This is a genomic window from Paraprevotella clara YIT 11840, from assembly GCF_000233955.1.
In the GTDB taxonomy this organism is placed as follows: domain Bacteria; phylum Bacteroidota; class Bacteroidia; order Bacteroidales; family Bacteroidaceae; genus Paraprevotella; species Paraprevotella clara.
In genome coordinates this window covers 57,672-115,342 of the sequence record NZ_JH376593.1, presented here as the reverse complement: position 1 = coordinate 115,342, position 57,671 = coordinate 57,672, and the positions used below count along the sequence as shown (strand labels likewise).

45 protein-coding genes and 1 tRNA gene (2 of these 46 cut by a window edge) are annotated in these 57,671 nt (G+C 50.5%); 23 read left to right on the top strand and 23 right to left on the bottom strand.

The window, feature by feature from the left end; translation table 11 throughout:
- The 9 genes from HMPREF9441_RS05470 to HMPREF9441_RS18595 form a co-directional block, all read left to right on the top strand.
- On the top strand, positions 1 to 4 hold the 3' end of the coding sequence (locus tag HMPREF9441_RS05470; RefSeq protein WP_039864960.1) for an NADH-quinone oxidoreductase subunit N. Its footprint begins 1,439 nt before the window's first position; the window shows 4 of its 1,443 coding nt (coding positions 1,440-1,443); the start codon falls outside the window, past its left edge; it ends in the stop codon at positions 2 to 4.
- A gap of 385 nt (positions 5 to 389) precedes the next feature.
- Positions 390 to 617 carry a hypothetical protein gene (locus HMPREF9441_RS18600; protein WP_172634920.1) on the top strand — a complete coding sequence of 76 codons (228 nt, stop codon included), beginning with the start codon at positions 390 to 392 and terminating at the stop codon, positions 615 to 617.
- A complete protein-coding gene (locus HMPREF9441_RS05460) occupies positions 593 to 4,066 on the top strand; it encodes a hypothetical protein (RefSeq protein WP_244949632.1) in 3,474 nt (1,157 codons plus the stop codon). Before HMPREF9441_RS18600 ends, HMPREF9441_RS05460 begins: the two co-directional genes overlap by 25 nt.
- 184 nt (positions 4,067 to 4,250) lie before the next feature.
- On the top strand, positions 4,251 to 5,483 hold the full coding sequence (locus tag HMPREF9441_RS05455) for a Cof-type HAD-IIB family hydrolase (protein ID WP_008618922.1): 1,233 nt from the start codon (positions 4,251 to 4,253) through the stop codon (positions 5,481 to 5,483).
- Positions 5,480 to 6,604, top strand: a complete 1,125-nt coding sequence (locus tag HMPREF9441_RS05450) for an isochorismate synthase (RefSeq protein ID WP_008618912.1) — start codon at positions 5,480 to 5,482, stop codon at positions 6,602 to 6,604. Before HMPREF9441_RS05455 ends, HMPREF9441_RS05450 begins: the two co-directional genes overlap by 4 nt.
- The gene (menD, locus tag HMPREF9441_RS05445) at positions 6,591 to 8,270 is read left to right on the top strand and encodes a 2-succinyl-5-enolpyruvyl-6-hydroxy-3-cyclohexene-1-carboxylic-acid synthase (protein WP_008618911.1); all 1,680 of its coding nucleotides are present in this window, start codon (positions 6,591 to 6,593) and stop codon (positions 8,268 to 8,270) included. The genes HMPREF9441_RS05450 and menD overlap by 14 nt, the downstream gene beginning before the upstream one ends.
- Positions 8,249 to 9,079, top strand: a complete 831-nt coding sequence (gene menB / locus HMPREF9441_RS05440; protein WP_008618910.1) for a 1,4-dihydroxy-2-naphthoyl-CoA synthase — start codon at positions 8,249 to 8,251, stop codon at positions 9,077 to 9,079. Before menD ends, menB begins: the two co-directional genes overlap by 22 nt.
- An 895-nt stretch (positions 9,080 to 9,974) precedes the next feature.
- Complete coding sequence (locus HMPREF9441_RS05430) at positions 9,975 to 12,797, top strand: T9SS type A sorting domain-containing protein (RefSeq protein ID WP_008618905.1); 2,823 nt, start codon at positions 9,975 to 9,977, stop codon at positions 12,795 to 12,797.
- Positions 12,798 to 12,805: 8 nt separating this feature from the next.
- Complete coding sequence (locus tag HMPREF9441_RS18595; protein ID WP_008618904.1) at positions 12,806 to 12,961, top strand: hypothetical protein; 156 nt, start codon at positions 12,806 to 12,808, stop codon at positions 12,959 to 12,961.
- Between the two features lie 314 nt (positions 12,962 to 13,275).
- Here HMPREF9441_RS18595 and HMPREF9441_RS05425 read toward each other — a convergent pair whose 3' ends face one another.
- Together HMPREF9441_RS05425 and HMPREF9441_RS05420 are read right to left on the bottom strand one after the other, a co-directional pair.
- Entirely contained in the window at positions 13,276 to 14,988 is a 1,713-nt protein-coding gene (locus HMPREF9441_RS05425) for a PspC domain-containing protein (RefSeq protein WP_008618902.1), read from the bottom strand.
- Between the two features lie 28 nt (positions 14,989 to 15,016).
- Positions 15,017 to 15,376: a PadR family transcriptional regulator gene (locus tag HMPREF9441_RS05420; protein ID WP_008618901.1), complete on the bottom strand. Its 360-nt coding sequence runs from the start codon at positions 15,374 to 15,376 to the stop codon at positions 15,017 to 15,019.
- A 618-nt stretch (positions 15,377 to 15,994) separates the two neighbouring features.
- Here HMPREF9441_RS05420 and HMPREF9441_RS19030 point away from each other — a divergent pair.
- The 6 genes from HMPREF9441_RS19030 (at position 15,995) to HMPREF9441_RS05385 (ending at position 21,184) form a co-directional block, all read left to right on the top strand.
- Positions 15,995 to 16,240, top strand: a complete 246-nt coding sequence (locus HMPREF9441_RS19030) for a hypothetical protein (RefSeq protein WP_008618897.1) — start codon at positions 15,995 to 15,997, stop codon at positions 16,238 to 16,240.
- A gap of 124 nt (positions 16,241 to 16,364) precedes the next feature.
- On the top strand, positions 16,365 to 17,393 hold the full coding sequence (locus HMPREF9441_RS05405; protein ID WP_009391981.1) for a hypothetical protein: 1,029 nt from the start codon (positions 16,365 to 16,367) through the stop codon (positions 17,391 to 17,393).
- A gap of 27 nt (positions 17,394 to 17,420) precedes the next feature.
- Complete coding sequence (locus tag HMPREF9441_RS05400; protein WP_021981394.1) at positions 17,421 to 17,885, top strand: hypothetical protein; 465 nt, start codon at positions 17,421 to 17,423, stop codon at positions 17,883 to 17,885.
- 287 nt (positions 17,886 to 18,172) lie between these two features.
- Entirely contained in the window at positions 18,173 to 19,066 is an 894-nt protein-coding gene (locus HMPREF9441_RS05395) for an Rpn family recombination-promoting nuclease/putative transposase (RefSeq protein ID WP_008618891.1), read from the top strand.
- Positions 19,063 to 20,100, top strand: a complete 1,038-nt coding sequence (locus HMPREF9441_RS05390) for an o-succinylbenzoate synthase (protein ID WP_008618889.1) — start codon at positions 19,063 to 19,065, stop codon at positions 20,098 to 20,100. The genes HMPREF9441_RS05395 and HMPREF9441_RS05390 overlap by 4 nt, the downstream gene beginning before the upstream one ends.
- Positions 20,081 to 21,184 carry an AMP-binding protein gene (locus tag HMPREF9441_RS05385; RefSeq protein WP_008618887.1) on the top strand — a complete coding sequence of 368 codons (1,104 nt, stop codon included), beginning with the start codon at positions 20,081 to 20,083 and terminating at the stop codon, positions 21,182 to 21,184. The genes HMPREF9441_RS05390 and HMPREF9441_RS05385 overlap by 20 nt, the downstream gene beginning before the upstream one ends.
- Positions 21,185 to 21,473: 289 nt before the next feature.
- On the opposite strand, the gene HMPREF9441_RS05380 is transcribed toward HMPREF9441_RS05385, so the two are convergent.
- The 6 genes from HMPREF9441_RS05380 to HMPREF9441_RS05355 all read right to left on the bottom strand — a co-directional run bounded on the left by HMPREF9441_RS05380 (position 21,474) and on the right by HMPREF9441_RS05355 (position 29,132).
- Positions 21,474 to 22,655: an OmpA family protein gene (locus HMPREF9441_RS05380; RefSeq protein ID WP_008618885.1), complete on the bottom strand. Its 1,182-nt coding sequence runs from the start codon at positions 22,653 to 22,655 to the stop codon at positions 21,474 to 21,476.
- A 162-nt stretch (positions 22,656 to 22,817) separates the two neighbouring features.
- Positions 22,818 to 23,951 carry an OmpA family protein gene (locus HMPREF9441_RS05375; RefSeq protein ID WP_008618883.1) on the bottom strand — a complete coding sequence of 378 codons (1,134 nt, stop codon included), beginning with the start codon at positions 23,949 to 23,951 and terminating at the stop codon, positions 22,818 to 22,820.
- Positions 23,952 to 24,119: 168 nt separating this feature from the next.
- Positions 24,120 to 25,019, bottom strand: a complete 900-nt coding sequence (locus tag HMPREF9441_RS05370; protein WP_008618874.1) for a diaminopimelate dehydrogenase — start codon at positions 25,017 to 25,019, stop codon at positions 24,120 to 24,122.
- A 33-nt stretch (positions 25,020 to 25,052) separates the two neighbouring features.
- Positions 25,053 to 26,450: a C1 family peptidase gene (locus HMPREF9441_RS05365; RefSeq protein WP_008618872.1), complete on the bottom strand. Its 1,398-nt coding sequence runs from the start codon at positions 26,448 to 26,450 to the stop codon at positions 25,053 to 25,055.
- A 12-nt stretch (positions 26,451 to 26,462) separates the two neighbouring features.
- Complete coding sequence (locus HMPREF9441_RS05360) at positions 26,463 to 27,974, bottom strand: acetyl-CoA hydrolase/transferase C-terminal domain-containing protein (RefSeq protein ID WP_008618870.1); 1,512 nt, start codon at positions 27,972 to 27,974, stop codon at positions 26,463 to 26,465.
- Positions 27,975 to 28,043: 69 nt separating this feature from the next.
- Complete coding sequence (locus tag HMPREF9441_RS05355) at positions 28,044 to 29,132, bottom strand: helix-turn-helix domain-containing protein (RefSeq protein ID WP_244949630.1); 1,089 nt, start codon at positions 29,130 to 29,132, stop codon at positions 28,044 to 28,046.
- 1,110 nt (positions 29,133 to 30,242) lie between these two features.
- Between HMPREF9441_RS05355 and miaB the strand changes: the two genes are divergently transcribed.
- The 7 genes from miaB (at position 30,243) to folK (ending at position 35,987) form a co-directional block, all read left to right on the top strand.
- Positions 30,243 to 31,568, top strand: coding sequence for a tRNA (N6-isopentenyl adenosine(37)-C2)-methylthiotransferase MiaB (miaB, locus tag HMPREF9441_RS05340; protein ID WP_008618859.1), 1,326 nt, complete (start codon positions 30,243 to 30,245; stop codon positions 31,566 to 31,568).
- Between the two features lie 89 nt (positions 31,569 to 31,657).
- Positions 31,658 to 32,524 (top strand): cell division protein FtsX, encoded by an 867-nt coding sequence (locus HMPREF9441_RS05335; RefSeq protein WP_008618857.1) that lies wholly within the window; start codon positions 31,658 to 31,660, stop codon positions 32,522 to 32,524.
- 28 nt (positions 32,525 to 32,552) lie between these two features.
- The gene (locus HMPREF9441_RS05330; RefSeq protein ID WP_008618855.1) at positions 32,553 to 32,858 is read left to right on the top strand and encodes a DUF3098 domain-containing protein; all 306 of its coding nucleotides are present in this window, start codon (positions 32,553 to 32,555) and stop codon (positions 32,856 to 32,858) included.
- Positions 32,859 to 32,860: 2 nt separating this feature from the next.
- Positions 32,861 to 33,673: an undecaprenyl-diphosphate phosphatase gene (locus HMPREF9441_RS05325; protein WP_008618853.1), complete on the top strand. Its 813-nt coding sequence runs from the start codon at positions 32,861 to 32,863 to the stop codon at positions 33,671 to 33,673.
- Between the two features lie 18 nt (positions 33,674 to 33,691).
- Positions 33,692 to 34,399 (top strand): tRNA pseudouridine(55) synthase TruB, encoded by a 708-nt coding sequence (gene truB, locus HMPREF9441_RS05320; RefSeq protein ID WP_008618851.1) that lies wholly within the window; start codon positions 33,692 to 33,694, stop codon positions 34,397 to 34,399.
- A gap of 23 nt (positions 34,400 to 34,422) precedes the next feature.
- A complete protein-coding gene (gene queA, locus HMPREF9441_RS05315; protein WP_008618849.1) occupies positions 34,423 to 35,484 on the top strand; it encodes a tRNA preQ1(34) S-adenosylmethionine ribosyltransferase-isomerase QueA in 1,062 nt (353 codons plus the stop codon).
- On the top strand, positions 35,484 to 35,987 hold the full coding sequence (gene folK, locus HMPREF9441_RS05310; protein WP_008618848.1) for a 2-amino-4-hydroxy-6-hydroxymethyldihydropteridine diphosphokinase: 504 nt from the start codon (positions 35,484 to 35,486) through the stop codon (positions 35,985 to 35,987). The genes queA and folK overlap by 1 nt, the downstream gene beginning before the upstream one ends.
- 135 nt (positions 35,988 to 36,122) lie before the next feature.
- Here the strand turns inward: folK and HMPREF9441_RS05305 are convergent, their stop codons facing one another.
- The 15 genes from HMPREF9441_RS05305 to metK all read right to left on the bottom strand — a co-directional run bounded on the left by HMPREF9441_RS05305 (position 36,123) and on the right by metK (position 53,433).
- Positions 36,123 to 39,473, bottom strand: coding sequence for an FG-GAP-like repeat-containing protein (locus HMPREF9441_RS05305; RefSeq protein WP_008618847.1), 3,351 nt, complete (start codon positions 39,471 to 39,473; stop codon positions 36,123 to 36,125).
- Positions 39,474 to 39,693: 220 nt separating this feature from the next.
- A complete protein-coding gene (locus HMPREF9441_RS05300; protein ID WP_039864973.1) occupies positions 39,694 to 40,488 on the bottom strand; it encodes a gluconate 5-dehydrogenase in 795 nt (264 codons plus the stop codon).
- Positions 40,489 to 40,623: 135 nt separating this feature from the next.
- Positions 40,624 to 41,799 carry a TolC family protein gene (locus tag HMPREF9441_RS05295; RefSeq protein ID WP_008618845.1) on the bottom strand — a complete coding sequence of 392 codons (1,176 nt, stop codon included), beginning with the start codon at positions 41,797 to 41,799 and terminating at the stop codon, positions 40,624 to 40,626.
- A gap of 15 nt (positions 41,800 to 41,814) precedes the next feature.
- Positions 41,815 to 44,907, bottom strand: coding sequence for an efflux RND transporter permease subunit (locus tag HMPREF9441_RS05290; RefSeq protein WP_008618844.1), 3,093 nt, complete (start codon positions 44,905 to 44,907; stop codon positions 41,815 to 41,817).
- Between the two features lie 19 nt (positions 44,908 to 44,926).
- Positions 44,927 to 46,081, bottom strand: coding sequence for an efflux RND transporter periplasmic adaptor subunit (locus HMPREF9441_RS05285; protein WP_008618841.1), 1,155 nt, complete (start codon positions 46,079 to 46,081; stop codon positions 44,927 to 44,929).
- A 51-nt stretch (positions 46,082 to 46,132) separates the two neighbouring features.
- Positions 46,133 to 46,510, bottom strand: coding sequence for a DUF6769 family protein (locus tag HMPREF9441_RS05280; RefSeq protein WP_230315468.1), 378 nt, complete (start codon positions 46,508 to 46,510; stop codon positions 46,133 to 46,135).
- 366 nt (positions 46,511 to 46,876) lie between these two features.
- Positions 46,877 to 46,950: transfer RNA gene (locus tag HMPREF9441_RS05275), tRNA-Gln, on the bottom strand.
- Between the two features lie 77 nt (positions 46,951 to 47,027).
- Positions 47,028 to 48,320 (bottom strand): tyrosine--tRNA ligase, encoded by a 1,293-nt coding sequence (gene tyrS, locus HMPREF9441_RS05270; RefSeq protein WP_008618839.1) that lies wholly within the window; start codon positions 48,318 to 48,320, stop codon positions 47,028 to 47,030.
- A 77-nt stretch (positions 48,321 to 48,397) separates the two neighbouring features.
- Entirely contained in the window at positions 48,398 to 49,057 is a 660-nt protein-coding gene (locus tag HMPREF9441_RS05265; protein ID WP_244949629.1) for a TatD family hydrolase, read from the bottom strand.
- Between the two features lie 4 nt (positions 49,058 to 49,061).
- Positions 49,062 to 49,304, bottom strand: a complete 243-nt coding sequence (yidD, locus tag HMPREF9441_RS17665; RefSeq protein ID WP_008618833.1) for a membrane protein insertion efficiency factor YidD — start codon at positions 49,302 to 49,304, stop codon at positions 49,062 to 49,064.
- Positions 49,288 to 49,728, bottom strand: coding sequence for a ribonuclease P protein component (gene rnpA, locus HMPREF9441_RS05260; protein WP_008618831.1), 441 nt, complete (start codon positions 49,726 to 49,728; stop codon positions 49,288 to 49,290). Before rnpA ends, yidD begins: the two co-directional genes overlap by 17 nt.
- 67 nt (positions 49,729 to 49,795) lie before the next feature.
- Positions 49,796 to 50,539 carry a uroporphyrinogen-III synthase gene (locus HMPREF9441_RS05255; protein WP_008618830.1) on the bottom strand — a complete coding sequence of 248 codons (744 nt, stop codon included), beginning with the start codon at positions 50,537 to 50,539 and terminating at the stop codon, positions 49,796 to 49,798.
- Between the two features lie 14 nt (positions 50,540 to 50,553).
- Entirely contained in the window at positions 50,554 to 51,558 is a 1,005-nt protein-coding gene (locus tag HMPREF9441_RS05250; protein ID WP_008618824.1) for a DUF4271 domain-containing protein, read from the bottom strand.
- 2 nt (positions 51,559 to 51,560) lie between these two features.
- A complete protein-coding gene (locus HMPREF9441_RS05245) occupies positions 51,561 to 52,148 on the bottom strand; it encodes an LOG family protein (protein ID WP_008618823.1) in 588 nt (195 codons plus the stop codon).
- Between the two features lies 1 nt (position 52,149).
- The gene (metK, locus tag HMPREF9441_RS05240) at positions 52,150 to 53,433 is read right to left on the bottom strand and encodes a methionine adenosyltransferase (protein ID WP_008618822.1); all 1,284 of its coding nucleotides are present in this window, start codon (positions 53,431 to 53,433) and stop codon (positions 52,150 to 52,152) included.
- 358 nt (positions 53,434 to 53,791) lie between these two features.
- Between metK and HMPREF9441_RS05235 the strand changes: the two genes are divergently transcribed.
- Positions 53,792 to 57,671, top strand: partial view of an alpha-L-arabinofuranosidase C-terminal domain-containing protein gene (locus HMPREF9441_RS05235; protein ID WP_244949628.1) — the 5' portion only. The gene runs 1,343 nt beyond the window's last position; the window shows 3,880 of its 5,223 coding nt (coding positions 1-3,880); it begins with the start codon at positions 53,792 to 53,794; the stop codon falls past the right edge of the window.

Below are 57,671 nucleotides of genomic sequence, written 5' to 3'. Positions count from 1 at the left end.
GTAGGAATCCTTTTTGTCTAAAAAGGATTAACAATCCGACTTCGGGCTATTTTGTTCTAATTTGCATAAAATCAGTAGGTTGAAATGATAAAATCACTTGGCGCAGAACGAAAAATCGTTCTGCGCCAAGTGATTTTTCAATCTGCTGCAAACGATTTTTCATTTGGCGCAGATTGATTTTATGGAGTGCTTTTCCTTGACAAATATGAGAAAAATACCTTTTTGCTGATATAATCCTAATTTAAGTTTAAATAGTCCAATGAAAGGAAAAGGATTACTCGTTACATTTGCAATGTCTTGAGGTTCTACCAGTGGATAAGCATCGACTTTCCCGACCGAAAGGCTGGAGAGCATGAGAATATCAATTAATTAACTTAAATTTCATTGAGATGAAAAACAGATTACTTGCCATCATGGCACTGTGTGGTGCGACATCATCCACCTTACCTTTATGGGCCGCATGGGACGGCCCGGAGTTGCAATTTGTAGAGCCGAATTTGGCCACTGATGGAACGGGTGGCTGTACTACGTTTATCATGTGGCCACGCAGAAGTTCATGTCCAACCAACGACCTGATGGTACTCGCCTTGTGGTGGATAATACAGGCCAAGAGGTGACGTTGAACTACGGGGATGATTATGAGTTGAGCCGGCGTCCGGAAACCGATGAAGAGTATTCCACCGCTAAGGGATGGCGCCTAAGCATGATGAATGCGCCGACCAACGGGGGATACCATGAGTTGTTCATCAATACAGGAGGCACAGAAATCTATGTTGATCATAACAAAACAGGCCATATCTTGTGGAAAATCGTGCCGCAAGGAAACAGTACATATAAGATTAAAGTGATTGATGAAGACAAGCTTTACGGTGTAGAGGCAAACAGTGCGTTGTATGCCAATTCGTATATAGCCGTATCAGAAGGGAAGACCACGGTAGACCCCTTGGTTGATAAAAGTACGGCCGGATATGAAAATGCCGGTGACGAATGGAAGTTCGTGACTCCGGCGGTTTATGAAGCTTTCCATGCCAAGAAGCAGTTACAGGAACAATTGAACAAGGCGGATGAAATTGGATTTACGGATTATGGGGAATATGCCGGTATCTATAATAATCCTGCCGCTACGGTGGAAGAAGTAGAGGCTGCCGCTGCCAGTTTGAAGCAGGCCATCGTGGATTGGCAAAGTTCGAGTGCCACACCGGAAACCCCGGTGGACTTTACCAATGTGATTACGAATAGTGCGTTTGACGATGGCACGACAAATGGATGGACCACCGTAGGTTCACCCGGTGTCCAGTCCGTTAGCTATGAGACCCCCGCGAATGAATACAAAATGCAGAATTTTGCAGAGAAATGGACTTGGGCCGATGCTTCCAACCAAAACAATTTGGCAAACAGCCCGATGGAAGTATCTCAGGTTTTGGAGAATATGCCGGTCGGGAAATACCGTCTGACAGCCAATACTATTGGTTACCAACAGGGGGACAGGGCGAAAACTCCGTATGGGGTCTACATTTATGCAGAAAACAGCGGTATCGAATCGCGCGCAGAAGCCCATAGCTTGGAGTTCGGCGGTTTAAGGGATGGGGTCGTTTCTGAGACTGACCCCTATCCGCGCAATACGGTGTTGGAATTCTTCGCCATGGACGGGACTATCAAAATAGGGTTCAAGACCGTCAATACGAACTGCAACTGGGTGGCTGTTGATAATTTCAAGTTGGAATATTTGGGGAAAGGAGAAGGCGGCGTGGCCGGAATCCTGGAGAATGTCCTTACACAGGCCGAAGAATTGAAGAACGGTTACGACCTTCAACAGAAGAAATATTCCGCAGCCGGTGAAGCCAAGTACAAAGAATTGCTCGAGACGGTAAAGCAGGCGGCATCAAACCCGGACATCGATGAAGAGGCAGTGGGGGTTATGGTCAAGTCGTTGCAGGCCGGCATGGATACGTTGAAAGCCGATGTGGAAGCCTATGACGCATTGACAGCTAAAACGGTCGAACTTTCTGAGGCATGGGATGAATCAGCCTATGCAGATCAGGCTTTCCCGGAGTATGAGGCATATTTGAGCGGTCTGGAAGATGCTTATGAAAATAGGACATTTAATCCTTTGGAACTGGACAGCATTCAGCCCCGTGCCGACAGGCTGTGGATATCTTGTGTGAAGAATGCGTTGATAAATGGCGAGACCAATAATGTGACCGGGATAATGGTGAACCCCGGTTGGGATGCCAATGCGGACGGATGGACCAAGACAGGTGATGGCAGTTACAACCAAAACAATTCACTGTCGGAAGTATGGAGCGGAAAGGATTGGGAAGTTTATCAGGAAATTACCAATTTGCCTCAGGGGTCTTACCGGATTACAATGCAAGGCTATTATTCCCCTAGTTCTACCAATAATAACTCGTGGCATGAAGGATGGGGCCAGGAAGGCGACAAGACGAACGACATATTGGCTTACCTTTTCGGTAACGATGCTTCCGAACCGCTTCTCCATGTGACAGCTTGCCCGCAAGAAGAGAATGTGGCCGAAAACTGTGAGCAAATATCATTCCCCACTGACGCTTCTTTGGATGGGAAATGGTTTTGCTATGGAACGGCTGCCGCACGTGCTGTCTTTGACCAGTCGCCGGACAACTATCTCAATGCGGTGACTTGTTATGTAGGCGAAGACGGAAAGCTCCGCTTAGGCCTCAGGATGTCGGGCGTGACTTGGGATGCTGCCTGGGTGGTATATGACAATTTCCAAGTGGAATACCTGGGGGCCGACAACATGGATGGAGCATATACGGCTTTGGATGCTCTCTTGCGGGATGCCAATGCCATGCTTTCGTCTGATACTCTGACTACGCAGGAGGCCAAGGATGCCTTGACCAAAGCCATAGAAGCTGCCAATGCCGTTGCGGACCTGACTCCCGAGCTTTATGAAGAGCATACGGTAGCTCTGAATGCAGCTATCAAGTTAGACCAAGAGGCGATATCGGCCGCTGCCGCATTGAATATAAAGGTTACGAACCATAAGGACAAGATGAGTGGTGTGGGTGAAGGCAGCTATGAAGAGTATGTCGGTACCGAAGGCTATGATGAATTGGAACGTTTGGTTGGAGAAATCCTTGATAATAAGATTGGCGGAGAGGGTATATTCGCCACTTTGGACGAAATCAACGATTATTCCGTCCGTCTGGACAAAGCTTATTCCAAGATGCTAAGCGGTCATATCGACTTCACCACGGCTAACAAGGACAAACCTGTGGATGCCACGGGATTGATCATCAATCCGAGTTTCCAGACCAAGAGCGAGAACAACGATGGAGAAATTGTGGATACTAAGTCTTCCGATGGTTGGACTGTAGAGTCTTTGAACGGAATGACGGGGGTGAAAGATGCCATGCTCTTTGAAATCTATAACGACAGCAGCGAGGTTTACCAACCTTTGTACAACGCTCCTGCGGGTTATTACCGTGTCATTATGAACGGTTTCTATCGTGCGGGTGGATTTATCGATGCAGGCGTAGCACGTCGCGACAGCGCGGATGCCCAAAATGCGGAATTGTTCGTTAAATGCGGTGACGGTAATTGGAGCGAGAAGTTACCTTCCATTTTTGAGCACGTCAGTGAATTGAAGTATGACATCAGTGATGTGGCTTTGCCCGATTCCCTGTTCCCGAAATCCGACATGCTGTACCATTTCATTGTGGACCAACCGGCAGGAGCTGCATTGGCTTTCGAAGACGGAGAGTATGAGTGCGACACGTATTTCTACGTGGGCGAAGGTGAAGAGCCGGTATTGGGTGTCCGCAAGACGGGTATGCTGACGAACGACTGGTCATGCTTCGATAACTTCCGCCTCTACTACTACGGGGATGGCGATGCCAACAGGCCGGATGGTTTCGTGGATGGCATTGACGGTGTGTCAGCCGACGGTGCGGTTACGGTGGTAAGTTCCGTATGGTACACCATCAACGGTGTACGTGTGGATGGACCGAAGCAGCGCGGTATCTACATCCGTCAGGACTTGATGAGTGATGGTACGAAAAAGGCGGTTAAGGTATTAGTTAAATAATGTTTTGCTAAAGACTATTTATTAGGAGTGGCTGTCCTGCGCCGGAAAATGAGGCGCGGGGCAGCTTTTTTTATTGGTGTCGTTCCCTAAAAAACGTGAAGCTTTGCGATAAACTACTTCTTCCGTCTTCTTTTCTGAAAGGCTTTCACTATATTTGTGTACATGAATAAAAAAACGTGGGAGTATGAAATATAAAATGTTAGTGCTCGACGTGGACGGGACACTGTTGAACGACGAGAAGGAGATTAGCAAGCGGACGCTGAACACGTTGCTCAAAGTGCAGCAGATGGGCGTACGCATCATGTTGGCATCGGGACGTCCCACTTACGGTTTGTTGCCATTGGCCAAGAAACTGGAATTGGGTACATATAACGGGTATATCCTCTCTTATAACGGTGGCCAGGTGATTAACGCTTCCAACGGAGAGGTGGTATTTGAACGCCGTATCAATCCGGAACATATCACTTATTTGGAGAAGAAAGCCGAGAAAAACGGTTTTTCTATCCTTACTTATAACGGGGATACGGTCGTGACGAATAACCCGGATGATCCGCATGTGCAAGCCGAAGCGGCCTTGAACGGCATGAAGTTGGAGCATCAGGAGTTTTTCTCTGCGGCAATAGATTACCCGCCTTGCAAATGTATGTTGGTGAGCGATGACGAGGAAGCTTTGGTGGGGTTGGAGAACCATTGGAAGCGTCGTTTGAACGGTGTATTGGATGTGTTCCGTTCCGAACCGTATTTTCTGGAAGTGGTGGGCAGCCGGGTGGACAAAGCCAATACGTTGGGCGTCATCATGGAAATGGAGGGCATCAAGACGGACGAGATTGTGGTGTTCGGTGACGGCGTGGCCGATGTGACCATGTTGCAATTGGCTGATTTGGGTATTGCCATGGGGAATGCCCCGGATTCGGTGAAACGTTGTGCCGACTATGTGACCCTTTCCAACAATGAAGACGGTGTGGCTGTGGCTGTGGAAAACGCTTTTCTGGCCGAAGTGCGTGAAAGCGAGATTCCGCTCGATGCCTTGAATGCGCAGGCGCAGACTACGTTGATGGGGAACTTGGGCATACAATATACGTATGCTTCCCATGAGCGGATAGAAGCCACCATGCCGGTGGACCACCGCACGCGCCAGCCTTTCGGCATCTTGCATGGCGGGGCTACGCTGGCTTTGGCAGAGACGGTAGCCGGATTAGGCTCAATGGTGATATGCAATCCCGATGAATTCGTAGTGGGAATGCAAGTGAGTGGCAACCATATCTCTTCGGCTCACGAGGGAGATACGGTGAGGGCTGTGGCCACGATTGTGCATAAAGGGCGCTCTTCACATGTGTGGAATGTGGATGTGTTTACCTCTACAGAGAAGTTGGTCTCATCCATCCGGGTGATGAATAGCGTGATGAAACGGAAATGAGCCGCATGCGGAACGACGAGGCGGTAATAGATGAATGGATTAAGGGGGGAGAAGCCTTCGTGTTCTACCGTGAACCGGGGGAAAGGGTTTGCCACGGCATACGGGCGGCACGGTCTTCCCTGCAATCTTTTGAAGTCTTCCCGTCCAACGACGGGAAGACTGGTTTTGTATTTGCCCCTTTTCGGTTCGGAGAGGGGCATCCTTTATGGTTGCTTCCCTTGGAGGAAGAAATAGAGGTCGGTATATCCCGGGCTGTATGTTCCGATGAGGTAGAGGCACCTGCGCCGATGCCTTTTTGCGGACGGTTGGAGGAGCAGCCGTCGAAGGAGTATCGTGAGGCTTTTCGTGCTTTTTCCGGTGCGCTTCGTGCCGGAGATTTTCAGAAGTTGGTGCTTTCGCGTGGTTGTACGGATGCTTTTCCCCATGGCTTTTCATGGGCACGGGCTTTCACGGCGGCCTGTCGCCGTTATGTACATTCTTATGTGTATTTGTTCCATACGCCGCAGACCGGTTTCTGGTTGGGGGCTACGCCCGAAATCCTTTTGGCCGGAGGCAAAGGGGAATATCGTACGGTGGCTTTGGCCGGTACGCAATTCCTGCAGGAGGGGAAGTTGACAGCTCCGTGGTCGGAAAAGAACATCCGCGAACAAGCTTTCGTGACGGAATATATCGGCGGTTGCTTGCGCGAACGAGGTGTTCGGTTCACTTTGGAAGGGCCTTATACGGCTACGGCCGGAGAACTGGCTCATTTGAAAACCGATATTCGTTTACGTCTCTCTTCGGTCGAAGCCTTGGGGGACATCTTGCAGGCTTTACACCCTACGCCTGCCGTATGCGGGTTGCCCAAGGAAGATGCTTTCCGCTTCATCCTGTCGCATGAAGGATATGACCGCAGCTATTATGCCGGTTTCCTCGGACGGTGGGAGCCGGAAGGGAAGACGGCTTTGTATGTGAATTTGCGATGCATGCAATGTGGCGAAGGGGCGGAAAAAATCCGCCTGTATGCCGGGGGCGGGATCTTGCCGGCTTCCGTGTGCGAAGAAGAATGGATGGAGACGGAACGTAAGTTGCAGACCATGAAATATGTAATCTCGAAAGGAGGGACTGATGTATTCGGATAAGAAAAACGTGTTGCAGCTTGTGGCCTTGCTGCGTGCGCATGGGGTACGCCGGGCGGTGTTGTGTCCCGGTAGCCGCAATGTGCCGTTGGTACAGGCTTTTGCCACGTGCGGCGGTTTTGAATGCTTTTCGGTGACGGACGAGCGCAGTGCCGGTTTCTTCGCCATCGGATTGGCGTTGCACGTGCAGGCTCCCGTAGTGGTCTGTTGCACCTCCGGTTCGGCTTTGCTCAACCTCTATCCGGCGGTATGCGAGGCGTTCTACCGGCGGGTGCCTTTGGTAGTCGTTTCCGCCGACCGTCCGGCAGCTTGGATAGGGCAGATGGACGGGCAGACTTTGCCGCAGCCGGGTGTTTTCGGTGGTTTGGTGCGGAAGGCGGTCAACCTGCCCGAGGTACGTACCGAGGAAGATGAGTGGTATGCCAACCGGCTTGTCAATGAAGCCTTGCTCGAAGTGGACCACCACGGTTACGGGCCGGTGCATATCAATGTGCCCCTTTCCGAACCGTTGTTTCATTTTACGGCGGAAGCTTTGCCTTCCGTCCGGCGTATGGTACGGCGGGACATGTCCGATGAGGGACGGACTTTGGCTTTCTTCCTGAAAGAAGAGCTTCCCAAGTACCGGCGGGTACTGGTCGTGTCGGGGCAGATGTCTTCGGACGAGGCGGTGGGTGTAGCGGCCTGTCTGTCCGGCGGCCGTGTGGCTTGGTTGACAGAAGTGCTGGGGAATTGTCCGTCGGCTTCGGATGCGGTACGGGGCTTCGATGCATTGTTGTATGCAGCCCGTGAGGAAGACTTGCAGGCGTTGCGCCCGGACTTGGTGATTACCGTAGGCGGTCATGTCGTGTCGAAACGTTTGAAACAGTTCCTGAGGCGTATGCCTTCGTTGGTGCATTGGCATGTTTCGCCGGACGGCCTTCCGGCGGATTTGTTTTGTGCGTTGACCACGGTTGTGGAGGCTTCTCCTGCTGATTTCTTCCGTTTGTTTTTCCGGTCGGAGGCTTTGCCGTGCGGGGCGTATGCGCAGTTGTGGCATGAAAGTTGTGCCCGGTTGGCCTCTCCGGAAACCGGATATTCCGAGATATATGCCGTGCGGCGCGTGTTGGAGGCATTGCCACCCCATGCAGTGCTCCATTTGGCCAACAGTTCGGCCGTGCGTCTGGCGGAATTGTGCCGCCTGCCCGAAGGTGTGGAAGTGCAGTGCAACCGGGGAGTGAACGGCATTGAGGGTTCCGTGTCGGCTGCGGTGGGTTATGCGGCAGTGTCCGACCGCCTGAATTTCCTGCTTGTAGGCGATTTGAGTTTCTTTTATGATATGAATGCGTTATGGAACGGCCATGTACGTTCCAACCTCCGCATCGTGGTGTTGAACAACGGCGGTGGGGCCATTTTTCATGCCTTGCCCGGGTTGGACATGGCGGGAGATACGCGGCGTTTCGTGACGGCTTCTCATGGTGCATCGGCGGCAGGTTGGGCCGAATCGCAGGGATTCACCTATTTACGTGCCACGGATACCGTGTCCCTTCTGGCTGCCCTTGATGATTTGCTGGACGAAGCAGCCACGGCTCCTGTCTTGTTGGAAGTGTTTACCGATGCGGAGACCGATGCCGAAGAGCAACGGAATTATTATCATGCGATAAAGGAGGAATGGAAGAACTTTTTAAGATAAAGGATATGAACAGAGAATGGACGACTTTGAAAGAATACGAGGATATTCTTTTTGAATTTTATAACGGTATTGCCCGTATCACCATCAACCGCCCGCAGGTGCGCAACGCTTTTACGCCGCGTACGGTGTCGGAGATGAGCGACGCGTTCTATATTTGTCGCGAGCGGCGCGATGTCCGTGTGGTCGTGTTGACCGGAGCGGGCGACAAGGCCTTTTGTTCCGGGGGTGACATGCACGTGAAAGGGCACGGGGGATATGTCGGGGACGACGGTGTGCCCCGTTTGAATGTGTTGGAGGTGCAAAAACAAATCCGTTCGTTGCCCAAGCCCGTGATTGCGGCGGTCAATGGCTTTGCCATCGGCGGAGGCCACGTGCTCCATGTGGTGTGCGACCTGACGATAGCTTCGGACAATGCCGTTTTCGGACAGACCGGTCCGCGCGTAGGGAGTTTTGACGCCGGTTTCGGTTCCTCTTATCTGGCTCGTGTCGTAGGGCAGAAGAAAGCCCGTGAGATATGGTTCCTGTGCCGGAAGTATAATGCTCAGGAAGCCCTCGACATGGGACTGGTCAACAAGGTGGTACCTTTGGCCGAATTGGAAGACGAATATGTGGCGTGGGCGGAGGAGATGATGCAGCTCAGTCCGTTGGCTTTGCGTATGATAAAGGTGGGGCTGAATGCCGAACTGGACGGACAGGCCGGTATTCAGGAACTGGCCGGGGATGCCACGATGCTTTACTATATGACCGATGAGGCTCAGGAAGGCGGACGGGCTTTTTTGGAAAAGCGTAAGCCGGAGTGGAGCCTTTGAAGGCCGTTTCCTTGACAGGAACGTTGAAGGTTGCATGTTTTCTCCCTTTTGCCGTTTTGGTATCCTTTCCCCTCGTTTTATGTGCAAAATGAAAGGAAAAGGCCGATGCGGGGAGGCACGGGCTTCCGTGTAAAAAGCGGAAACAGGAGCGAACAGGGGCGTTTTCGGATACATTTTTTAGCTTTCAAGGCCGATTTTTCACGATTGTTAAGCGAAAAGGCGAATCGTTTGGCTTAGAAACGGAAATCATCCGGCTGAGAAAACATATTTTTTCTCCGCAAGGCGTGCGGACGGCATGCGCTTGCCGGAGAAAAAAGCGTTTGAAAACGGAGATGATGCCCGCGGGAAACGCCTCCGTTTTCACTATTTAGAAAGAAAAGGGGTACAAAACCGTAATGTCTTTTTGTAAGGTGGAACGCTCTCTGGGCTTACGTATTTCCTGTCTGTCTGCACTGGGTATCCATTCGTCTGCTGCCAAAAAGGCAGCAGGATGTCCGTGGCAGCTTGCACCCTGCTTCCTGCAAACGCCGCGAGAATCGCGTATTTGTCGTGGCCGTCCGTGAAGGACGCGGATAAGCCAGCCATGCTTCTGCGTGGTTGACTTTTTGTCATTTTGCTACGCCGCGCCTGATGTCGGTGAACCTCAAGGCTGTCCCTCTTCCACCGTTCCGGTCATGTCCCCCAAATATACCCGGCATACCCTTAAAATGCCATTTGGTAAAATACGCCCCATATCTTGTTATTTTTTGTCGCATCCTAAGGAAAGAGAAGAGTATAATTTTGTAACATCGAAAGGGAAAGGCCGTCCGGGTCTGTCCTTTGTGGAAGTGCGTGCCTCCATTAACAGGTTCGGTGGCGGCACGATGGAAAACATTGAACCTTAAAACTTTTAAACATGAAAAAAGAAATTACCAGTTTCTTTGTTCCCTTTTTTAGGTTAAAGGGGAAATGCAGGCCGTTGGTGGCCATGCTGTTGGCTTGTGCCGCCGCAGACGGCGTGCGGGCGCAAGGAGATGTGTCGCCGTGGGTAGGCGAACCGTTGCCCGTCGAAGGTGGGGAGTTTTACCTTTATAATAAGGCCGGAGGTGGTTTTTTGCTTGGAGCGAACACTTGGGGCACGCAGGCTTCGTTGGGTCAGCCCGGCTTGTTATGCACGTTGGAAGCGATGCCCGACGGCAAATATGCCATCAAGACCATGTCCGATAAATATTTGAAAGATGACTATATCGACAAGGACAAGAACGGGTATGATTTCACGGATTTGAATCCGGAAGACGATGTTTATGAGTTTTCTTTGTTCGGCAATGGCCGTTATTTGTATTATGCAGGTTCGGGAACCGTTTTGAGCAGGACGGAAGAACCAGACAACTACCAATGGATATTGGTATCTAAGGAACAGCGTATCCGTGCCTTGGAAAAGGCCACGGAAGAGGCGGGGGTAGACGCGACCTTTTATGTCACGGGGGCGAATTTCGACCGGTCACAACCGAGCGATTGGCAGGAAAGCCATATCGGCGGCACATTGACGCTCATCGGGCCTGAAAGGGCTGCGAAGTCTACAAATTCCTGTACGGAAGCATACGATAATGAAAACTTCGATGTGTACCAAGTCCTGACGGGAGTGAAGAACGGGCTTTATCTGGTGTCTTGCCAAGGGTATTATCGTCCGGGAGGCAATGTAGATGCCGCAGGAGCGCGAAATGCCGTTTTATATGCCAATGCGGACGAGGCTCCGCTTCAGTTGTTGGCAGATGATGGAAATGGTATTCCTAATAATATGGATCAGGCGGCAGATGCCTTTCTTGCAGGGCGTTATGCGGGGAATGAAGTCCGTACGGTAGTGATGGACGGCACGTTGCGGATAGGCGTGAAGAAAGAGGCGCATGTCGGAAAGGATTGGACTGCTTTCGATACTTTCCGCCTGACGTATTTGGGCGAGGCGGATGCTTCCGAGATATTCCAAAGCGCATTAGGGATGCTAAAGGTGCTCATCGGCGACTTCATGGCTTCAGGGGCAACCGCCATCGCCGGAGAGTTGCAAACGGTATATGATGAAAACAAGGATGCTTCGGGCGACGGCGTGGAGGCTGCGCAGAAAGCCGTGTCCGATGCCATGTCTGCCGCCCGGGCCGTGCAAGCCGACGTGGAAGCCTTGGTAAATGCCGTGGAAACAGCCAAGTCGTTTTATGCAAAGGTGGAGGACGGTACCTATGTCTTGTCTACGGCAGGGAAGGAAGCTTTGGCTCAAGGTATTGCTGAGGCAGAAAAGGCACTGAAAGAAACGTCGATGTCGGCGATGCAGGAACAGGCTTCTGCCCATACGGGAAAGCTTGCAGCTCAAGTTGAGAATGCCGAACTTTGGAGGGGGATGATATATCCTTTGGACAAGGCCAGGGCATTGGCTGACGCAATAACGGGGCTTGACGGGACGGAAGCATACAAACAAGTCGTGAGTGATTTGGATGATGCGGCTTTAACCTATGAAAGAGTGGTGGCCGACGTGGCAGCCTTGAATTTAGCTTGCCGAGATGCGATGACGGTGGAATTCTTGGCCAAAGCATCGGCTGAGTCTCCCATCGACCTGACCAGCTTCATCAGGAATCCGAATATCTACCAGACGGTAGAGGACATGAAGACTTTGGACGGATGGGTTGTGGCCGCACTTGGGGAATATACTAATCCTCAGGTTACCACGGAGGGAAAAGGCGATGCCGCACTGTGGTCTTATAGTTGGTCGGCCAATGAAAGTAATAATGTAGGTAGAGCTCATTATTATACTAAAATAGGTGGGACAGAAGATGGTATGGTCAATTTGCCGGATGGCACTTATTTATTGAAAGCCGCTACTTATTGCACTCGTGACGCTGCTAATGTGAATTTATATGCTTCGTTGGACAATGTGAACATGAAGTTTGCCGATTTTAATGGCAATGAGTCGCTTTATAGTGCTGCTACTGGGGACAATGACGGTTCTACTACGGAACTACAGATGACAGTAAGCGGGGGTGTCCTTTATTTAGGAGTGAAGGGTGAAGCTATAGTCGCTGGCAATGGACAACATTGGGAAGCCGATAACTTCCGCTTGTACTACATTGGTGCCCCCGAAGCGGCTTCACAGTCCATCAGCGTGTCTGACGCAGGCATGTCCACTTATTATTCTGCCAATGCCTTTACTGTGCCTGAGGGGCTGACTGGCGGCGTGGTGACGAATGAAGATGCTGCTACCGTGGCTGTGGATTGGCGTTATCCGGCAGGCAGTACCGTGCCGGGGCGTACCGGTGTCATTTTGAAAGGTGCGGTTGGAGATTATAAGGCTGAGTACAGCGTGGCCAACGTGGCCAGTCCGGAAAATAACCTGTTGGATGGTACGATAGAAGCGGCGACCATCGCTGACGCAGGTTACAAATACTACAAACTGGCCGATGGCGAAAAGGGACTTGGCTTCTACTTTGCTGTTGAGGGTGGTTCTTCCATCATGAACGGGGCAAACAAGGCATATCTGGCTCTACCTGAAAACGAGGCGCAAGAGGTCAACTTCCTTGCACTTGATTTCGGTACTACGGGAATCACCGATACGGCTCTTGCGGCAGAAGATGTCCGGGTGGATGTCTACACTATTTCCGGTGTACTCGTGCGCTCCGGAGTGAAGGCCTCAGAAGCCTTGGACGGTTTGTCGAAAGGAATTTATATTGTAAACGGGAAGAAAATCTTAAAATAACAAACGATATGGAAAAAAAGAAATATTCAACTCCTGCGGTCAGCGTGATGGCGTTGCAGCAGCAAGACATGCTTTGTGGGTCTCCCGGTTCGATGGGTATCCACGACGAATACACGGATGCGGAGCAGTTAAGCAACCGCAATATATGGGACGAGATTTGGTAACTTCTTGCGTATGCTGTCCTTTCGGAAATTCAGGATAAAAAGAGCGTCAAAAACAGGTAGAAATGGTGCATGGATTGCATTTGGATGAAAATGTCTCATTTTTTGTGTTTATCTGTCACCTATAGAAGAGAAGGATTATCCTATCTTTGCCATGCGTTTCAAAAGTCCGGACTCGGAGACGAACCAGGATGGAGAAACACGCCTTTTTCTGGTTTCCATGAAGAATAAGTACAGTAGAAATTAGGTTAATATTGTGTAAGTTCCCTGATATGAGGTATCCTGTGAAGGACCGAACTCATATCAGGGAACTTTTTCTATGAACGGCGGGTGGATTTGTGCGGAGTGAGCGGTTTGTGTCGTTTGGGCAGGTCGCCGGTCTTTTCCAGTTTGAAATCCGTGGCCGAGAACCACGCACCATCCCATTTTCCGCTACGGATATTCGTTACACCGTAACGGATTGTGCCGTCGTGCGTCACGATACTGTCTATCCTTACTATACTCCAGCCGTAACCTCTTCCTTTATTGGCTTCGGTAATGTCTTTCCACATGCCGAGCGTAATGTTTCCGCTCGTCTGCTGTCGTTGGGCATCCTGCCAGATTTCCCCGCCTTGGTTTCCATATACGGGGACGCTAGCCTTCCGTTCACGGTTATCATGACAGGCAAAAATCTCACAGCCTTGTCCGTCCGTTCGTGCGGCGGCTTCCAGACGGTAAATACCCGGTGTCACATGAACGGTTCGTTCTACCTCATATTCCATTTTCCGGTTGAAGTTCCATGCGTCTATATACTGCACGTCCCTGTTGCCCGTATAATATTCTCCGCTTTTCACGTAGTTGTTTCCGCACTCTTTGTGCCGGACGACTTTCCAACCTTCGTGTTCTAAATAGCTTAATTGCCTTTGATGTTCGAGGGAATCGTTACGGATTCTTTGCTCCTCTCTGTAGTCCCGTATGTACCAGTCGTAGGAAATGCTGCTTTGGATCATCGAAGCGATAAAGATTACGGCTGTGATAATCCATCCTCCGATGAGGGCCAACCGTTTGGGTAAAGTCATGGGTTGTATGCGTCCCGCCATGCGCAGGATGGAATGTGTACCGATATACAAAGTGAGGATAAGCAGGGTGATGGAACTTATCAATGCCGTCCAATAGATGCCTTGGCGGAGGCTGCCGTTGATCAATGCATTGAAGAAAGACTGTTCGGCAGGCGAACTGAACACTCCGTCGCTCACTCCACCCGTAAAAGCGGAAAAGCAATACAGGCAAAACCCGATGAGGATGGCGATTAACATGATTGTAACGAAGAGGAGGATACCGCCTACGACGAGGAAAAGGAAACCTTTGAATATAGCCGTCACAATGTCTAACAGGACGGTCAGGCATCCCCGTACCGTCTTTTGGGTTTTCGGGGCCGAAGCATACTGTCCGGCTTTGCGTGCGCCGTCCATGATTTCGTCGCGCAGGTTCTCCATGTTGACGGGACGGCCCTGCATGCGCAGGCGGTCTTCGGGAGTCCACGCCTCCGGAATGATGATCCACAGGATGAGATAGATGATAATGGAAGTGCCGAGAGAGAACCAAGCAAATAATATCATGAGCAGACGGAGCCACAGCGGGTCGATACCGAAATAGCAGGCCAATCCGGAGGTGACGCCACCCAACATTTTGTCGTCCGGATTGCGGAACAGTTTTTTATGTACGTTTTCTTTGCGTTCGCTTTCCTTTGGGGCATCATCCGTTTCGTCGGCAGTCGTTTCCGTTTCGGTGCCGTCCATTTCTTCCGGATTACCGATGCGTGAGATGATGTCCCTCACATGTTCGATGGTAATGGCTTCTACGCCGGATGCTTTAAGTTCGTCGAAAAGTTCGGCTATGCGGCGTTCGATGTCTTCTGCGATTTCTTCGCCTCCTTCTTTACGGGAGAAGTAACGGCGCATGTTGTTCTGGTATTGGTTGAGCAGTTCGTAGGCATCTTCGTCGATGGCATACAGCGAACCGAACAGGTTGATGGTGATATTCTTTTTCATAAAGCTTTCGAATTTAAAAGTTAAGGATTCAGTCTTTTCCCTGTAAAGGCAGCCTTATGGGGCTTTCCGATTTCAGGTGTCCCACGGTGGCGGAAAGCTCATTCCAGGCACAGTCCAGTCCGGCCAGGAAGGTTTCGCCGTCGAGCGTCAGGGCATAATATTTACGCGGAGGTCCCTGAGTGGATTCGCGCCATTCATAACTCAGCAGTCCGTCCTTTTTCAGGCGGGTGAGCAGCGGATAGAGCGTGCCTTCCACGACAATCAAATCGGCTTCCTTCAGCCGTGTGATGATGTCGGAGGCGTATGACGGTTCCTTGCGCAGCAACAGCATGACGCAATATTCCAGCATTCCTTTCCGCATTTGTGATTTTGCATTGTCTACGTTCATAGGCTTTTAACGTTTAAGTAAGGAGACGTCCGGCCGGTGTGTCCCTTTGTTCTATGCAAAGATATGTATTATATTGGTACTATGCAATACATAGTAGTGTATTTCTTCTGATTTTCAATAGGAGAATTTCTTCATCACTCGTTTATCACCTTTTACTGACCAATAGGTTTAGATAAGTTCGGATACTGCAAAAAGAAGAAAAAATGAATGGAGAACATCAGTATTCATCATTTTTTCCTATATTTGCCTTGTACATTTCCGCAGAAAGCCCAAGGGTGGGCAAGGATATGTGCATTATATATGGAGAAGACGTTTACAAGCGTCTGGCTTTCGGGTTTCAGAACTTCGCACCTTTTGACCTGTCGAAAGAACAGATGGCAACCGGTAACGTCCTCGTGGTATGTATATTTACGTACTGTCCCTTCCTTTCGGGGAAAGGACATGCCGTATACATATCGGCGTGGGCTTTCTGCGTTGCTCGTTCTTGACAGGTGGGCATGCGAAGGCCTTGGAACTCGGAACGGGCAAAGGTAAGATTCCTACGCCTTTTCTATATACAGGCAGTTCTTATGTTGGATTTAACATGTCCGTTGGGAGTCCGGATGAATAAAGAGGGGTATGCTGCATATCGGACAGCTTATAGCTTGCACGCTTCACGAGCAAGGGCGTACGGTGACATGGTTTGCAAGACAGTTGTGTTGCACACGGCCTAACGTATATAAAATATTCGGCAAAGAAAATATTGATATCTCTTTGTTGTGGCGTATTTCTTGTATTCTTCATCATGATTTTTTCGGAGACCTTTCACAGGAGATGAAGTGTGACGTAAATTTTTCCCTTCCTTTTAGTTCCGGAACGGAATAGGGATGTTAATCAAATGGCAATATTTCTGTCAACTTCTTGGAACTATCCATTTCCGTTTCATCTTCTCGATTTGCCTATCTTTGCATGGTAAACTGAATTCGAGAACAACATTAAATTAAAAAAAATGAAAAAGTTATGTTTTAAATGTCCGGTTTGGATGTGGATTTTGGGCATGATGTTTTTTGTATCGTGTAGCGACGATGATAACGGCGGGACGGGCGGCGGCAACGGTGACAAGGATGCGTATTCCGTGACGATCCTGACACAACCCTATTCGGGATTATCTTCCACCACAGTGGAGGTTTCCGGGACGTGCACCATAACCGGGACAGTGCCTGAGGTATATGCTTATGGTTTTGTTTACGGGACATCGAAATCACCGGAAGCCGGCAATGAAGGGGTAGTGAAAGTACAGGTAGGTATGTCGGAGACAGGAGATTTCAAAACGACTCTGGAAGGTTTGACACCGAATACGACCTATTATTACAGGGCATATTTTGAGAAAGACGGGGCTTATGAATATGGCAATACGAAAACATTCACGATGAAGCCTGCTGACGATGGTATCGATGTGCCTACGGCTGGCGAACTGGTAGATATGGGAGGTCGGGTGAAATGGGCCTCGTGTAATTGGGATGCGTCTTCACCGGAGCAGACCGGCGTTTTGTGCGGATGGGGCGATCCTACGGGCACTGTCAAGTACCAAGGGATTATTGATACTTATGACTTTTATGTGCCTGCTCCCGGATGTTATGAGTATTATGCCGGGGTGAATCCTCCGAAGGAGATAAGCGGTACGGAGTTGGACATTGCTTACGTGAAATCGCAAGGCCGCTTGCGCATGCCCACGCGGAAAGAAATGGATGACTTGGTGGAAGATTGTCTCGTGAAAACGGTTCTGTATAATAATGTGGAAGGGCTGCTGTTCATTGCTCCCAACGGGAACAAGCTCTTTTTCCCTTTGTGTGGGCGGCGGATAGGGTCAACAGTCCTTACCAATGGGCTTAGCGTTTATTGGACAGGCACGTTTGAGCAGTATTCTTATGGTAATCTATTGGTTTATGGATTGGGAGAAACTGGTGGTGAGCCTGGACCGACAGACGGGATGGACTGTTGTCTCGGGGGAGCCATACGCCCGGTGGCCGATAAATGATTAATTAAAAGATAAAATGTGATGGATATGAAAAGTTTCAAATTATGGCAGTTGCCGGGATTCATACTGTGCCTGTTATTGGGGTTGGTGTTTTTTTCTTCTTGCGATAAGGACGATGATGAAACAGGTGGCGGAGGCGTCATAGGATATTGGTTGCCGTTGACAGACCTTCGTGATATGGCGAGAGAAGCGGTGGAAGAAGACAATGCCGATGAAGACGGTTTTACAGGAGGAGCCGTTTCATACCGTTTCCTGAATGCTAATACCGTAGAAAGTTTTACGACGAATTGCTACATAGGCCATAAGTCCGGTGCGTTTCATACGGAAACTATTTCAGGAAAGACGGTGTCTTTCGTGGCGGAAAATGTGAGGACTTACACTTATGTGCTTGATGGCAATAAGGTGTATATCACGGATGGTACCATCGGTACGTTAGTTAATGGTGAATTACGGGTGGACGGTTTGCTGTTTACTTTCCAGAAATTGGAGTGAGTCATTCCTTTAGTGCCTGAATGAAAGCGGAAATGCGTATGGAAGAGTCGGAAGACGGTTGGACTGGTATGGGAAAGGTGTCCATGGAATATGATGGCGACGGGCACATGGCATGGTTTAGATTAGTTTTCTAAAAAAGTCTTTTGGGCAGCCGGGGCAAGGAATCCTTTGTCCCGGCTGTATTTTTGCATATTTTCTCTTAAAATGAGGTCTTTTTGCAGCACGGTGACATGGATGGACGGCTTTTTTTCGTAAGTTTGCAAGAGGGACTGTAAAAATAGCAGGATATGGCAAGGTTCATCAACCCGTTTACGGACGTGGGTTTCAAACGTATTTTCGGTCAGGAAATCAATAAGGATTTGCTGATAGACTTCCTGAACGGACTGTTGGAGGGGGAGAAGCATATTGTGGACATCCGTTTTCTGGACAAGGAAGTGTTGCCCGCCTTTGCCCAAGACCGAGGTGTGATTTACGACGTGTATTGCACGAATGAGTCGGGCGAGCAGTTCATCGTGGAAATGCAAAACCGCCCGCAAGTGAATTTTCGCGAAAGGGCGTTGTACTATTTGTCGCGTGCCGTGGCGCGTCAGGGCGAGCGCGGGGCGGATTGGCAGTTCCGGCTCAAGGCCGTGTATGGTGTGTTTTTCATGAACTTTTGCTTGGATTCCGGTTCACATAAGTTGCGTACGGATATCGTCCTTTCGGACAGGGAGACGCATGAGGCGTTTTCTGACAAGTTGCGCTTCATCTTTTTGGAATTGCCCTCTTTTACCAAGGAAGAGCAGGAGTGCGAGACGGATTTTGAACGATGGATATATGTGTTGAAGAATATGGATACATTGCAAAGATTGCCGTTCAAGGCAAGGAAATCAGTGTTTGAAAAATTGGAAAAGATTGTGGACATTGCGGCTCTTTCCAAGGAGGACAGGATGAAGTATGACGAGAGCATCAAGATTTACCGCGACCACTTGGCGGTGGAGGCTTATGCCAAGGAACGGGAAGAAAGGCGCATGAAGGAAGCTTGGGATGGAGGACTTGCCAAGGGGCTTGCCGAGGGACGTGCCGAAGGCGAAAAGGAAAAGCAACGGCAGATTGCGCTGCGCATGAAAGGGAAAGGCATGTCGGCTGAAGATATAGCCGAACTTACGGGACTTTCCGTGGCAGAAGTCGGCGAATTATGATTCCGTCGTACAGGATAGATATTCTCCCCCGGCTTTTCCATTTCAAAAAGCCGGCGGGCACGTCGCGGGGAGTGTATACGGAGCGACGGTCGTGGTACGTCAGGGTGGCATCCGCAGCCTGTCCGGGACGTGAGGGATGGGGCGAATGCGCTCCCTTGCCGCAGTTGAGTGTAGACGATTTGCCGGATTACGAAGGCGTGTTGCGCGGGATATGCGCGGAGGTGGCTCGTACGGGGCAGGTCGATACGGAACGGTGGAGGGAATACCCCTCCATGCTGTTTGGGTTGGAGACGGCTTTGCGCCATCTCGAACGAGGGACGTATGCCTTGTGGGATACGCCCTTTTCGCGCGGTGAAGAGGGTATCTGCATCAACGGGTTGATATGGATGGGCGACCATGATGCCATGTACAGGCAAATCAGGGAAAAGTTGGAAGCCGGCTTCCGTTGTGTCAAGTTGAAAATCGGTGCCATCGGTCTCGAGGAGGAACTGGACTTGTTGCGTTTCATCCGTCGGCATTTTCCGGCTCGCGAGGTGGAACTCCGGGTGGATGCCAACGGGGCTTTTGCTCCTGCGGAAGCCTTGGACAAACTGAAACGGTTGGCCGAATTCGATTTGCATTCCATCGAGCAGCCCATACGGGCCGGGCAATGGGACGAAATGGCCGGACTGACTTCGGTTTCGCCCTTGCCCATCGCTTTCGACGAGGAGCTGATAGGACATTGCAGCCTTGAAGCGAAGCGGAGGCTGTTGGACGCGCTCCATCCGCAGTACATCGTGCTGAAACCCTCGCTGCATGGTGGGTTTTCCGGTTGCCGGGAGTGGATAGAAGAGGCGGAAAAGAGGAACGTCGGATGGTGGATTACCTCGGCATTGGAGTCGAACGTTGGTTTGAATGCCATTGCGCAATGGTGTGCCACATGGCACACCCGGATGCCGCAGGGATTGGGTACGGGAATGTTGTTCACCGACAACGTGCCGATGCCGTTGGAGATCCGGAAAGATTGTTTGTGGTATGTGGCAGACGGAGATTGAATGGCAGCATGTCGGCGTGGAGGAGAGGCGTTTCTCGGCGACAGACTTGCACGAACTGGCCGCGTTGTCCGTTGAAGAGGAGGATGAGGCTTTGCGGGCCGTTTATGCCTTTCTGGCGGAATGGTTCTCGCCTGCGTCTACGGTGGAAGTGCAGACTTCCGGTTCCACCGGTGTCCCCAAGCGGATGAGAGTGGAAAAAGCGCGGATGATGCGTAGTGCCGTTCGGACGTGTGAGTTCCTCGGCTTGCGTCCGGGCGACACGGCTTTGCTGTGCATGGACTTGAAGTATATCGGGGCTAAGATGATGGTCGTGCGTGCTTTGGTGGCCGGACTGCATCTATGGGTTCGCCGTCCGTCGGGGCATCCGTTGGCCGACGTGGAGGGGCGGGTGGATTTCCTGTCTGTCGTGCCGATGCAACTTTACCACACGTTGGAGCAGGCGGACGAGCGGGAGCGTCTGTCGCGTGTGCGTTGTGTCATTGTGGGGGGCGGAGCGGTGGACGAGGCATTGGAACGGCGTTTAGAGTACTTGCCCTGCCGGGTGTATTCCACTTACGGCATGACCGAAACGTTGTCGCATGTCGCTTTGCGTCCACTTAACGGGCCGGAGGCTTCGGTAGGTTATCGTCCTTTCGAGGGGGTAAGTTTGTCGCTGTCTGCTCGGGGTACGCTGGTGATTCATGCACCGGAATTGTGCTCCTCCGATTTGGAGACGAATGACGTGGTGCGTCTGCATGCCGACGGCACGTTCACGATCGTGGGGCGTGCGGACAATGTGGTAAACAGTGGGGGCGTGAAAATTCAGATAGAGGAGGAAGAGCGGCGGCTGAAAGAGCTTATCGACGTGCCTTTTGCCTTGACTTCCGTACCGGACAGGCGGTTGGGCGAGGCTTTGGTGTTGTTGGTTATCCGTGATTTCCCGATGGATGATGTCGGCCTGTTTGACGCGATGAAGGCGCTTCTGCCCCGTTACCATGTCCCCCGGTATATTTTGCGTGTGGCCGCCGTACCGGTGGCCGGGAACGGGAAAATAGACCGTAAGGCTTGCCGGGAGTTGGCTCTTGAAGCAGGGGCTGTCTGTTGATGTTTTCCATAATTTTGATAAAAGGGACTGTTTTTGCAGGAGGATAAATGCCTTTGCCGAAGGCGTTTTGCCGATATGAGGCAAACGGGAAATCGTTTGGCGCAGAATGAAAAATCAATCTCATGAGATTGAAAAATCGTTTGGCTGAGAAAAAAATGTTAAAACGAGGAGCCTGATGGAATGATATGTAGATTGCAGAATCACAGTGTTTTAGGATTCTCGGACGACAAAGGGTATAAAAAAAGACCGCTTGCGAAAAGCGGTCTTTTTTATATCAGTCTAATGATGATTAATCTTCAACAATCGTACAGATGCTGACGCGGTTCCAATCCGGTTCCTCGAACATGTAGCCTACGCCTTGTCCCTTAGCTGTGATACGGCGGGCGTCGATTCTGTATTTGTTTACCAGCATATTCTTCACGGCTTCTGCACGTTGGTTGGCGATACGTTCGTTCACTTCGGCACTTCCTTCAGGAGAAGCATATCCTAAGATGTTCACCTTAGCTTCTTTATGGTTCTTCAGATAAGTGGCGATACGTTCTACGTTGGGTTGCTGCGACGCGTCGATGACAATCTTGCCTTGACGGAAAGTTACGACAGACTCCAATGTTTTCTTATTGTTCGTAATCACTTTCGGACCCTGGTTCTGGCATTCTTTCAGTGCTCTTTCCAAATCGGCGGATTTCTGTTCCTCGTTGCGGAGTTTGTTTGCCGTATTTCTCATGCTTTCATCCTTGGAGTTTACGTCTTGACGTAAGTTGTTGATGGTAGCATTCAATGCGCTGACTTCCGATGCGTCGTAGGCTCTGACTTTCGTCATGTGGTGCTTGCCGTTGCTGTTCTTGAAGTGATAAACCACTCCGGCTGTAATTTCCCAGTTGGCATAGTTGGCATTAAAGTTGGGGTGAGAGTGAGCCCTGTCGGCATCCCACATGCTCATATCCCATAGGATAGCCGGTTTGATGGCTACGGTCCATGCTTTCTTCTCGCCCAAATTGAAGTTGAAGTTTACTCCGGCTTTTGATGCCAAGTGATTGGCACCTTCGCCCGTCTCATAGAAATCGTTCAGACGCAACCAACCGAATCCGCCTACTGCCTCTACTTCAAACAAGCGTGGCTGACCGTTGTATCCTGCAAACATGTTGTTCAGGTTCAAGCGGTTCAACAACATCAGGTTGAAGGCATCGAATGCCGTACCGCTCTTTTGGGCGGCCATTCGGCTCTGGGTGTTGATGGTCCAGTTGCTTTCCAATGTCAAACCGTAAATGGGGCTTAACTGTTTATTAATGTCAAGACCGATGACTGCGCGCGAGTTTTTAAAGAATGTACTATGGGTGAGGGGGGTGGCTATACCACCGTTCAGGCCTATCGACCAGTTGTCACCGAATTTGTTTCCACCCAAATTATAATCTTGGGCATTTAAGCCGCTTACACATAAAGCGCTTAATAATACAATTAAAGACTTTTTCATAATTTATTCGTTTAGTAATACATTACAAATGTAGTAAAATTTATATTGGTTTCAAAATAATAACGGTAATATTATTTGAAAGTAACCTTTTTTAGTAAATATAAAGAGGGCAACCTCTCCGGTTGCCCTCTTTTTGTGATGTAATTAAGGATTGTTGTGTGATTACTCGGTCACGCAAATGCTTGCACGGTTATAAGCCGGTTTGCCGAAGATGTTACCCACACCCTTACCTTGAGTTTCGATTCTGTTGGCGCTGATGCCGTATTCTTTCACCAGAATGTTCTTCACGGCTTCTGCACGTTTCTCAGACAACTTCTGGTTGAATTTGGCATTGCCTTCCGGAGAAGCGTAACCTGAGATGGAAACCTTGGCGCTGCTATTCTTCTTCAAATAACTTGCCAGACGGTCGATGTTCGGCATCTGGAGAGCGTCTACCTTGCTGCTGCTCTGACGGAAGATGACTACATATTCACTCTTCTCTACAGCCTGTGTAGTCGTGGTGGGCACTTTCTTATTCTTGCAGTCGTTCAAATCCTTCTGCAAGTCGCTGATGGTCTTCTGTGCGTTTTGCAGTGCACGATCCTTGCCTGCGGCTTCGGCTTCCATCGAACTGATGGTGGCGTTCAGGGCTGCAATCTGGTCTGCGTGGCTGCAACCGTTGGAATAGTAGTGCTTACCGTTGCTGTTCTTGAAGTGATAAACGACACCTGCGGTGATTTCCCAAGCTGCTTGGTCGGAATGGAAGTTGATATTGTCTTCTCCAAACTGGGTCACATTCCATAAGATTGCCGGTTTAACAGCTATGGTCCATGCTTTCTTTTCGCCCAGGTTGAAGTTGAGGTTCAAACCGACTTTTGAAGAAAGCCAGTTGCCGTCCTTATCTCCGTCTTCTCCGTAATATGCGTCGTTAACGTGTAACCAACCGAAACCGGCCAATGCTTCTACTTCAAACACACTGGGTTTGCCTTTGTAACGGCAGAATACATTATTTAAATTGATGCGGTGCAACAACATCAGATTGCTTGCATCAAAAGCTGCACTGCTCTCGAACGTATTGATGCTCCACATATTTTCAAATGTCAAGCCATAAATCGGTGAGAGTTGCTTGTTGAGGTCGATGCCCACGGTGGCACGGGCATTTTTGAAGAATGCACTATGGCTGAGCGGAGTCACAATACCACCATTCAAACCAATTGACCAATTGTCACGGAACTTTGTAGTTTGTTCCTCAGTCGTTTGAGCGTTTAAGCTTCCCAAGCTTAATGCACCCGCTAATAACAGTAGAGACTTTTTCATAATCGTTTTAATTGAAATTAATAAATATGTTCATACATACTATGACAAAGATACGCATATTTGGTAATCTTGTCTGTGTTTTTATGTTATTAAAATTAAAAAAGAGGCTTTTTCGGCCTCTTTTTATTCTATTTCCTAAAAATACAAGGATTTTCGCAAGGAACAAACTTATACTAAATGGGCAATCAGTTCTTCGCGCTCGCCCGGAAGCAGGTCGATGACAGGTATTTCTATCATCGTGTAGCAACCGGGTTGTTGTTTCATCGAGGCACGGGCCACGCAAACCAATACTTGTCCCGTCAGCGCCGGATTGTTGATATGCATGTTGAACTCGAACAACTGGTTCTGGGTTTTTCCGGATACGCCTTTGCGTGTCAGGTTGACGCCGTGTCCCATGTCCAGCAGCTCGTCTACACAAGGTACTTCTATGACGTGGGTTTCATCGTTGACGAAATAGGGATCGGCTTTGATGGCTGCGGCTACTTTCGAAAACTCGTATCCTTCCTTTACCTCTATATATACCATGCGGCGGTGAATACCCGTACCGGTGGGGATGGTCATGGAGAGCGCGGCTTTCACTCCTTCCACGGCTTTTACGGCTACGGTATGTCCCATGCTCATGCCCGGTCCGAAATTCGTGTAGGTGATGCCTTTGGGAGCAATGGCCTGTAACATGGCGCGTACGACGGAGTCGCTCCCCGGATCCCACCCTGCGGAGATGACGGATACGGCTTTTCCTGCTTTTGCGCTTTCGTCGAGCGAGCGGCGAAGGGAAGTGATTTGGGTGTGGATGTCGAAACTGTCCACTGTATTGATGCCGAGTGCAAGAATTTCTTTGGCGTACTTCTCCACGCTACGGGTCGGGGTAGCCAGAATGGCTACGTCTACGTCCTGCAATTCGCGGATGTCCTTGACTACGTCATAACGTGCCAGTTCTTCGGGCTTGTTTTCAGCTCCGTTCCGTCGTACGATGCCTGCCACTTCGAAGTCGGGTGCGGCTTCGAGAGCCTGTAAGGCATAGTGTCCTATGTTGCCGTAACCTACTACGGCTGCTCTGATCTTTTTCATTTTCGTTGTCTTATTATTGAGTTCGGGTGTATGTTATTGTTCATTTTGGAACATGGGGTCCCATGCCGGCAAACGGACGGGCTTTTGTTTCAGCATGTCCAGAACGTTTTGCGGGCAGTACTTCTTGTTGACGACCACACGGAACATGTATTCGTCGAACCACTCGTCCGTCATGATGAGATGGCCCTGATAGCCGGCATCTTTGCCCCAACTGTTTTCCACCATCCATTTCTTGGGCTTGCCGTTATCGTCGAGGTCGACGGCCATCAGCGTCATGGCGTGGGTGCTGCCGCTGTCGAAGCTCTGGATGCGTTGTTTCTTGTTCATGCCGAACGTCGTGCCGAAGAGACTGCCGTAGTCGTAGTTGTTCAAGTCGAGCGTACCTTTCTTGGAATCCAGGAACTTACCCACGTCGCAACTGAAGTACATCATGGTGCTGTCTTTCAGGCTGGCAATAGCCATTTCTTTGATGTCCTCGATAGGCAGGTTGATGTACAGCCAGTTGTGCCCGTCGTAAGTGTGACGGTCATAATCGATTTCGTATACTTGGTTGAACGGACGCGAAGGGTCGTTCATCAGCATGACGTAATTGGCGTTCAAGTCTTCTCCGCCGCATACTTCCTTGTAGAAACTTTGGGGCGTGTAAGTCTTGGGCTTCTCGGTATATTTCCCGTTGATTTTCGGTGCCCAAGTAAAAGAAGTCGGAGGCTCTCCGTAGGCATAGACCAACATACGGTAAACCGTTTTCATCATGTCCACCTTCTGTTGTTCCAATTCCTTTTCGGAGGCGCCCTTCTCGGATGCTTCGCGCAGTAACATGCCGTCTTCGCGCAATTTTCTTTTCAAGAGGGCTGAAAATTCATTGGTGTTGTCGCTGCTGTAAGTTTCGGCCATGACCTCTTTGGGGACAAGCCCATATTTTTCAATCAGATCCGAAACACCGGTGAATTGCCCTCCGTCGCTCAGCGGGTTACGGAACAACCATTCCACCATTTTGTCGTCGATGGGCTTTTTGCGCGTGTCGATAATGCCTTGAAGAAAAAGGTTGCTCTTTTCCAGTTGGTCGTAGAAGAAGTTGTAGGCCTGCGAGAAAAAGAAATTTTTCATACCCGTGCGGGCCATGACTTGTGCACGAATCACGTTGGTACCCGTAAACAGCCAGCAGCGCCCGCTGCTTTTCTGGTCGCTGATGCCGGAGCTTTTCACCTTGTGGCTGAACCACGTGTCGGGCGTAGCCGCCTGTTCACTGTTGGCCGTGAGCTTTTTGATGGAGTTGGCATTTACGGCATTCCGGATGGCTTTGTGGGCATCGTCGTGCGAGTAGCTCTCTTTCAAGGTCTGCAGGACTTCGGGGGTGAGTGCCTGTTGGGCGAAAGAAATGCTGCCGCAGAACGAAAAGGCCAGATATAATAATGATGATGTTTTTTTCATAAATTCCTGGTGTTATTTTACGTATTCGGCCCAGTCGGTCAGTCGCATGTCTCCCTTGCGCAGATAAGTGTCGTGCATGGCGAATGCAGCCGACAGGCAGTGGTGGGTGTGTCCTCCGTTTTGGGCTGCGTACTTCATGTAGTCGAGCAAAAGCGGACGATAGTCGGGATGGGCTACCTTGACAAGCTCTGCTGCTTTCTCCATGGCGCATTTTCCACGCAGGTCGGCCACGCCGTATTCCGTGATGACGGCATCCACGAAATGGCTCGTATGGTCGATATGGGAACAGAACGGCACGATACTGCTGATGGCTCCGCCTTTGGTGGTGGAACCGCAAGTGAAAATACTCAAATAAGCATTGTTGGTGAAGTCTGCCGAACCGCCGATACCGTTCATCATCTTCGTACCGCAGATCTTGGTAGAGTTTACATGTCCGTAGATGTCCACCTCGATGGCCGTATTCAGAGAGCATACGCCGATGCGGGCGATGACTTCGGGGCTGTTTGAAATTTCGGAAGGACGGAGCACGAGCTTGTCTTTGAAGAAGTCCATGTCGTTGTAAATACCTTGCAGACATTCGTTCGTCACGGTGAGCGAACAGGCTGATGCCGAGAGTACGCGGCCTTCGCGCATCAGTTGTACGGGGGCATCTTGAAGCACTTCGGTGTAAATACTGAAATTCGGGACGTCCGGACATTGGCCTAATGCGCCCAATACGGCGTTGGCTCCGCTGCCTACCCCGCTTTGCAAATTAAGGAAAGTAGGCGGTATTTTCCCGCTTTTCAGATTGGCTAACAGGAAATCGGCCACATTGTTTCCGATTTGTGTGGTGATGGCGTCGGGGGCTTTGAATGCACGTGCCTCGTCGGGGATGTTGCATTCGATGATGCCTTTGATGCGGTCGGCGTCCACTTCCACGTAGGGTTTACCGATGCGGTCGCTCGCCTTCATGATCATGATGGGCGTGCGATAGGGATGGTCTTCTATTTCGTACACGTCATGGATGCCCATGCACTTTTTGCTGTGGAAAGCATTGACTTCGATGATGATGCCTTTGCGTGCCAGACGGCAGACGGTGGGGCTGATACCTCCTGCGGCCGTCAGGTAAATACGTGCCTTACCGCCTGTTTGTTCGACTTCGCACGCCTCGATGATGGCCCAGTCCACTTGTCCGAGATAACCTTGGCGGATTTGAGTGGCCATGTTGGAAAGGTTGAGGTCGGAATACGAAATCTCATTATTGTTGACATGCGTACGGAAGTCTTTGTTCGTGGTGTAAGGGGCGCGGAATTTGATGGCATGAGCGTTGGCCAGCATGCCGTCGCAACTTTGTCCTGTGGATGCTCCGGTAAGGATGTTGATCTTAAATTCTTTGCCCTCCGCGTGTTCTTTCTCGGCTTTTCGGGCTATCTCAGCCGGTACGCTTTTAGGTACGCCGGCCGGTGTGAAACCGCTCAGTCCGATGGTATCTCCGTTTTGGATGAGAGCAGCAGCTTCGGCTGCTGTGATTTTGTTGAATCCCATAGAGTTGATTGCTTAATAGTTATACCTTAATTAATATGGCGCAAAGTTAGCTATTTTTTTTGAAAGGTGTTACTGTGTCAGGCTTATTTCCTTTTCTATTTCTTTTGGTAAGTGCTGAAGACGGTAATGGCTCGGGGTGCAACCGAACCTTTTGAGGAAGGCACGCCGGAAGGTACTTCGTGAGTTAAAGCCGGAACGGTCAGCTATTTCTTCGATAGACATTTTGGTTTGGCGGAGAAGTTGTTCGGCGTATGACAGGCGGTATTGGTTGACGTAATCGAAGAACGTTGTACCCAGTACATTGTTCAGATAATTAGAAATATAGGTGCGGTTCGTGCCGATGGCTTGGGCCAAGTCCATGATGGTCAGCTTGGGATTGAGGTAGAGATGCTCTTCCTCGAAAATCCGATGCAGGTGGAGGGTGAATTGATGTGGATTCTCTTCGTTTTCCGGAGCCGTCTCAACGTCCTGGTGCGAACGGGTCGTCAATGAACCGAGCACTTGCTCCTGCCGGTTGATGAAGTAGCTGATGAGTGACCAAATGACACAAGTGAGCAGGTAGTACAACGTGTCGTTGAGTTCGGAATAGTAGGTGGAAGACAGGCTCCATACCGCCAGGAACGCCACGAAAGAGAGAAGTATGATATACAACCACCGCAGGTCGATGCGTTCGTGGTAAGAATAACTTTGTTTCAGCCGCTTGTGATAAGCCGGTATTTCGAACAAGACATAAAGCATCACGACCGTACCGTATGCCACGGCGCAGGCGATGGCACTTTCGTATAGCGTTTCCATGGGATGGAGCACGTAGACGAGTATAAAGAGAAGGAACGGTATTTCATGCAGCACGGCCCGTGGGAGCGTCATGGAACCGGGACGCGTGAGTTCAAACAGCAGGAAGGCGCAGGTGGGGACGGCTGTCATGTCGATGAGTACGAAAACATGGTGCAGGAACTCGAACCGGACGGTGGGATACCATATCAGTGCCATATCCTTGACCGACTGTATGACCCATACGAGCAAGACCCAACCAGTGATTTGGCGGAGCCGGTTACCGCTTCCGTTCCGGAGGAAGTACACGCACAGCCACAGCAGGAACATGAAGCTTGCTCCTGCCGTGTACTGCATGAGTTGTATATAAACAATATTGCCGTCCATTTTGCTGCCGGAAAGAAAAAAAGGTATTAAACCTCTTCGGCAGTCAAAGTTATGAAAAATATCATAAAGGACATGGTTTTTCCACTTTTATTCTTCCGGGTCCACGTCCCATTGTATGGGAACGTTGCGGAACTCCAACGGTAGGGAAAGAAGACCTTGGGCAGGGAGCATTGGGTAAAATTCAGGGTGCATACTGTCAAAATGTTAATCCCGGTCCTGCATGGTTCGCGTATTCGTGCCTTTACCGAGCCGTCATTGCAAATACGCGAGTCTCGCGCTGTCGGGAGGAAGCGGAATGTCAGTGGAAAAGGGATTTTGCTTTCCAAAGGCCTGCCGGAAAGGTGCATCCTGCGCTGGTTGGCGAAGGAGGCGTAAGTGCGGGAACGCATACCTTTTGCAAAAGGACAGCGTATCCTTGCATGCCTTTTCTTGCCAAATAGAGAAAAAACGGTGTTTTCAGCAGTTTGTATTCCCGCTTTCAGGCCGTTTTTCCGGTAGCCTGCGGTCGTTCATCTTTTTTTCTGCTGAGAAAAAAAGTGTTTTTTCAGCCAAACGGAAAATTTTTCTCATGAGAGCAATCCTTAATCGGGCTTAAATCCGGGTTAACGGGACTGAAAAAACGGGCAAAACCTTAAAAAAGTGTATCCGTAAATGCTTTTGTTTACCTCTGTTTTGTGCTTTTAGCGGAATCCGTACATCCCTAAAGAGAACTTTTTTCTTGCTGTTTGCTATGAAAATTCGGAAACGGATGTCTTTTTGCCAAACGGCAGTCTAAAAAAATAAGCGGGGGTTTCACAACTCCCGCTTACTCAACTAAACCTTAACTATGAAAAAATCTAATGTTTTCATTCGAGGACAAATATCGGAATTATCTCTGTGATAATAATGGCTTGTACGCTAATTTAACTTTGTTTTTAGTCTTTTTTAAGAAGGTCTGTGCCTTCTTTTGTTTCTTTGCAGAAGTAAATGGTATATATATGTGTGATTTTGACTATCTTTGTTTTACGAAGATAGGATGCGGCTCGGCATAGCCAAGCCAGAAAACTACGTTTTCGCTTGTCTCTGCGCTCGCCTTTCACTATCTTTGCAGCCTGAATTTGAAAGAACAGCATGAAAAAGCTTTTTATAGAGACTTACGGTTGCCAGATGAACGTGGCCGACAGCGAAGTAGTGGCTTCGGTGATGCGTATGGCAGGATACGAGACGTGCGAAACCCTGGATGAGGCGGATGCCGTTTTCCTGAATACTTGTTCCGTACGGGATAATGCCGAACAGAAAATCATCAACCGGCTGGAGGCTTTGCATGCTTTGAGACGGAAGGGTCGGCATCTGATTATCGGCGTGTTGGGCTGTATGGCCGAACGGGTGAAGGAAGAGTTGATAGAGAATCACCATGTGGATGTAGTGGCAGGCCCCGACGCTTATTTGTCTCTGCCCGACCTGATAGCCCAAGTGGAGCTGGGGCATAAGGCCATCAACGTGGAACTGTCCGTGACGGAAACTTATAAGGATGTGATTCCGCAACGTGTGTGCGGCTCGCATATTTCCGGTTTTGTCAGTATCATGCGCGGCTGCAACAATTTTTGCCATTATTGTATTGTGCCTTACACGCGTGGACGGGAACGCAGCCGGGATGTGGAAAGCATCCTGAATGAGGTGCGGGATTTGAAAAAGCGCGGGTATAAGGAAGTCACGCTTTTGGGGCAGAATGTGAATTCTTACCTCCATGAGGGGGCCGACGGAAAGACTGTTTCTTTTCCGGAACTTTTGCGGTTGGTGGCACACGAGGCCGACGGGATGCGCGTGCGTTTCACCACTTCCCATCCGAAGGACATGAGCGACGACACGTTGCGTGTCATTGCGGAAGAACCCAATGTGTGCCGGCATATCCATTTGCCGGTGCAGAGCGGAAGCAACCGTATCCTGAAATTGATGAACCGCAAGTACACCCGTGAATGGTATTTGGACCGCGTGGCGGCCATCCGTCGGATTGTGCCGGATTGCGGTTTGTCCACAGACATTTTTTCGGGTTACTGTTCCGAGACTGAGGAAGACCATCAAATGTCTTTGTCGTTGATGCGGGAATGTGCCTACGACAGCGCTTTTATGTTCAAGTATTCGGAGCGGCCGGGAACGTATGCCTCCAAGCATTTGCCCGATGACGTGTCGGAGGACGTGAAGGTGCGGCGTTTGAACGAATTGATCGCTTTGCAGAATGAACTCTCGGCAGAGAGCAACCGCCGTTGTGAAGGCCGGGTTTATGAAGTGCTGGTGGAGGGTGTGAGCAAACGTTCCAAAGAGCAGTTGTTCGGACGTACAGAGCAGAATAAGGTGGTCGTGTTCGACCGGGGAAAGTATCATGTCGGTGATTTTGTAAAGGTGAGAGTTAACGGAAGTTCTTCGGCTACGCTGAAGGGAGAGGTGGTAGAAGACTGACAATCAAGTTAAATGCTGTTAAAGAAAGAATCAATCCCCGTGTTTCGTTGTATTTTTGTATCCTACGCTAATACGGACAGATAGAGGTCATGGGAAAGAAAAAAGCAAAAGGTTCTTTGGGTATGCAGTGGTTTACGACCGGTGTCAGTACCACGTTGGTGTTGATACTGCTGGGAATCGTATCCTTTTTTATACTGTTTGCCCAGCGTTTGTCCGATTCCGTGAAAGAAAATCTGACGGTAACCGTATTGCTCGACGGTGAGGCGAGCCGTTCGGACATCCATGAATTCCGGACGGCATTGAAGGGAGAACGTTATGTGTATGCTTTGGATTATGTGTCCAAAGAGCAGGCGTTGAAAGAACAGGTAAAGGCCATGGGCAGCGATCCGTCTGAGTTTCTCGGAGCCAATCCGTTCACGGCATCGTTTGAATTGCGTATGAACGCCCTTTATGCCAATTCCGACAGTTTGGCGTGGATCACCGCAAAGCTGAAAAAGAATCCTTTGGTGGAGGATGTGATGTATCAAAAAGAGCTGGTAGACACGGTGAATGACAATTTGCGACGTATCAGCTATGTGCTTTTGGGCTTGGCCGTGCTTTTGGCCTTGGTCTCTTTTGCACTCATCAACAATACCGTGCGGCTGAGCATCTATTCCGGCCGTTTCGTTATCCGTACGATGAAATTGGTAGGGGCGAGTTGGGGATTTATCCGGAGGCCGTTTATGGCACGGAGTTTCAATCTCGGGTTCCTGTCCGGTCTTTTGGCCGATGCCGTGTTGTGGGGAGGCGTGCATACCCTTTTGCAGTACGACCCTTCGCTTTCCCAATATATCCATGTCGATATGTTGCTCGTCGTCGGGGCGGCGGTGCTGTTGTTCGGCCTCTTGCTTACGTTGGGCTGTACGTACGTTTCCGTCAACAAGTACTTGCGGATGAAGGTCGGTGATTTATATTAAATAGGAAACATATAATAAATAGAGGTTTATGGATAAAAGAAATTTTGCTTTCGACAAGGTGAATTTTATTTTGTTGGCCGTCGGGATGGCGATTGTAATCATCGGGTTCATCCTTATGTCCGGTTCCGGGAGTTCGGAAACGGTATTCAATCCGGACGTATTCAGCGTACGTCGCATTAAAGTGGCTCCAATAGTCTGTCTGTTTGGCTTTTTGTTCATCATTTATGCCATTTTGCGAAAGCCTGCATACACGCCGTTGGAGGAAGAGAATGAGGGTGTCGGAGAAAAGAAAGACGAAATGTCCGGTGCGGACGCCACGATCAATAAGGATTAAGCATGGATGTAATAGACGCGTTGTTGATGGGTCTCTTGCAGGGCCTGACGGAGTATTTGCCGGTGAGCAGTAGCGGGCATCTGGCCATCGCTTCCCATTTTTTCGGAATAGAAGGAGAAGCCAATCTGACGTTTACTGTGGCCGTCCATGTGGCTACGGTGTTCAGCACGTTGGTGATTCTTTGGAAAGATATCGTGTGGATATTCAAGGGATTGTTTGACTTCAAAGGGCCGGGGATGAACGAATCCCAACGTTATGCCTTGAATATTTTAGTCTCCATGATACCCGTAGGCATTGTCGGGGTTTTCTTTAAGGACTATGTGGAAATGATATTCGGCAGCGGTCTGCTGATAGTAGGGATTTGTTTGTTGCTGACGGCTTTGCTGCTGACGTTTTCATATTATGCCCGCCCCCGTCAGAAAGAAAACATATCTCTTCGTGACGCCTTCATCATCGGGCTTTCCCAGGCTTGTGCCGTGTTGCCCGGCTTGTCCCGTTCCGGTACGACCATCGCTACGGGCTTGCTGTTGGGAAACAACAAAGCCAAGTTGGCCCAGTTTTCTTTCCTGATGGTGATGCCTCCTATTTTAGGAGAAGCCATACTCGATGTGGCAAAGGGAGTGACCCATGGGGTCGAGGCTGCTTCTGCGGGTATCGGGATGTGGCCGCTTGCCGTGGGGTTCGTGGCGGCCTTTGTGTCGGGATGCCTGGCTTGCAAATGGATGATCAATATAGTCAAGAAAGGCAAGTTGGTATATTTTGCCGTTTACTGTGCCGTAGTGGGTGTCGCGCTCATCGTACATCATTGTCTCTAACCGTTAAAATTCGCCTGAGTGGATTTCAAGAAAGGAGAAATATTGGCTTTTGACAAGCCCTACGAGTGGACGTCGTTCGGGTTGGTGGCCAAGGTACGTTACCTGTTGTGCAAGAGGTTAGGAGTGAAGAAATTGAAAGTGGGGCACGCCGGTACGCTCGATCCTTTGGCTACCGGAGTCCTGCTTGTCTGCACCGGTAAGGCGACGAAGCGGATAGAGGAACTTCAGGCTCATACGAAAGAGTATGTGGCGACGCTCCGTCTGGGGGCTACCACGCCCTCGTTCGACTTAGAGAAGCCTGTGGATGCGGAGTATCCCACGGAACATATCACCCGTGAAATGGTGGAGGAAACGCTGAATCGTTTCGTAGGTACGATAGAACAGGTGCCGCCTGTCTTCTCGGCTTGCAAAGTGAACGGAAGCCGTGCGTACGATTTGGCCCGTAAAGGGGAAGAGGTGGAACTGAAAGCTAAGACGTTGGTCATCGACGAACTGGAACTGTTGCGATGCGAACTGCCGGAAATTGTCATCCGGGTGGTGTGCAGCAAAGGTACTTACATCCGGGCGTTGGCCCGCGACATCGGGGCGGCCTTGCAGAGTGGTGCCCACCTGACGGCCTTACGCCGTACGCGAATCGGAGCGGTCAGAGTGGAAGACTGCCTGAAACTGGATGATTTTGCCGAATGGTTGAATCGCCAGACGATAGAGATAACAGAAGATAATTAATCAATATAAGAGAACTATTCTATATGAAGCTGTCACAATTCAAATTCAAGTTACCTGAAGAACAGATTGCTCAGTATCCCGCGCACCATCGTGACGAATCCCGTTTGATGGTGTTGCATAAGAAGAGTGGAGATATCGAGCATCGCCAGTATTTTAAAGACATTCTCGACTATTTTGACGATAAGGATGTATTTATCTTCAACGATACCAAGGTGTTCCCGGCCCGCCTGTACGGCAACAAGGAAAAGACGGGTGCCCGTATCGAAGTGTTCTTGTTGAGAGAACTGAACGAGGATTTGCGTCTTTGGGATGTGTTGGTCGACCCGGCTCGTAAGATTCGTATCGGCAACAAGTTGTACTTCGGTGAAGATGATTCCATGGTGGCAGAAGTCATCGACAATACGACTTCGCGCGGGCGTACGCTTCGTTTTCTGTACGACGGACCGCACGATGAGTTCAAGGCAGCCTTATATGCGCTCGGCGAGGCTCCGCTGCCCAAACATATTGTGAAGCGTCCGGCCGAACCCGAGGATATGGAACGTTTTCAATGTATTTTTGCCCGTAACGAGGGAGCGGTGACAGCCCCTTCGTCCGGACTTCATTTCTCGCGGGAGCTGATGAAGCGGCTTGAAATCAAGGGAGTGGATTTTGCTTACGTCACGATGCACTGCGGGTTGGGTAATTTCCGTGATATCGACGTGGAAGATCTGACCAAGCACAAGATGGACAGCGAGGAGATGTTTGTGGAGGCGGATGCCTGTCGCATCGTCAATGCGGCAAAGGACGGCGGGCATCGCGTATGTGCTGTGGGTACCACAGTGCAGCGCGTGATAGAAACGGCGGTAGGTACGGACGGACATTTAAAGGAGTTTACGGGCTGGACCAACAAGTTTATTTTCCCTCCGTATGAGTTCAATGTGGCAGACTGCATGGTGGCTAATTTCTATATGCCATACAGTACGCTGCTCATGCTGACGGCAGCCTACGGCGGTTACGACCTGGTGATGCAAGGGTATAAAGAAGCGTTGAAAGAAGGTTATCGTTTCGGGACGTACGGTGATGCCATGCTTATATTGAACGATTGATGACAGACTTATATTTAGGTTTGGGCAGCAATCTGGGCGATCGTGAACGGTTGTTGCACCGGGCTGTAGAGATATTGGTTGAGCGGATAGGCGGATTGAAAAGCCTGTCCGCTTTTTATGAAACGGAACCTTGGGGGTTCTGCTCTGACCACCCTTTTCTGAATGCCGTGGCAGTATTGTGTACAGAGAAGACGCCGGAAGAGATTCTCCGTATTACGCAGGCGGCCGAACGTGAATTGGGGCGGCGTAGCAAGAGTGTGGGCGGGACGTATGCCGACCGACCGATTGATATTGACTTGTTGCTTTATGGCGATGCGGTAGTAGAGGAGGATTTCGATGTTCTCGGAACAGAAGGGAGAAAAGTACACTTGTCCTTGCCCCATCCGTTGATGCATGAGCGGTGTTTTGTCATGGAGCCTTTGGCCGAAGTGGCGCCGGATGTTGTACACCCGGTACTGAAGAAAACATTCCGTGAACTGTTGGCATCGTTGGCGGACCGGTGAGGCTTCATTGTAGGATAGGAAAATATTTTTGAGGATACTATGTTCTCCAAAAGGATGGAAAAAGGGCTGTCCCGTGCAGGTGGCGGGGCAGCCCTTTTTCGTTTCTGTCGGTTTATTTAAACCGGATTGTAGCCCTTATTTCACAAGCATGTTCTTTCCGTTGATGATATAAATGCCTTTCTTCAAGCCTTTCAGGTCTTCACGTGTGGCATTTTTCTTTATCAGTATTCCGCTGATGGTATAGACTTCTGCCGTGCTTGCTCCATTCAGGGTACTTTCTATGCTTTGTCCGTCCGTAACGGTGAAAATGAATTCCAGTTGCGGAGCATAGTCTACGATAGTCGGATTTTCTTCTCCGGCTGATTGTTGGATCATCTTGGCCGGGATAACCAACGTGTAAGTACCTTTCGTGTTTACTTCATTTGCCAAAGTGACTTTTATTTCGTTGGGATTGTCACCGGCGGCCAATGTGGCTTCCTCTACGCTTTCCCCGTTGTTGTCGGCAAGGTAGGCCTTGTCTTCATTCTCAGTATTGATTGTAGCATAGGTGGTGTCTGCCACAAATTGGAGGACGAATTCATGCAGTGAGCTCACCGTGCCTTCAGCAGGCGTGATGGATGCGGGTTCGTAGTCATGCCCAATCGTGTAGTCATACTTTAAGTTGGGGGCATACTCTGTTTTTACCGTAGGCTCGGCTGTGCCGTCGCCTTCATCCATGCTCGTCTGCTGTATCATGCGGGCCGGGATGACCAGAGTATAGTTGCCTTCTGCGCTGACCTCTTCGGCCAATGTCGCAATGATTTCGGTCGTGTTCGTACCGATAGCCAGCGTGGCGGCTACTTGGTTGCCGTTTTTGCTGTTGAGTAAGTAGGCCTGGCTTGCGGATTCTTCGTTGAGCTGCGGTACTGTCCCCTCGGCAAACTTTATGGTGAAGTCTTTCAGAGAGAATACTTTTCCTGCGGCAGGCGTGATGCCAGTGGGGGCGAAGTCGAGTCCGATGGTATAGTCGTACTTGATTTCGGGCGAGGTGAGCAATACCGTGGTGTTTTCTGCGTTTTCTTCCGTTGTTTCCGTGAAGATGACGCGTTGAATCATGCCTTCCGGGATAATGAGGGTATAAGAACCTTCTGTTTTCAGTTCTTCGTCCAACGTGAGTTTGGTCTGGTTGGGTCTGTTGCCCTGTGAGAGCGTGGCCGGAACTTGGTAATCGTTATCGTTGTTCACCATATAAGCCAATGTGGTTGCTTCGGGATTTACCTGTGCGTTTGTCTGTTCCGGGAAAGTGAGGGTAAAGTCTTTCAAAGAGCCATAGTTGCCTTCGTCTCCTTCGATGCCAGTAGGTATATATGCCGTTATTCCGGTGGTGGTAAACGTCTTTGTAAAGGTCGTGTTCCAGTCGCCGTTGGTGCGGCAGACGGCTTTCTCGGGTACGGTGAGCGTGTATGTACCGGCTTCAATCGTGGGCGGCAGTATGATTTGTATCTGCTTGGCCTGTCCGCTTACTTTCTTCAGGGTGATGTCCAAAGCTTCCGATGCGCCGTTGGTCAGGGTAATGGCCGGTGCGTCTTCCATGGCATTGGGATATGCTTCCTCGTTGAAGTTCAACGTGATGTGGGAGAGCGACTCGATTTCTTTCCGCCCAGACGGGTCGGTAGACACTACGGTGAAAGCGGAAGTCGGGTTTTCGTTCAGGTTGACATCTGTGGTGGAGAACTCGGAAGCTTGCCAAGAATAAGTCACGGCCTGTACTCCGACGGTGTAGTTGCCTTCTTCCACTCCCTCAAAGGTATAGGAAGTAGGGTTCACATAACCGGAAAATGCGGTGTATGTAAGTTGTTTGCCGTTTTCAGGGTTGGCCGGGGCTATCATAAAGGTTTTGCCTGTAGCTTTATTCTTTAAATACAGGTTGTAGAAAGCTTTGCTCTCTGTGTCGGGAGTGTAACTTTCAGCCCAAGTTACGGTGAGTTGTTTCGTATCCGAATTGTATTCGGCTTTCACATCCTCGGGTGCTCCGGGGATTTGTATACCGTAATCAGGTTCGGTGGTATTAATAGTCCAAGACAAACGGTCACAATTTTCTTGCGTAAACAAATCGAGCAGACCATCGTTGTTCAGGTCGCCGTGTGCCATGTAGGCTTCTTTAATACGGATAGGATCGGTGTTGTCTTCCGCGTCGGGAACATCCTCCGTGATGTAGTAACCGTCGTATGAGCCGGTACTGCTTGAGATTGCCGTATGCCAATCTCCGTTCCATCCTCTGGCTACGAAATCTATCCAACCGTCTCCGTTGAAATCAGCCAATGAAGCCAAACGGACATTTGCGCCCGACAAAGGATAAAGTTGGGTTTCAACTTCTTCAAAAGCAAACTTCTCATCAGTTGAGACATTACGTAGCATCAGGGCTACTTTGCCATTTTGAGCGTATATGGCTTCTCCTTGGAAACCTGTCTGTCCGAAAACAAGGATGTCCTGTTTGCCGTCTTGGTCATAGTCTACGACGGTGATGAAATGTTCCTCACCATAAGGGAAGTTTAGTTTCTCGGAAATGGCGTTGATTTCTCCGAAATCGGTGTCGGCGAGCTGGAATGTACCATCTTTCATATTACGGTAAAAATGTACTTGTCCTCCCCCATTGATACCTAATTCTTCATTACCGTCTCCCCATCCGGTGGATACAATGTCCGGCCATCCGTCGTTGTTGAAATCGCCGAAGGATATGCTGCCGGCGCATTGGGGAACAAAGGGTTTGCCAAATTCAGGAATGAATGGGTCGGTAACCCGTTCAAAATGGTCGCCCTCCACGTTCTTGAATAGCCATACGGCACGTTCCCACGGGTTTTCATTCTCAAACTGTATCAGCAAGTCCGGATAGCCGTCTTTGTTATAGTCGGCGATAGAGATTGTGGTATTCTGTATTTGTTGGTTCCATTTGTTGTTTTGGAGGGAGGGATTGATTTCTGAGAGCGCGGCATCTTCTTTCATGGTGAAAGTACCGTCACCGTTGTTGATGGCCAAAAGCAGAGCTTTTTTGGCTTCGAATGTCCAACCCACATTGACACTCGGATAGATGAAATCCACCAAGCCATCCTGGTTGAAGTCGAAAGCCTTGTTGCTGATGCCACCGTAGGCAAAGGGCAGGCCTGTGCCACTGTCGCGGTTTTTGACGTTCCATGTGCCGTCACCGTTGTTGAACGAGAGCTTGGTATCGTCATACCATGTCCAATCCCATTTTACGCTACCGTCTTCGTTTACTTCCGAGGTTGGGCGCCATTCATAGGTTTGTCCCGGTGCCCAAAGATCCATAAAACCATTGTTGTCGAAGTCGGCTACGACTGGTACTCCATCGCTCGTATTGACTCCGATGGCCTCGGCTTCTTCGTTTTCTGCTGCACGAAATGTAATGTCTTGCGCTTTAATCGTGCCTTGTAATGCCATTCCTGCCAGCGCGGTGCAGAATAGCAAAGGCTTCAATGTAAAGTTTCTCATGATAACATTTTGTATATAACATTAGAATTAGTCGAGATAAAGATAGTTCGTTACAAACAATAAAGATTGAGTTTTTGATTCAATAATTATCATTTTGGCATAAAAATCGGATTTCTTGTAGGTTTTGCCGCAAATGAGATAAGAAGAGAGGAATTCATCATAATAAAAATCCGATGTCGTGAATTCAAGACACCGGATTTTAAAAAAGGGGAAATAACTTTTATTTCGGTTGTTTACCGATGTAAGCTAAAATACCACCGTCTACGTACAATACCAGACCGTTGACGAAGTTGGAAGCGTCCGAAGCCAAGAACACGGCCGGACCTTGCAGGTCTTCAGGAGTACCCCAACGGGCAGCAGGAGTCTTGGCCACGATGAAACTGTCGAAAGGATGGCGGCTGCCGTCCGGTTGACGTTCACGCAACGGAGCGGTTTGAGGAGTAGCGATGTAACCCGGACCGATACCGTTACATTGGATGTTGTATTCTCCGTATTCCGAGCAAATATTGCGCGTCAGCATCTTCAGACCGCCTTTGGCTGCTGCGTAGGCCGATACGGTTTCACGACCCAGTTCGGACATCATGGAACAGATGTTGATGATTTTGCCGTGTCCTTTTTTGATCATGCCGGGAATAACGGCTTTCGATACGATGAACGGAGCGTTCAAATCCACGTCGATGACTTGGCGGAACTCTGCGGCCGACATTTCCGTCATCGGGATACGCTTGATGATACCTGCGTTGTTGACAAGGATGTCTATCACGCCGACTTCTTTTTCGATACGGGCAACCAAGGCATTGACGGCAGCTTCGTCCGTCACGTCGCACACGTAACCGTGGGCTTCTATACCTTTTTCCTTATATGCGGCCAGTCCTTTGTCCACTAATTCCTGCTTGATGTCGTTGAATACGATGGTAGCGCCGCATTGTGCGAAAGCCGTAGCGATGCCGAAACCGATTCCGTAAGATGCTCCGGTAACCAAAGCAACTTTACCTTCCAAAGAGAAATTCTGCAAAAAATTCTTTTCCATGTTCTTGATGATTTAATAATGCGTTTTCCTTTCCGGCAAAGTTAGAAAAAGTAACTGACATACGCACACAATTTGACGAGAATCTTTTTCCTTTTTCTTTTTCCGGCAGAATGTTTGCATCTATAACCTGTTCTTATACAGCGTGGCTGCCACTTTCTGATATTGGCATTCCAGTTCCATGTAGGCTTGCAGGTTGCGGTAAATCTGGTCGGCTTCCACAAAGTAGTCCGTCACGGACAGTTCGCCGCCTTTTACGCTTTCTTTCAGCAGTTCGAGAGTCTGTGTCATCAGGGGCTGGTCGTATACCGACATGGCTCGTCCCAGTTGTTGAAGTTCGTTGAAACCGGAATGCAAGGCGGCTTCTGCTTTCAGGCGTATTTCGTCCGCTTGCAAACGTGTGCCGATAGATTGTGCCTGTGCCATTCTCACCTGTCTGCGGTTGGAAAACAACGGAATGGAGCCTCCTACGAGGAAACCGTGCTCTTTGCTGCCTTCTCCCGTGTTCCGGCGGTAACCGATTTCCAGTTTAGGTAACCATTTTTGACGGTTGACCGTAAGGTTGCGTTCGGCTGCCCGTGTGTCGGCCTCGGCGGCTTTGAGTTCGGCATCTTGGCCGAGGACTTCATCGCATAAAGCCTCGAAATCGAGGGTTGTCGGGACTGTGGGATATTCCCGTCCTTCGAAAGTGAGCGGCATGTTGCCGTTCAGAGCCAGCAACGACTGCAAGGCCGTGCGGTGGTCGGTATGGTTCTGCAGGACTTCTGTCTGTATGCTCATACGTTCCATCTTAATCTTGTTCACTTCGATGACTGTGGCATCACCGGCTCTCAACCGCTCTTCATACAAGGCCAACAGCTCGTCGGCATTTTGCATGCGTTTGTCCAGCAGGTCTCTTTGCCGGTTCAGCCGTATCATGTCCAGGCAAAGGGTTTTGGCTTCGAGCAGCACGTTGCGGCGCAAGGCTTCGGCACGGTAGTCTACGGCTTCTTTCTTGTCTCGTCCGGCACGGTTACGGCTGTTATATACCGTGGGAAAGTCGAATCCTTGTGATACGACCAATTCGGAACCGGACTGTCCGTTGACTCCTTTGCTAAAGAAAGAACTATATTCCACCGTAGGGTCCTCCAAGCTGTTTTCGGCTTCAATACCTATCTTTTCAGCTTCTCCGTTTTTTTGTTGTGCCTGGATGGATTTGTTTTGTTGTGCCACACTCTGCAGCACTTCGTCCACGCTCTGGGCCTGCAAAGGGAGCAAGCCACAGGCGCAAACGGTTGTGATAAGAATGATTCTTTTCATGACTATCGTTTTTGTTCAGGAACGGACACTTTTACGGTTCATCCATTCATATATAATAGGAATAATAAAGGCATTCAGGAAAGTTGAGGTCAGCAGGCCGCCCAATATCACCTTGGCCATCGGACTCTGGATTTCGTTGCCCGGAAGATCCCCCCGAAGGGCCAGCGGAATAAGGGCAAGAGCCGATGAAAGTGCGGTCATCAGGATGGGGTTCAAACGGTCGAGCGACCCGTGCAGGATGCTTTCCCGCAACGACAATCCTTCTTCGCGCAATGTGTTGTAGTGACTGATGAGCAACATTCCGTTGCGTGTCGCAATGCCGAAGAGGGAAATGAATCCGATGATGGCCGGAATGCTGATTTCCCCGGTGGTCAGCAACAGGGCGAACACACCGCCGATTAATGCCAGGGGCAGATTGAGCAGGATGACTCCGCTCTGTGCTGCATTACGGAATTGGAAGTAAAGCAACAGGAAGATGACCACGATGCTAATGAACGATGTGAGCAACAACACCCGGCTGGCCGACTCTTCGCTTTCGAACTGGCCGCCGTATTCGATATGGTAACCTTCGGGCAGTTTCACTTTTTCGTCTATCCGGCTGCGGATGTCGTTCACCACGCTGCGCATGTCTCGCCCGCTGGCATTGGCCGAGATGACGATTTTACGTTTCACGTTTTCGCGGTTGATGGTGTTCGGCCCCATGGACGACCGGATGTCGGCCACATACGAGAAGGGCACTTTGTTGCCTTTCGCATCGTCGATCATCAGATTACGGATACGCTCCATTGTGCTGCGGTTTTCTTCTGCCGAACGGACGATGAGGTTGAACGAGCGCCCTTTCTCGTACACTTGCGATACGACTTCTCCTCCCATGTTCACCGTGACAAACTCGTTGAATTGCGGTAATGAGATGCCGTATCGGGCCAGCATTTCCCGTTTCGGTTCGATTTTCAGTTCCGGACGTTCGATTTGTTGTTCCACATTCAGGTCGGCTATGCCCTTCACGTCGCTGACGGCCGATTTGATTTGGTTGCCGATTTGATACATTTTGTTCAGGTCGTCGCCGAACAGTTTGATGGCGATGCCGGCCTGCGTACCGCTCAGCATGGCATCTATACGATGGCTGATGGGTTGTCCTATTTCGATGTTCGCTCCCGATATGACGGACAATTTACGTCGCACATCCTCTAAAACTTCGGTGTGGCTGCGGTCTTCCAATTCAAACGGTGCTTCTATTTCTGATACGTTCACGCCGAGAGCATGCTCGTCCAGTTCCGCCCGTCCCGTCTTGCGTGCCACGGTTTTGATTTCGGGGATAGAGAGCAACAGTTCCTCGGCCTGCCGTCCGATTTTATCCGATTCCTCCAAGGAGATACCCGGAAGGGAGCTGATATTTATGGTAAACGAACCTTCGTTGAACGGCGGTAAGAAGCTGCGTCCCAACGTGAGGAAGCTCCCCAAGGCTGCGACGAAAAGCGTAAGCGTGGTGCCCAATACGATTTTCTTGTGCGACAAAGCCCAAGACAGTCCGTTCTGGTAATGCTTTTTTAGATATACGGCCAGAAACGCCTCCTTAGGCAGTCCGCCGGTTTTGGCTTTGTGTCCCAACAGATAGCTGCAAAGTACGGGCGTCAACGTCAGAGCTACGATGGTGGAGGCGAACAGCGATACGATGAAAGCCACGCCCAACGGCACGAGCATGCGTCCTTCCATGCCGCTCAGGAAGAACAGCGGGACGAAGCTGACGATAATGATGAGCGTAGAGTTCAGGATGGGCATGCGCACTTCCCGGGAGGCGTTGAATACGACATCGCGTACACGTAACCGTTCGCTTTCCGGCAACATGCGGTTTTCGCGCAGATGTTTCCATACGTTTTCCACGTCCACGATGGCATCGTCCACCAACGAACCGATGGCGATGGCCATACCGCCCAAGCTCATCGTGTTGATGGTCAGCCCCATGTAGTGAAGCACCAAAATGGTGACCAATAGCGAAAGAGGGAGGGTGACCAGCGAGATGACCGTAGTGCGCACGTTGCCCAGAAAGAGGAATAAGACGATAACCACGAAGATGGCACCTTCGAGCAGCGAATCCTGGACGTTACCGATGGAACTTTCGATAAAGCGGGACTGGCGGAACACGTCGGTGGACATACGCACGTCGGCCGGAAGGCTCTTTTGCAGGTCTTGCAAGGCTTCTTCCAACTTTCCGGTCAGTTCTATGGTACCCGTGTTCGGTTGCTTGGTCACGGTGAGCAATACGGCGGGCTTGCCTTTTTCAGAGGCCAGACCCAGTTTGGGTTGCTGGCTGCCAGTTTTTACGTCAGCAATGTCTTCCAACATGACAGGCGAGCCTCCTACGGTTTTGATGACCGCCCGGCCCATTTTCCGCACGTCGTCGGTCGAGACGACTCCACGTACGATGTATTCGTTGCCGTATTGGTAAATCACTCCGCCGTTGGTGTTGGTATTCATGTTCCGCGTGACATCCATTACCTCGCCCAACGTCACTCCGTAGTGTTTCATCCGTTCGGGGTGCAACAGAACCTGGTATTCCTTGATGTCGCCGCCCAATACGGCTACTTGGGCTACTCCTCCGGTGGACATCAGGCGTGGGCGAATCACCCAATCGGCCAATGTACGCAAGTCTAGCATAGACGTGCTGTCGGCAGTCAGTCCTACGATAAGCAATTCTCCCAGAATGGAAGATTGCGGTCCCAGAGTCGGGTTACCCACATTGTCGGGCAGGCTTTCCGCCACTGTGGCCAGCTTTTCCGATACGATTTGACGGGCCAGGTAGATGTCCGTGTCCCAGTCGAATTCCACCCATACGACAGAGAAGCCCGTGGTGGACGAGGAGCGTACGCGGCGTACGCTGGTGGCACCGTTGACGGCTGTCTCTATGGGGAAAGTGACCAACTGTTCCACCTCTTCGGCTGCCATGCCCCCGGCTTCTGTCATGACGACAACCGTAGGCGCGTTCAGGTCGGGAAAGACGTCTACTTCCGTATGGTAGGCTTGGTAGAGGCCTCCTATCATCAGCAGGACGGAGGCTATCAATATAAATAAACGGTTCTGCAGGGAGAACTGTATGATTTTGTTCAGCATAATATTTTCTCCTTATGGATTAATGGGAATGGTTGTGGGCTGGGATGGCATTTGAAGCCGAAGCCAGTTTCACGTGGTAAGCTCCTTGCGTGACTACGCGGTCACCGGGTTTCAGACCCGAGAGGATTTCCACACGCAGTCCGTCTTCGGCTCCTGTTTTTACTTCCTGCTTGCGGTACACTTCCTTGCTTTCCTGTAAGTAGACGAAGTACAGTCCTTGTTCCTCTGTCAGTGCCGAGACGGGCAGAGTGATTACTCCGGCACGTGTGGCTCCGGTCAGATAGGTTTCCACAAAGCTTCCCGGCACGATGTCGCCTGTATTGTCGAATTCAAACAAAACGGGGATGTAGAAAGCATTCTCGTCCGAAGCCTTCCCGTAGGACAAGACACGCCCGTGCAGGTTCTCCAAGGCATAGACCGTATCATCATACGGGGTATTGAAGTGGGCCGAAGTGATTTGTTTCAGTGCGCCGTAATAACGTTCCGATACGTCGGCACGCAGTTGCAGGCGCCGGTTCTGGGTCAGGGTCATCAACGGTTGTCCTGTCGTCACGTAGTCGCCTTCTTTCACCGCCACGTTCTTCACATATCCGCCCGTCGAAGCTGTGACGGCCACTCCTTTTCGCGTATGATGAGGGTCCAGTGCCTCGTAACTGATACGTGCGTCTTCGTAAGCCGCTTTCAGGTTCTCCAGGTCTTTGCGCGTCACGATTTGTTTTTCAGCCAACGGTTTGGCGCGTTCGTACTCGGCCTTGGCGTTTTGGTAGGCCACGTATGCGCGTTCCACCGGGTCTCCACCTTGTATTTTGTCCGAGGATAAATGGAACAACACGGTGCCGCGTCCCACCGGAGCACCGGCGGTCAGTGTCCGTGCGAACCTTACTACGCCGGACGTACCGGCCACCACCGTCGTTTCTTCTCCTTGGGCAGCCAGTATCTGTCCGCCGGTTTTAATGATTTGGCGGAATGTGTCGCGTTTCACGGTTTCGGTGGCGATGCCTGCCGCCTTGGCTTTCTCGGCCGTCAGGATGATTTCGTCCGCATGTTCTTCGTGGTTGTCTTCCCGGGCGGTTTCTTCCGTTCCGTGTGCATGTTCCTCTTCGTGGTCATGGTTATGGCAGGCGCTCAGCATACTTACGGCTAAAGCACCCATCAAGAAATATATTTTCTTCATAGGGATATTAAAATTTGAAATGAATAAAATAAAAAGTTATCTGGTTTCCGTTCAGGCGCGGGGAGGAGCCCTCATGCCTTTTCCGCCGATGGGTCGGGAAAGATACAAATCAGGCCGGTAAGCGTTGTAAGGCCTGCGCGATATTTGTAAAGTATGGATAGCTGAAAGGTCGCATGCCGCCCAAAGTATGAAAGGCGGGCGGGATACGGCTTTTTTATGGGAAAAACAAGAGCCGGACGAAGGTATCGTCAACTGGAAATGCGTGATACATTCCGACGTACAGGCATGTGTACTCTTGACCGGACGGGTGGATTCCATCTCCTGTCCCAGACAGAGGATATGGGCATGATGGTGATGGGGATAGACCGAAACGGCCTGCATCAACATGCAGAGCCATAACAAGATGATGGCATGGAGTTGTTTCTTCATCGTTTCGGCGGTTCTCGTTTTCGTGAGAGCAAAGATAGGGGAAAAATGCCAAGCACACAACTATTTGGCGTGCAACTTGGTTGCAATTCTGCTCGGGCAGGGGACGAAAAAGGTCGGTACAGAACGGAAAATCGTTTGCCGCAGATTGGAAAATCATTCGCCTGAGATTGAAAAATCGTTTGGCGCAGAAAAAAACAAGGGCAAAATGAGGCGGGTTTGGCGGAGTGTGGTATGTCTTTTTATTTCGTGACGTGAGGGTGTATAAGTATGTCCACATCGAATGTACGTTGACCCTAGATAGAAGGAAAGAGTCCTGATAATCGTAAAATAAAGACATCCCCTGAAATGATTTTCAGGGGATGTCTTTGGTTGGGATACCTGGGTTCGAACCAAGACTAAGACGACCAAAATGTCTTGTGCTACCATTACACCATATCCCAATCCTTATGTCTTTCTCTCGAAAGCGGTGCAAAGATAGCGAGAAAATCGCTATCCTACAAATTTTTTCCTTGAAATTTTATTTGGCGATGAGCAGGAAATAATTTTTCTTGCCGCGTTGCACCAATAAATATTTGCCGTTGAGCAAATCATCGGCAGTTACGATGCGGTCAAAGGCCGTCAGTTTTTCTTTGTTCAGCGAAACGCCACCACCTTGTACCATCTTGCGCATCTCGCCCTTGCTGGGGAAGCATTGCGTCATTTCGGCTGTCAGGTCTACGGCTTTGATACCGGCCGACAAAACTTCGCGGCTGACTTCGAACTGTGGCACGCCTGCAAACACGTCGAGCAGCGTTTGTTCGTCTAGCTTCGTCAGACTTTCTTTAGTCGCCTTTCCAAACAGAATGTTGCTGGCCTCCACTGCCATATTGTAGTCTTCCTCGCTGTGCACCATGATGGTGATTTCCTTGGCCAGGCGTTTTTGCAGGATGCGCTGTCCCGGGTCTTCATCGTGTTGGGCGATGAGGCCGTCTATCTCTTCTTTGTCCAACGTGGTGAAGATACGGATATAGCGTTTGGCGTCGTCGTCGGCCACGTTGAGCCAGAATTGGTAGAAGGCATACGGGCTGGTATAGTCGCGGTTCAGCCAGATGTTGCCCTTTTCGGTCTTGCCGAACTTGGTCCCGTCGGCTTTTGTCACCAACGGGCATACCAAAGCGAACACTTCGCCGCCGTTGGTGCGGCGTATCAGTTCGGCGCCGGTCGTGATGTTACCCCATTGGTCGCTTCCGCCCAACTGGAGACGGCAGCCTTTATGTTCGTATAAATATAAGAAGTCGTAACCCTGAAGAAGTTGGTAAGTGAATTCGGTGAACGACAGGCCGTCGCGGGCCTCGCCGTTCAGACGCTTTTGCACGCTGTCTTTGGCCATCATGTAGTTCACGGTGATGTGCTTGCCGACTTCGCGGGCGAAGTCGAGGAACGTGAAGTCCTTCATCCAGTCGTAATTGTTCACCAGCTCGGCATGGTTGGGAGCGTCGCTGTCGAAATCCAGGAATCGGGCCAGTTGCTGTTTGATGCAGGCCACGTTGTGGCGCAACGTTTCTTCGTCGAGCAAGTTGCGTTCCTGGCTTTTACCCGAAGGGTCGCCTATCATTCCGGTGGCGCCTCCGATAAGGGCCAGCGGCTTGTGCCCGCAACGTTGGAAATGCTTGAGCATCATCACGCCGCAAAGATGGCCTATGTGCAGGGAGTCCGCCGTGGGGTCGATGCCCAGATAGGCGGTGACCTGTTCTTTTTCAAGTAAATCCTCGGTGCCCGGCATCATGGTGTGAATCATGCCTCTCCATTTCAGTTCTTCTACAAAGTTCATCGTATGAATTTATTTTGTTTAATAAAAATTGAGTCGTACAAAAGTACGACCTTTCAATGAGACTTGCAACTATATTCCTATTTTTTAGACGACGGGCCGATTCGGACGAGATTTTCCCAACATTGTGTGCGCAGTTCTTCCGGAGTACAAGAGCGTAGTTCGGCAGCCGTACGGTATAGTGTGTCTACGGGACGTGAGTCTTCGTCGCTTTCGAAGAAGAGACGGTCGGACGGGCAGAGCGTCAGGCTTTGCGGATGGAAACGGAAACCGAAACTGAGGTAAAATCCTTTGCCTAAAAGGCTTTCGGCCAGTTGGGGGTTGCCTCGGAAACCGTGGATGATGCAAACGGCGGCAGCCGGAATGTCTTTTCGTGCGGAGAGCAGTTCGTCCCATGCTTTGACGCAGTGGACGATGACGGGAAGCCGGTGGGCGGCAGCCAGTTCTGCCTGACGTACGAAAAGTTCACGCTGGAGGAAAAGTGAGGTCGATACGAATTTGTCCAGTCCGGCTTCACCTATGGCTTTACAGAAGGGGGAGGCGGCCAGACGGTCCAGTTCTTTCAGGGTTTCTTCCGGATGTGCGGGGATATACCAAGGATGGATACCGGCGGAAAAGGCTTGGCCGTATTCGGGTTCTTCGTGTCCGGCAGGAGGCAAAGGAAGGATATAGTTGCGGATGACAGTTTCCGACGAAGATGCGGCCGGTCGATGGGCATGGAGGTTCAGAAATGTTTCCATAGGCTTAAGGGACGGGGTCATAACCGCTTCCTCCCCAGGGATGGCAACGCAGGATGCGACGCACGGCCAAGTACATGCCTTTAAAGGGGCCATGCTTGCGGATGGCTTCAATAGCGTATTGTGAACAAGTCGGCGTAAACCTGCACGATGGGGGAGTCATGGGGGAAATCACACGGCGATAGAACTGAATGGGAGCAATCAACGCGGCGGATAACAAATGGCGGAAACGGTCATAGGGCGGATGCATCATCGGTGTGTTCGTCCGGGGATGCCGGAAGTTGTTCGGAGATACGCACCAACAGGCGTCTCACGCAATCGTCCACTTCGGCCGAAGCGTACAGGCGGTCGGAAAGCCAGAGGAAAGCCACTACCAGACCCTGCCCGGATGACGTGGGCAAAACGGATGTCAAGATGTGTTTTTGTTTGCGGTAAGCTTCGCGAATCTGCCGTTTCACCCGGTTTCGTTTTACAGCCCTTTTGAAACGTCGTTTCGACACGGACACCAATATGGATACAAGAGGAGCCGGGGCTTCTACGGGAACCGGCATGAAGACTACGCGGAGCGGAAAGGCCGACATGGATTTGCTGCCTCCGGTGAACAGAGCGTCTATGATGCGTTTGCTACACAAGCGCTCCGATTTATGAAATGAAAAGTCCGGTTTCTGTTCCATAAGGTACGGTGTTGTAGGATAAAGGAGAAAGGGTGCTTTTCCGGCACCCTTTCTTATTTGATGAGCATCAACAGTTGTGCTTCTTTACGAAATCGTCCAATGCGGCCGTGATGGACGGGTATTGCGAAGTGGGAGCTTCCATGTCCAATCGCAGTCCTGCATCTTTGACGGCCTGGGCTGTGGCCGGCCCGAACGTACCGATGGCAATCTCTTTCTGCTCGAAATCAGGGAAGTTTTTCAGCAAAGCCTGTATACCCGAGGGGCTGAAGAAAATCAGCATGTCGTAATCGAACTTCTCGTCGCTCTTGAAATCGTTGCTCACGGTGCGGTACATTACCACTTCCTTGTGGATAAGCTTCTTGGAATCCAACAGGTTCGTGATTTCGTCGTTGTGTACATCCGACAACGGAACCAGATATTTTTCTGTTTTATGCTTGACCATAGACGGGAGCAGATCGTCCACTTTGCCCGTAGAGCCGAAGAAGACCTTGCGTTTGCGGTACTGCACATATTTTTGGATATACAGTGCAATGGTTTCCGTAATGCAGAAATACTTCATATCTTCGGGTATCGTCACGCGTAATTCTTTGCACAACAGGAAAAAATGATCGATGGCATTACGTGAAGTGAATACCACGGCGGTGTAATCCAATATAGAGACTTTCTGTTGGCGGAATTCTTTAGCAGACAAACCTTCAATCTTGATAAATGGTCTGAAAACTACTTCCACACCATACTTGGAGGCAATCTCGAAATAAGGAGACTTCTCGGAGGTTGGTTTGGGTTGTGAAACCAGAATCTTCTTTATCATAAGTGTTCAATATTTTACAATAGTATGTCGTTTGTATATGTAAGTGCTTGCCATAAGCCGCAAAGAGGCAGCATTTCAAGGGCACAAAAGTACACAATTAAATGCAAGAAACCATGAAATTTTGGGAAAAATATACAAAAAGTTTTATAAAAGAGTAGAAGTCTGATGAAACCCAGTAACAGGCACAAACATAATATCACACTGTAGGTCGGAAGATTGAAAAAGACTGTGATTAAAGCAAGCGGAAAAAGCAGTACCCCTTCGGCCGAAACGAGAAATGAATATGATTTAAGCCAGGTACTTCTGCGTTCTTTGTCAAAAAAGATCCAATTGACAAACGCGTAAAACAGTTGCTTGAGTCCCAAGTAAATCCAGCAAATCAAAACATAGATACCCAATAGGATATGGGAGGAAACGGGGGACATGAAGAGATCCCGGGTGGTTTGTGTGTAATCGAAGAAAAACAGGCTGACGAGCAATCCGCTTTGCAAATAAAGGAAAATGGCGTGGCGCATTTCGCGGCCCGTCTCTATCGAGAAAAGTTTCTCCTTGTCCATGCGGTTGAGGAAAAAGTCCTGTAAGCGTTGTTTGATAAACTTCTTGCTGTTGGCGAAGATGGTCATGACTACCAGAAAACAGCAGAGCAAGATACCTGTGACCCAATCATCGTGGCGTAACAAATAGGGTAACGGGTCGGCATCCATGCCGGCTGGGTCGATGTTTATTTCAGCATGGTAATAGGGAGAAGTGCTGAAGAAGTTTTCATCGTATCGGATGTCTTGTACGGAAAGGGCAGTCTTGGCCGACGGTATCTGCCATCCCGGAAGGTTCAGGGTGTCGGGACGTGCCGAGCGCACGGTCGGGCGTGGAGGCAGCATCGCCTGAATGGCGGAATCCTGTTGGGCCGGTGTGGCATCGGCGGGCAGACTTTCAATAATTTTTTTCGGATTGAATTTCTGTCGGATGGGATACGAAGCCTTCTCGTGCGCCGGAAGAGCCGTTTGAAGTGAGTCTTTCATGTTCAAATGGCTGCAAATTTACGGACTTCTTTGTCCCAAAGTGGAGTAGAGTACAACAAGTCGAGGGCTTCGGCTGGGCTGGAAGCCACTTTCCAGATACCCAGATGGGCCGGGCGCATGAAATGTTCTTCGGCGGCATGTTCGAGCATTTTCAGTAACGGATTATAGAATCCTTCCGTGTTCAACACCACAATGGGATTGAGGTATAACCCGAGTTGTTTCCACGTAATGATTTCGAGCAATTCTTCCAACGTACCGCATCCGCCCGGCAAGGCAATGACACCGTCCGACAGGCGGGCCATTGTCTGCTTGCGGGTGTGCATGTCTTCCGTTTCAATCAGTTCCGTAAGTCCGGGGTGTTGCCAGCCTTGTTCCACCATGAAATGGGGAATCACGCCGGTCACTTGCCCTCCGGCTTCCAGACAGGCATCGGCACAGGCTCTCATCAGCCCGAGGTTTCCGGCACCGTTCACCAGACGGATACCATGATGGGCCAAGAGTTCACCCAACTCCCGTGCTGCACGGAAATAGCAATCGGCTATTTTCGTACTGGAGGCCGAGTATACACACACTGATTGAATCGTGTTCATCTTATAGTCCGAATGCTTCTTTGATTTGAGCTACATAATCCAACTTCTCCCACGTGAAGAGTTCCACTTCGAGGGTCTTGGTAGGCATATAGCGGCTGTGGAACTCCTTGGTCACGGTCTGCGGCTGGCGTCCCATGTGGCCGTAAGCGGCAGTCTCTTCATAAATGGGATTACGGAGTTTCAGGCGGTCTTCGATGGCTTTCGGCCGCAGGTCGAACAACGCGTCTATCTTTTGCGCAATCTCTCCGTCGCTCAGGCTGACATGGCTGCGTCCGTAAGTATTGACGTAGATGTTCACCGGCCGTGCCACACCGATGGCATAGCTGATTTGCACCAACATTTCGTCGGCCACCCCGGCTGCCACCATGTTCTTGGCGATGTGGCGTGCGGCGTATGCGGCCGAACGGTCTACTTTGGAAGGGTCTTTCCCGGAGAAGGCGCCTCCTCCGTGGGCACCTTTGCCTCCGTAAGTGTCTACGATGATTTTACGGCCGGTCAGTCCGGTATCGCCATGAGGACCGCCTATCACGAATTTGCCGGTGGGGTTCACGTGGTAAGTGATATGTTCGTCAAACAGCCGGAGTATGGCCGGATCGTGAATCTCGGCAATGACACGCGGCATCAGAATCGTAATGACATCCTGGCGTATCTTGTCCAACATCTTCCGGTCGGCCTCTTCCTGCTTGCCGTCGGTCGGTTGGATAAATTCGTCATGTTGTGTGGAAACCACAATCGTGTCCACGCGGACCGGTTTCCCGTTGTCGTCATATTCAATCGTCACTTGGCTTTTGGCGTCGGGACGCAAATAAGTCATTTCTTTGCCTTCGCGCCGTATTTCGGCCAATACACGCAGGATTTTGTGGCTGAGGTCGAGGGATAGCGGCATATAGTTTTCCGTTTCATTGGTGGCATAACCGAACATCATACCTTGGTCGCCTGCCCCTTGTTCCATCGGGTCTTGGCGTTCCACGCCGCGGTTGATGTCGGCGCTTTGTTCATGGATGGCAGAGAATACGCCGCAACTTTCTGCCTCGAACTTGTATTCCGCTTTGGTATAGCCGATACGGCGGATCGTACGGCGGGCTATTTCTTGCAGGTCGACGTAAGCTTCTGATTTTACCTCTCCGGCCACGACAACCTGACCCGTTGTCACCAATGTTTCACATGCGACTTTCGAGTTAGGGTCGAAAGCCAATAATTCGTCCAATACAGCGTCGGAAATCTGGTCCGCCACTTTGTCCGGGTGTCCTTCAGACACCGATTCGGAAGTAAATAAGTAACCCATTTCTACGTAGTTAAATTAAAAAATTAATAATAAGAATGGGGTTTCATTGGGAAGGTATGCGTGCAGTTCCAAAACTGTATTTAGCATTTTTTACCGTGGTTGCAAGCCGCCCAAATCTATCCACATTTGTATTTACGACTGCAAAGTTAAGGAGAAAAAAGGAGAAAATGGTGTGTCTTCCACATTTATTTAGATTTTTATTAGGTTTGAAGCGTGGATTTAATTACTTTTGGGCAAAGATGTCAACGTCTTGTAAATTAAAAACATTAACCTCTATATTTTTCATGAAATGAAGGACAGAACTTTTTTCAAGAGGCTTGTTTCCGTGGCATTTTGCGGAATGTGTATGGCCTCTTCCATGGCACAAGTTACATTGAATATCGATGCCGGACAGCGGGGAGCTTCCATCGGCGGTCGCCATTATGGTATTTTCTTTGAGGAAATCAACCATGCCGGCGACGGTGGGCTTTACGCCGAGCTGATTCACAACCGTTCTTTCGAGGACAATGCGTCGAACCCGGACAAATGGTGGGCCGTGGGGAACGCCCGTATGGCCGTGGTTACCGACGGGATACTGAACGAGGCGCAGGAGCATGCGCTCGAATTGGAATTCAAAGGCGCGGGCGACGGTGTGCGCAACGAGGGTTTCTGGGGCATTCATGTGGTGAACGGGCAGACTTACAAGTTGTCTTTCTGGATAAAAGGAAGTCCGGCTTACAAGGGTGTCCTTACAGCCGAGTTGCAGACTGAAGGCGGTCAGAGTCTGGGTAGCCGCGAGCTCGCGGTGGATGTCGGTTCGGAGTGGACGAAACTGACGGCGGAAATCACGGCTACGGGAGAGGCCCGCGACGGTTGGTTCGCCCTGAAAGGCTCCGTGCCCGGCACGGTCGTGTTGGACATGGTAAGTCTTTTTCCGCCCACTTACAAAGGCCGCGACAACGGTTGCCGCATCGACTTGGCGGAAAAACTGGAAGCCATGAAACCGTCGTTCGTACGTTTCCCCGGCGGTTGCTACGTGGAAGGGCATTATGCCAATGGAAAAACCAATCGTTTCGAGTGGAAAAACACCATCGGTCCTATCGAGGAACGTCCCGGACACATGAACCAGAATTGGGGATATAGGGTGTCGGACGGTTTCGGGTTCCATGAAATGTTGCAGCTCACCGAGGATTTGGGAGCCGAACCGCTGTTCGTGGTGAACATGGGTATGGGGCATGCTTGGGTGGAGGACTATACCCGGATAGACGAATACATCCAAGAGGCTCTCGATGCGATAGAGTATTGCAACGGCGATGCCAAAACTACGAAATGGGGCGCGTTGCGGGCCAAGAACGGCCATCCCGAACCTTTCAATCTCCGTTTATTGGAAATCGGGAACGAGAACTATAACTTCAGTTCGGAAAACAATAACGACCAAAGCGACCACTATGCCGAGCGTTACGAACAGTTCCGCAAGGCCATTAAGGCCAAGTATCCCGAAGTGACGCTGATTGGCAATGTGGAATCATGGGGCACGGACAATCCCAGTTGGCGGAACCCGTATCCGGTAGATGCAGTGGACGAGCATTATTACCGGAATCCTTCATGGTTCGTCAGCCAATACAATAAATATGACACGTACAGCCGGGCAAGCCACAAAATCTACGTAGGAGAGTATGCCGTGACGCAGGACTATGGCATCAACGGCCATTTGAATGCGGCGTTGGGAGAGGCCGTTTTCATGCAAGGGATGGAAAACAACTCCGATGTCTGCATCATGAACAGCTATGCCCCGATATTTGTCAATGAAAACAATTACAACTGGCGTCCGGATATGATCCGTTTCAACAGTTATACCAGTTACGGTACGCCTTCGTACTACGTGCAGCAGCTTTTCCCGAACAATGTAGGAAAACAGAATGTGAAGTGGACGGAAGAAAACAACCAACTGCTGCGCTCCGGGGCCATCGGCCTGAGCACGTGGAGCACGAGTGCCACTTTCGACAATGTGAAAGTCACGGCAGGCGACGGGACGGTGGTCTTCCACGACGATTTCTCGTCCGTAAAACCTGAATGGAAGGCCGACGGAGGCACGTGGACCACTTCGGGCGGCGTGCTGAAACAGACGGATAAGGGCATGCAAGGCAAACTCTATGTCTGCGATGTGCAGCCGGGGCAGAACTATACGTATGAAGTGGAAGCCACGAAGACCGGTGGGGCGGAGGGTTTCCTCATTGCCTTTAATTGCGGAGACGGAGACAATTATTGTTGGTGGAACCTCGGCGGATGGGGCAATACGCAACACGGCGTGGAGGTTTGCACCAATGGGTCGAAGACTACGGCGGCTTCCGTGAAAGGGTCTTTGGAAACAGGACATGCCTACCGTATCAAAGTCGAAGTGAACGGCACGCACGTGAAGTGCTATCTGGACGGTGCGCTCCTGCATGATTTCACTTTGCCGGTGAGCCGTAAAATATACGTCTCTTCCAATATCGACGATGAGGCAGGCGTTCTGTACGTGAAGTTAGTGAATCCCGGAGCTTCGGCACAGACCGCAACCGTCAACCTGGCTCACGCGACAGTGACGGGAGGTTCCGTGGTCGTACTGACTTCGGCTGACGGCACGGATGAAAACAATCTGGAGAACCCCGACCGCGTGTCGCCGAAGGAGCGTGCGTTGGATGTGAAGGGACAACAGTTCACCTACGAACTGCCCGCCTATTCGTTGAATATTCTCCGTCTGGATGTGCGGGACGTGGAAATCGTGGTAGAGGAAAAGGCAGAGCTTCCGGAGCCGCTCATACAGTATTCTTTCGACGGAGGGCAGGAGGCTGACGACAAGGGAAAATTCCCGGGAAAGTTGCACGGCGGGGCAGCCATCGTGGCGATGGACGACGGAAACAAGGCACTTTATACCGGCAGTAACGGAGAGCAAGGTTTTTTTGATTTAGGCGTGGACATGGCACGCCAAACTTTTTCCGGGCTGGAGGGCGACTATACCATGTCGGTGGCCATCGCATTGCCCGGCGTAGGTGCCTTGGACCAATATTGCTGGGCGTATGGGTTTTCTAACGGGACGGAGCAGTACGTCGGCTTGGTCAACAGTCCGGACAACACGGGCTGGTATTACACCATCAAGGATGGGGAGAGCGCGGATGCCCCGTCGCATGGGGGATTGTCTTACGGCGAGTGGCACCACATTGCATACGTGCAAGAAGGGAACATGGGGCGGCTCTACGTGGACGGGCGCATGGCCAGTGAGCAGCAAGTGACCCAAAGGCCGGCCGACATGGCGCAGGAGTTGACGGAGGCTTTTATCGGGCGTTCGCCTTTTGCCGCCGATGCCTTGATGACGGAGGCGTTCTTCGACGACTTCCAGATATACGACGTGGCCTTGGACGGAGGGCAGATGAAGGAACTCTACGCCCAGGTGCAAGGCCGTGCGGCGGAGTCGCGGGAAGTGGACATGAGTGCCGCACGTGAAGAACTGGCACGGTTTATGAAGAAGTTCAACTGCTTGCATGCCACGACGGATTTGCCCGAAAATATTTCCGATAGGGTGGGCGTAAGATGGTTCTTTTCTGTGAATCAGGGTTATGAGGATGCCATCGCCTTAGAAAACGAGAAACTGGTGGTACACCGCTTGCCGCAAGGGGATGAGGCGGTCCGTGCCGGGGTGTTGTCTGCCAAGCTGAGCTGCGAAGCCGATACGGTGGAAGTGGAGTATCCGGTGATATTGGCGCCCGATGACAACCGCTACGGTTACTTGTACTGCTTCATGAATTCCGGAAAGGAAATCACCAACTTCGCACTCGGCGCGAAAGAAGACCAAGGTCGTGTGTTCAACGTTTTGCTGGACGGGGGAGAAGTCTTCGACACGGAGAAGATTGCGGAGATAGAACACGGTACGCGTGATGCCTATATCGGGCGCGGTGAAGCGCCGGACGGCTATTTCATCACAACCACCGACATGAAACAGCATGCTTCCGGCGTGTGGAACAACCACGGCATCAACTTGGTACGTTCCCGGGATTTGATACATTGGGAGGGTACGACGTTCGACTTCAACCGGGGAAAATCCATCTTCTCCGACCCCGATGTCACGACGGGCGTATATGACACCGACGAGGAATATGCCCGCATCAACCGTGTATGGGCACCGCAGTTCATCTGGGACAAGGACTATAACGGGGGAGAAGGTGCCTATCTGGTGTACTATTCTATACTGTCCACCAACGAAGGCGACAACCACGACCGTA

What these genes read in the sequence shown, in the direction of transcription:
- HMPREF9441_RS18600 (WP_172634920.1), top strand. Translation starts at nt 390, where the DNA reads ATGAAAAACAGATTACTTGCCATCATGGCACTGTGTGGTGCGACATCA.
- HMPREF9441_RS05455 (WP_008618922.1), top strand. Translation starts at nt 4,251, where the DNA reads ATGAAATATAAAATGTTAGTGCTCGACGTGGACGGGACACTGTTGAAC.
- HMPREF9441_RS05450 (WP_008618912.1), top strand. Translation starts at nt 5,480, where the DNA reads ATGAGCCGCATGCGGAACGACGAGGCGGTAATAGATGAATGGATTAAG.
- menD (WP_008618911.1), top strand. Translation starts at nt 6,591, where the DNA reads ATGTATTCGGATAAGAAAAACGTGTTGCAGCTTGTGGCCTTGCTGCGT.
- menB (WP_008618910.1), top strand. Translation starts at nt 8,249, where the DNA reads ATGGAAGAACTTTTTAAGATAAAGGATATGAACAGAGAATGGACGACT.
- HMPREF9441_RS05430 (WP_008618905.1), top strand. Translation starts at nt 9,975, where the DNA reads ATGAAAAAAGAAATTACCAGTTTCTTTGTTCCCTTTTTTAGGTTAAAG.
- HMPREF9441_RS18595 (WP_008618904.1), top strand. Translation starts at nt 12,806, where the DNA reads ATGGAAAAAAAGAAATATTCAACTCCTGCGGTCAGCGTGATGGCGTTG.
- HMPREF9441_RS05425 (WP_008618902.1), bottom strand. Translation starts at nt 14,988, where the DNA reads ATGAAAAAGAATATCACCATCAACCTGTTCGGTTCGCTGTATGCCATC.
- HMPREF9441_RS05420 (WP_008618901.1), bottom strand. Translation starts at nt 15,376, where the DNA reads ATGAACGTAGACAATGCAAAATCACAAATGCGGAAAGGAATGCTGGAA.
- HMPREF9441_RS19030 (WP_008618897.1), top strand. Translation starts at nt 15,995, where the DNA reads ATGCTGCATATCGGACAGCTTATAGCTTGCACGCTTCACGAGCAAGGG.
- HMPREF9441_RS05405 (WP_009391981.1), top strand. Translation starts at nt 16,365, where the DNA reads ATGAAAAAGTTATGTTTTAAATGTCCGGTTTGGATGTGGATTTTGGGC.
- HMPREF9441_RS05400 (WP_021981394.1), top strand. Translation starts at nt 17,421, where the DNA reads ATGAAAAGTTTCAAATTATGGCAGTTGCCGGGATTCATACTGTGCCTG.
- HMPREF9441_RS05395 (WP_008618891.1), top strand. Translation starts at nt 18,173, where the DNA reads ATGGCAAGGTTCATCAACCCGTTTACGGACGTGGGTTTCAAACGTATT.
- HMPREF9441_RS05390 (WP_008618889.1), top strand. Translation starts at nt 19,063, where the DNA reads ATGATTCCGTCGTACAGGATAGATATTCTCCCCCGGCTTTTCCATTTC.
- HMPREF9441_RS05385 (WP_008618887.1), top strand. Translation starts at nt 20,081, where the DNA reads ATGTGGCAGACGGAGATTGAATGGCAGCATGTCGGCGTGGAGGAGAGG.
- HMPREF9441_RS05380 (WP_008618885.1), bottom strand. Translation starts at nt 22,655, where the DNA reads ATGAAAAAGTCTTTAATTGTATTATTAAGCGCTTTATGTGTAAGCGGC.
- HMPREF9441_RS05375 (WP_008618883.1), bottom strand. Translation starts at nt 23,951, where the DNA reads ATGAAAAAGTCTCTACTGTTATTAGCGGGTGCATTAAGCTTGGGAAGC.
- HMPREF9441_RS05370 (WP_008618874.1), bottom strand. Translation starts at nt 25,019, where the DNA reads ATGAAAAAGATCAGAGCAGCCGTAGTAGGTTACGGCAACATAGGACAC.
- HMPREF9441_RS05365 (WP_008618872.1), bottom strand. Translation starts at nt 26,450, where the DNA reads ATGAAAAAAACATCATCATTATTATATCTGGCCTTTTCGTTCTGCGGC.
- HMPREF9441_RS05360 (WP_008618870.1), bottom strand. Translation starts at nt 27,974, where the DNA reads ATGGGATTCAACAAAATCACAGCAGCCGAAGCTGCTGCTCTCATCCAA.
- HMPREF9441_RS05355 (WP_244949630.1), bottom strand. Translation starts at nt 29,132, where the DNA reads ATGGACGGCAATATTGTTTATATACAACTCATGCAGTACACGGCAGGA.
- miaB (WP_008618859.1), top strand. Translation starts at nt 30,243, where the DNA reads ATGAAAAAGCTTTTTATAGAGACTTACGGTTGCCAGATGAACGTGGCC.
- HMPREF9441_RS05335 (WP_008618857.1), top strand. Translation starts at nt 31,658, where the DNA reads ATGGGAAAGAAAAAAGCAAAAGGTTCTTTGGGTATGCAGTGGTTTACG.
- HMPREF9441_RS05330 (WP_008618855.1), top strand. Translation starts at nt 32,553, where the DNA reads ATGGATAAAAGAAATTTTGCTTTCGACAAGGTGAATTTTATTTTGTTG.
- HMPREF9441_RS05325 (WP_008618853.1), top strand. Translation starts at nt 32,861, where the DNA reads ATGGATGTAATAGACGCGTTGTTGATGGGTCTCTTGCAGGGCCTGACG.
- queA (WP_008618849.1), top strand. Translation starts at nt 34,423, where the DNA reads ATGAAGCTGTCACAATTCAAATTCAAGTTACCTGAAGAACAGATTGCT.
- folK (WP_008618848.1), top strand. Translation starts at nt 35,484, where the DNA reads ATGACAGACTTATATTTAGGTTTGGGCAGCAATCTGGGCGATCGTGAA.
- HMPREF9441_RS05305 (WP_008618847.1), bottom strand. Translation starts at nt 39,473, where the DNA reads ATGAGAAACTTTACATTGAAGCCTTTGCTATTCTGCACCGCGCTGGCA.
- HMPREF9441_RS05295 (WP_008618845.1), bottom strand. Translation starts at nt 41,799, where the DNA reads ATGAAAAGAATCATTCTTATCACAACCGTTTGCGCCTGTGGCTTGCTC.
- HMPREF9441_RS05290 (WP_008618844.1), bottom strand. Translation starts at nt 44,907, where the DNA reads ATGCTGAACAAAATCATACAGTTCTCCCTGCAGAACCGTTTATTTATA.
- HMPREF9441_RS05285 (WP_008618841.1), bottom strand. Translation starts at nt 46,081, where the DNA reads ATGAAGAAAATATATTTCTTGATGGGTGCTTTAGCCGTAAGTATGCTG.
- HMPREF9441_RS05280 (WP_230315468.1), bottom strand. Translation starts at nt 46,510, where the DNA reads ATGAAGAAACAACTCCATGCCATCATCTTGTTATGGCTCTGCATGTTG.
- tyrS (WP_008618839.1), bottom strand. Translation starts at nt 48,320, where the DNA reads ATGAACTTTGTAGAAGAACTGAAATGGAGAGGCATGATTCACACCATG.
- HMPREF9441_RS05265 (WP_244949629.1), bottom strand. Translation starts at nt 49,057, where the DNA reads ATGGAAACATTTCTGAACCTCCATGCCCATCGACCGGCCGCATCTTCG.
- yidD (WP_008618833.1), bottom strand. Translation starts at nt 49,304, where the DNA reads ATGCATCCGCCCTATGACCGTTTCCGCCATTTGTTATCCGCCGCGTTG.
- rnpA (WP_008618831.1), bottom strand. Translation starts at nt 49,728, where the DNA reads ATGGAACAGAAACCGGACTTTTCATTTCATAAATCGGAGCGCTTGTGT.
- HMPREF9441_RS05255 (WP_008618830.1), bottom strand. Translation starts at nt 50,539, where the DNA reads ATGATAAAGAAGATTCTGGTTTCACAACCCAAACCAACCTCCGAGAAG.
- HMPREF9441_RS05250 (WP_008618824.1), bottom strand. Translation starts at nt 51,558, where the DNA reads ATGAAAGACTCACTTCAAACGGCTCTTCCGGCGCACGAGAAGGCTTCG.
- HMPREF9441_RS05245 (WP_008618823.1), bottom strand. Translation starts at nt 52,148, where the DNA reads ATGAACACGATTCAATCAGTGTGTGTATACTCGGCCTCCAGTACGAAA.
- metK (WP_008618822.1), bottom strand. Translation starts at nt 53,433, where the DNA reads ATGGGTTACTTATTTACTTCCGAATCGGTGTCTGAAGGACACCCGGAC.